Raw genomic sequence first — 56601 nt, 5'->3', positions numbered from 1 at the left:
GGGACGGCGGAGGAGGAGGCGGCGGCGTACGTGAAGGCGAACGTGAAGAAACCGGTCGTTTCGTTCATCGCCGGGCAGACCGCCCCTCCGGGCCGCCGCATGGGGCACGCCGGGGCGATCATCTCCGGCGGGAAGGGAACGGCGGCCGAGAAGATGAAGGCCCTCCGCGAGGCGGGCATCCACGTGGTCGACACCCCGGCGACGATCGGGGCGGCCATCCAGAACGCGCTGGCGCGCTAGGAGAGAAGGACACCATGGCCCTTCAGCGGACGTTTGCGATCGTGAAGCCGGACGGCGTGGCCAACGGGAGCGTGGGCCACGTGCTCGCCCGGATCGAGAAGGAGGGTTTTCGCATCGTCGCGATGCGCCTCCAGCACCTGACGAAGGCCGAGGCCGAGGGGTTCTACGCCGTGCACCGCGAGCGGCCGTTCTTCTCCGGGCTCACGGCGTTCATGTCGTCGGGGCCGTGCGTCGTGATGTGCCTCGAGCGTGAGGAGGCGATCGCGAAGTGGCGCGAGGTCATGGGCGCCACCGACCCCGCCAAGGCGGCGGACGGCACCCTGCGCAAGCTCTACGGCACGAACATCGAGCGGAACTGCACCCACGGCTCCGACGCCCCCGAGACCGCCGCGTTCGAGATCGGGTACTTCTTCCGGGGGATGGAAGTCCGGTAAAGTCGGCGGGTGCTCGCCGATCTCACCCTCTGCGTCGCCGCGGCGTGGCTTCTCGCCGCGGCGGCCAGCTCCCTCCGCCAGCCGCTCCTGCTCGCCTACCTCGCGGCGGGGTTCGCCCTGGGCGCCGAGGGGTTCGGGCTCATCCGCCACCCCGAGTCGGTCGAGGCGGTCGCCGAGCTCGGCCTGATCTTCCTTCTCTTCATGATCGGCCTCGAGATCGACCTGAAGAAGGTCCTCGAGGCCGGGCGCACGATCGCGATCGCGGCCGGCATCCAGATCGGCGCCGGCGTTCTCCTCGGAGTCGGCCTGTTCCGCCTGCTCGGGCACCCCCTCGGCGCGGGAGGGTGGGACGCGCTCTACCTCGGGGTCGCGGGGGCGCTCTCGAGCACCGTCGTCATCGTCAAGGTCCTCTACGACAAGGGGGAGCTCGACACGCTTCCCGGCCGGATCACGCTGGGGATCCTCGTCCTTCAGGATCTCGCGGCGATCCTCTTCCTGGCCGTGCAGCCGAGCCTGGGGAGCTTCTCGATCGGGGTGATCCCGGCGTCGCTCGGCCGCGCGTCCTTGCTTCTCGCCGCGACCTTCCTCGTCAGCCGCTTCGTGCTCCCGTTCGTCTTCCGCCGCGTGGCGCGGGTCCCCGAGCTCGTCGTCGTCGGGGCGATCGCCTGGTGCCTTGCGGTGGGGGAGCTGGCGGAGTTCCTGCACCTGTCGCGCGAGATGGGGGCGCTCGTCGCGGGCATCGCCCTGTCGACCTTCCCGTACGCTCTCGATGTCGGCACCAAGGTCACGACGCTGCGCGACTTCTTCGTGACCCTGTTCTTCGTGGGGCTCGGGATGCGGATCCCCTGGCCGGACGCCGGCGCCGTCGGGGCCGCCGCGGGGCTCGCGGCGTTCGTCGTCGCGTCGCGGCTCGCGACCGTCTTCCCCGTGCTGCACGCGATGCGCCAGGGGCTGCGCGCGAGCCTGCTTCCGGCCTTGAATCTCTCGCAGGTCAGCGAGTTCTCGCTCGTGATCGTGGCGCTGGGGGTCGGGGCGGGGCACGTGAGCCCCGCGCTTTCGGGGACCGTCTCGCTGGCCTTCGTCGGCCTCGCGGTCGCCTCGACGTTCGCGATGGTCCGCTCCGGCCGGATCGTGCGCCGGGTGATCCCCTGGATGAAGCGGGCCGGTTGGCGGGACCTGGGGGACGCCCCCGAGGCGGCGGCGCCGCACCCCGCCGAGGGGAGGATCGTTCTCCTCGGGTTCTTCCGGACGGCGAGCTCGATCCTCGACGACCTCGCGCGGGAGCGGCCGGAGCGGCTCCGCGACGTCCTCGTCGTCGATTTCAACCCCGAGGTGCACGCCGAGCTGAAGCGGCGGGGCGTTCGCGCGGTCTACGGCGACCTCGCGCAGCCGGACACGCTTCGACACGCCGGCGTCGCCCCCGACGCGATCGTGATCAGCTCGATTCCGGACTCCCTGCTCAAGGGAACGAGCAACGAGCGGATCGTGAGGGCGCTGCGCGCCCGGTATCCCGGGGTGACGCTCGTCGCGCGGGGGGAACGGCTCTCGGACGTGGAGGCGCTGATCGCCGCGGGGGCCGACGACGTGATCCTCCCGCGCCTGGACGAGGCCCGGGACCTCCTCGAGACGGTGGATGCGGCGCTGGGCGGAACGCTTGCGTCCAGGCGCGAGGCGCGCAGGAATCGGGCGCGCGATCGCGGGGAAGTGCTTCCCTGATGCCTATAATCCGCGCGTGAAGGAACTTCGCCGGATCTTCGGCTACATGCGCCCGTACCTCGGGCGCTTCATCCTGGCGTCGGTTTTCCTGCTGCTCGCGGGGGCGCTGATGACGGCGGTCATCGGCACCCTCAAGCCCCTGAGCAACGAGGTCCTGAAGCTCGGCGAGCCCGCGGCCGCGGTGTCGACGGCACCCCGCCCCGCGGGGTTCGACATCCTCGAGACCGTCAAGCGCGCGGTCCCCACCGACCGGATCCTCGCCTGGGCCAAGGACCGGGCGTACGTCGAGGTGCCGCTCCTCCTGTTCGTGATCTTCGTCGTCCGGGCCGTCTTCATCTACTTCGGCCAGTATCTCGTGATGCGCTCCGGGGCCTCGGTCATCCGCGACCTCCGAGCGGACCTCTACGAATCGATCGCCCACCAGTCGCTGCGCTTCTTCCAGGCGAACCCGACCGGCGCGATCCTGTCGCGGGTGCTCGCCGACGTCGCCCGGCTCCAGAAGGTGGTGACGGACGTTCTCGCCGACTTCGTGCGCGTCGCCTCGCAGATTCCGCTCCTGCTGGCCCTCGCGCTCCTCCAGGACTGGAAGCTGACCTGCGTCGCCCTCGTCGCCCTGCCGCTTCTGGCCTATCCGCTCGTGCGCCTGTCCAGGCGGCTGCGCAAGGCCGCGACCCGCTCCCAGGAGACCCTCGGCGAGACGGCGAGCCTGCTCACCGAGACGGTGACCGGCGCGAAGGTCGTCCAGGGGTTCGCGATGGAGCGGTTCGAGATCGGCCGCTTCCGCGCCACCCTCGACCGCATGTTGCGGGCCGACCTCAAGGCGGCCCGTGCGGTGGCGCTCGCGCCGGCGGTCATGGAGATCTTCGGAGGGGCCGCGGGGGCCGCGCTGTTCGCGTACGCGGGACGCCAGGTCGCCAAGGGGCGGGTCGACGGCGGCGACGTCCTCGTGATCCTCGGCTCGCTCGGCTACCTCTTCATGTCGCTTCGGCGGCTGAACACGCTCAACACCGACCTGCAGCAGGCGATCGCGGCGGCAAGGCGCGTGTTCGACATGATGGACCGGGAGAGCGAGATCCAGGACGGGCCGGGGGCGGCGCCGCTGCCGCCGTTCGCCCGCGAGATCCGTTTCGAAGCCGTCGACTTCGCCTACGACGACGAGAAGGTCCTCGACGGGATCGACCTCACCATCCGGAAGGGGGAGACGATCGCGCTCGTGGGCTCCTCGGGATCGGGAAAGTCCACCCTCGCGAACCTCGTCCCGCGTTTCTACGACCCGACCGCGGGGAGGGTCTCGATCGACGGCGTCGACCTCCGCTCGGCCACGCTCGCGTCGCTGCGGACGCAGATCGGCCTCGTGACCCAGGAGACGGTCCTGTTCAACGAGACCGTGCGCGCGAACATCGCCTACGGACGCGCGGACGTCCCGATCGGGAGGGTCGTCGAGGCGGCCAAAGCGGCGCACGCCCACGCGTTCATCGAGAACCTCCCCGAGGGGTACGACACCGTCATCGGGGAGCGCGGGGCGCGCCTGTCGATGGGGCAGCGCCAGCGCCTCACGATCGCGCGGGCGCTGCTGAAGGACCCGCCGATCCTGATCCTCGACGAGGCGACCTCCGCCCTCGACAGCGAATCCGAGACGGCCGTGCAGCAGGCCCTCGAGGAGCTGATGAAGGGGCGCACTTCGGTCGTGATCGCGCACCGGCTGGCGACGATCCGCCGCGCCGACCGCATCCTGGTGATGGAGGAGGGGAGGATCGTCGAGCAGGGGACCCATCGGGAGCTGATCTCGCGAGGCGGGGTCTACGCGCGCCTCCACGCGCTCCAGTTCGAGGAGGCGCCGGAGTGAGGCGGGACGCGGGCATCCTCGTCGCGATCTCGGCGATCCTGTTCCTCACCGCCCTCGGCGCACGCGATCTCTGGAACCCGAACGAGCCGATCTACGGCGAGGCCGTCCGCGAGATGGCGGCGCGGGGGGAGTGGCTCGTCCCCTACGTCAACGGCATGCCGTTCGGCGAGAAGCCCATCCTCTTCTACTGGCTCGCGCGCGTCGCCGGAGTGGCGACCTTCGGAGTGAACGAGTTCTCGCTGCGCCTGCCTTCGGCGCTTTTCGGGATCGCCGGGACCCTGCTCGCGTGGCAACTGGTCCTCCCGTACGCGGGCGCGCGCCGCGCGAGGATCGCGGGCCTGCTCTTCGCGTCGACGTACATGGTCTTCTGGGGATCGCGCTCGGTGCAGATGGACCTCTTCGTCGCCGTCACGACCCTCGGCGTGATCGTCCCGGTCACGCGGGTGTGGGATCACGGCCTCTCCGCGACCCGGGGCTGGGTGCTCGCCGGGGTCGCGGCGGGAGTCGGCTTCCTCGCGAAGGGGCCCGTGACGTGGATCTGTCCGGGGCTCGCGCTGGCCCTCTACGCGGCGACGACCGGTCGGCTGCGGGAGCTGTTCCGTCTCCACGTGCTGCTGGGGGGAGCGGTCGCCGTCGCGGTCGCCGCGCCGTGGTACGTCGCCCTCGCCGCGGGGGGGCACGCCGACGTCCTCCACGAGGTGCTGATCCGGCAGAACTTCACCCGGTTCCGGAACGCGTGGGACCACGCGGAGCCCTTCTGGTACTACCTCAAGTACTTCTGGATCGACATGGCGCCGTGGGCGTGGCTCGTTCCGCTCGCGATCGGCCTCCCGGGGCGCGACGCGAACGAGCGTCGGCTCGACCGGCTCGCCTGGTGCTGGATCGCGGGGATCGTCCTGTTCTTCTCCCTCTCGGAGAGCAAGCGCAGCCCGTACATCCTCCCGATCGCGGGCGGGGTCGCCGCCCTCGCCTCGGGGGTCGTCGTTTCCTGGCTCGAGCACCGGCTCCCCGCGCGGCGCGCGATCGCCCTGCGCGGGATCGCCGCGGTGCTCGGCGTGCTGCTCCTCGCGGGTGCGTTCGCGGCGATCGCGAAACTTCCGGCCCGCTACCCCGAGGTCGCGCACGCGGCGCGCGCGCTCGGGGCCGTCGCCCTGCTCGGTGGGATCGCGATCGCCGTCGCCTGGCGACGACGCGAGGCGCTCGGGGCCGCCGTGCTGGCGGCGGTCGCGGCCTTCCTCTTGGGCGCGGCGGCGCTCGCGCTCCCCGCGGTCGACGTCTTCAAGTCGGCGAGGCCGTTCTGCGAGGAAGTGTCGGCGCGCACGCCGGCGAACGCGAAGCTCGTGGGCTGGCGGTTCTGGAACTGGCGCGCCGAATACGGCTACTACCTCGGGCGGGAGACGTCGATCGTCGGCGAGGCCGAGGCGCTGCGGGCGCTCTGGAACGGCCCCGAGCCGGTGATCGTCGTGGTCGAGGATCCGCACCTCGCGTCGCTGCGCGAGGTCCTCGGAGACGTCGACCCGCTCGTCGAGCGTGCGGTGGGCGACAACGTCGCCCACGCCTTCTTCAACGGGCGCTGAGGGTCGACGAGGTCTCGACGGGCACCGGGTCGCCGGGGGCGGGTGCGGGCACGCGGTACGCCTTCACGAGAAGCACGGCGGAGATCACGAGGATCCCGATCACCATCCAGTGCTCGCGGTTGCGGAGCATCCGGTCCGACGACCATCCCCCCGCGGAGGGCTGATCGTAGGGGCGCAGGGTCGGAAACAGGGCGGGGACCGCCGCGAAGTAACGCTCGAACGCGGCGCCGTGCTCGGCCTTCAGGCGCGCCGGCTCGACCCGTTCCTTCCGGGGCATGTAGTAACCGAAGAAGACGGCGTAACCGAGGACCAGGACCGCCCAGTTCGCGCCGTACGGCATCTGGGCCATGATGCAAAGGCCCGTGAAGATCAGGAACCGGCCGAAGTAGAGCGGGTTGCGCGTGTACCGGTACGGGCCGGAGGTGATCAGCTCCTTCGTCTTCAGGAGGTGCCCCGCGGCCCAGAAACGCACCGCCTCGCCGGCGGCCGCGATCACGAAGCCGACGGTGACGCCGAGCGGCGTGGGCTTCGCCAGGACGACCAGGACCCCGATCAGGATCCAGAGGGCGATCAGGCGCGCGATGCCGAGCGGTTTGTTGTAGCTCTCTTCCGACAACGTCTTGTCCTCCGCGCGGCCGAGTCTATCAGCGTCGGCCACGGATCCGGTCGAAGGCGCGCTTGAGCGCGCGGCCGCGCGCGTGCCAGACGAGAGCCTCCTTGGGGACCGAGGCGAGGGCCTGCTCCTCGGAGATCCCGGTGAACCGGGCCCGCAGCCGCGCCGCGGCGAGCCGGTCCTGCATCGAGAGGCGGCGGAACAGGAAGCGGCGCCACCGCCCCGGGCGCGGCCCGAGCACCCACGCCGTCGCGAGGTCGACCACGAAGACGCCGGAGGCCCCCACGAGCACGTCGCGGTGGTGCAGATCCCCGAGGGCGACACCGCGGGCGTGGAGCGCCGCGACGATCGCGTCGAGCCGGTCGAACACCGCGGGGTCCAGGCGCGTCGCTCCGAGGGAGGAGAGCGGCTCCGCGTCGACCCATTCGAGGACGAGCGACGACGGCGCCGGGCGGGCGTGCAGGCGCGGCAGGCCCGCGGCGCCGCCGGCGGCGACGTACGCGCGACACTCGCGGGCGATCAGCCAGCGGCCGAGTGACGCGCGGACCCACCAGGGTCGCGCCGCGTACGACTTCACGACCACGCGGCGGCCGTCGAGGTCGTAGAACGAGACGTCGGCCTTGGTCCGATTGCGCCCGGGAACGACCCGCCGGGGGAGGGTGCGCCCGAGGAGCGCCTCCCACGCTGTGCTAGACTCGGCCGGTCCTCGACTCACTGTAACCCTTTGCGTGCGTTGAGATTGGCTGCATTGAACACCTCGAGCCCGCACACGGTACCACGCGTCCCGAGACGGGCCGAGATCGCGGCGGCGACGGTCGGCGTGCTCCACCGCGGCGCCTCCAACAAGGCCGATCTGCTCCTCGTGGACCTCGGCGACGGGGCGATGGTCGTGAAGGACTTCGCGTCGAAACCGTGGTGGACGCGCCTGCTCGGCCGCGTCCAGATCGGGCGCGAGGCCGCGGCGTACCGGCACCTCGAGGGGGTCGAGGGCGTGCCGCGCTTCTTCGGCAGGGTGGACGCGCACGCGATCGCGATCGAGAGGATCGACGGACAGCAGCTCGCGTTCGCCCCCGACCGGTTCGAGCGCGGGGCGGGCTACGTCGAGAAGCTGCGCGCGCTCGTCTCCGGCCTTCACGCGCGGGGGCTCGTCCACAACGACCTGCGGGGGCGGGAGAACGTCCTCGTGCGCGCGGACGGCAGCCTCGTCGTCGTGGACCTCGCGGCGGCGTTGCGGCTCGATCCCCGGGGCGTGCCGTTCCGGCTCCTCGCCGCGGCCGACCGCGCGGCGCTCCTCAAGTGGAAGGCGCTGCTCGCCCCGGATACCTTCACCGACGAGGAACGTGCGTTCGTCGAGCGTTTCGCGCGATGGCGTCGCCTGTGGCCGTTCAACCGCAAGGCGAGGCGGGGGGAGGCGTGAGCGCGCCCGACGTGTCGGTCGTCATCCCCGTCTACGACGAGCGCGAGAACCTCGGGCCCCTCGTGGAGGAGATCGTCGGGGTGTTGCGTCCGCTCGGGCGCCCCTTCGAGATCGTCCTCGTCAACGACGGGAGCCGGGACGGCTCGGCGGAGCGCATCGTGGAGCTCGTCCGGGAGGTCCCCGAGCTCCGCGGCCTGCACTTCCGGCGCAACGCGGGGCAGACGGCCGCCTTCGACGCCGGCTTCAAGCACGCCCGCGGCGAAGTCGTCGTCACCATGGACGCCGACCTGCAGAACGACCCCAAGGACATCCCGGTCCTCCTCGCCGCCCTGCCGGGGCACGCGGCGGCGATCGGGTACCGCGCGAGCCGCAGGGACACGTGGCTGCGCCGCGTCTCGTCGCGGATCGCCAACGCCGTGCGCAACCGGCTCTCCGGCGACGACGTCATCGACACCGGCTGCTCGCTCAAGGCGTTCCGCCGCGAGGCCCTGGCCCCGATCAAGCTCTACACCGGCATGCACCGCTTCCTCCCCACGCTCGTGAAGATGGAGGGCGGGCGCGTCGTGCAGGTCCCCGTGAATCACCGGCCGCGACTGAAGGGGGCGAGCAAGTACGGCGTCTGGAACCGCGTGTTCCGGGCGACGGCCGACCTCTTCGCGGTGCGGTGGATGCAACGCCGGCGCCTGGCGTGGGAGATCGAGCGTCATGATCCTTGACCGCATTCCGCACGACTGGCTGGCCCTGGGGTTCCTCGGCCAGGCGATGTTCTCGGGTCGTTTCCTCGTGCAGTGGATCGCGTCCGAGCGCAAGCGCCGGAGCGTGGTTCCCACCGCGTTCTGGTGGCTTTCGCTCGCGGGCGGAGGAGCCCTCCTCGCCTACGCGATCCACCGCGGCGACCCCGTCTTCATCGTCGGGCAGGCGGCGGGGCTCGTCGTCTACGTCCGCAACCTGGTCCTGATCCGTCGGGGGCGGCCCGTGGTCAGCGCGTCGCCCGATCCTTCGGAGCGTAGTACCCCGATCGGTTCGTGAACGACACGCCGGCGCGGGTGCTCTGGACGCGGATCTCGCGCCACGATCCGTCGTGGCGGCGGTCGTCGGGGGCGTAGGCGAGCACGTACTGGTGGCGGAGGTCCTCGGCCACCTCCTCGAAGGCCCGCCGGACGCGGCCGGCGCTCGCGGAGAAGATCGCGCGGCCGCCGGTCGATCGCGAGAACTCGTTGAGGATCGCGGCGAGCGGCTTGCGGCCGTAGAAGTCCATCTGGTCGGCGGAGGCCGCCGGGTCCGACTCCAGGCGCTTGGCGTCGCGGGCGAGGGTGCTGCCCAGGCCGATCGCGAAGATCATCGCCTCGCTCCGAAGCGCGCGTTCGATCGCCTCGTCGAAGTTGTGGAGGCTTCCGGGCTCCAGCCCCGACGCCGCTTCGTCCTTCCCGTCCGACAGGAGCACGATCACGCGCCGGGAGTCCAGCGGCGCCAGGCGTTCCGAAGCGGTCCAGATCGCGTCGTACAGCGCGGTCCCGCCCTTCGGGACGGCCGTGCGGATCGCCGTCTCGAGCGCCTCCCGGTCGGAGGTGAAGTCCCGGAGGATCTCGACGCGGTCCGAGAACGCGACGACCATCGCCTCGTCCCCCGCCTGCAGGACGTCCAGGAACTCGAGCGCCGCGCGTTTGGCCTCCTCCATCTTGTCGCCGCGCATGCTCAGCGACGTGTCGAGGACGAGCGCGACGCGCAACGGCTTGCGCTCGGCGTTGAACCGCTCGATCAGCTGCGGCCGCCCGTTCTCGAAAAGGCGCATCTCCTCCGCGCGCAGATCGCGGACGTAGTCGCCCTTGCCGTCCTTGGCGATCGCGTAGACGTTGACGAGCGCGACCTCCACGACCTGGTCGATGCGAAGCGGGCTCGTGCGGACGGAGGCGTGGAGCTCGCGGCCGTCGGAGAGGATCGCCCGCGCGGCCAGCCGGTGGTTCCCGCCCTCCTCGCCGGCGTCCCAGCTCGCCGTCCACGGCGGCGCCTCGAGCACGACGAGGAGCCTGGCGTCGAGGGAAACCTCGACGCGGACCACCTGCGTTCCCTCCGGCGGCTCCACGGCGAGCGCGAAGGTCGCCGGCCCGAGCACCGTCGACAGGTCCCTCGGGGCGACGAACCGCAGCGCGCCGCGTTCGGTTTCGGGACGGACGGTCGCGGCGAGGCAGGGGATCGCGGCGAGGAGCGCGGCGGCGACGGGGAGCGTTCGCATCGGCGGCAACGTTACCATCCGGAAAGGCGGCCGGCCCCTCAGGCGGTGCGGTGCGGCACGATTCTGCGGATTTGGAACACCACCAGCTCGTCGTCGGGTCCGAACCCGAACTCCACGTCCTGGGCGCGTCCGGTCGCCGCCTCCAGGGACTGGGCCAGCGCGGCCAGTCGCGACAGGTCCCCGGTCGAAAGGCACGGGAGTCCGAGGCGCTCCCGGGGCAGCGGGACCTCGACGGTGCCGAGGCCCGCGGGGTCGAGGATGATCTGCTTCGTCCCGCCCCCGGCCTCGGTCGCCACGAGATCGCCGGTGCTCCGGCGCACCCAGAACAGGTCCCCCGCGATCTCGCCCTGGGAGATCCCTTCCCCCAGCCCCCAGGTGGCGTTCACGAGCATCGTGTCCGCCCGCCCCGCCGGGTCCCGGGAGAACAGGACTCCGGCGGCGCGCGTCTCCACGGCCTGCTGCACGAGGATCGCCTGCGCCGCGCGGAGCGGCGACATCCCGGCCGCTCCGAGCGCCGCGAGGGCCCGTGCGTTCCACATCGAAGCCCACGCCCACCGGATCCGGTCGAGGACGTTCGGGAGCCCCAGCACGCCGAGGTAGGTGTCGAACAGCCCGGCGAGGCTCGCCATGGGCGCGTCCTCGATCGTGGCCGACGACCGGACCGCAACGCGCGGCTCGCCGAGCTCGAGGTAGGCCTGCTCCACCGCCTCCTGGACCTCCTCGGGGATCGCGCCCGAGAGCAGGGCCGCCCGCGCCCGTCGCGACAGCGTCGCCTCGTCGGCGCTCTCGAGGGTCGCCTGTCGGAGGCGCTCGCCGGTCTCGCCGAGCAGGTGCAGGCGGTACGAGGAGGCGGTGACGACGAAGGCGGGGGGAATGCGGCAGTCGGGTGGAAGCGCGCGGGCCGCCTCGAGGAGACCCGCGGCCTTCCCCCCGATCAGGCCGCGCTCGCGCGGGCCGTCGGCCCGGAGGGGGAGGACGAGGTGCATCCCCGCCCGTGCCCGCTCGGCGGCGAGTTGGCGGGCGAGCCGGGAATGCAGCTCCGTGAGGCGCGCGTCGGAGACCCGCGCCGCGCGCGCCCGGCGGAGCAGGCGGAACAGTCCGCCCAGTCTCGGGCGCAGCGCCTCGTCGTCGAGCGCCAGAGCCTCGGTGACTTCCGTGTCGATGCGCCCGCGCAGGAGATCGCGTCGTGCGGCCGCCGCCTTCAGGACCGGGTCGAGCCCGCCCTCGAGAAGGTCGGTCGGGGCGTCGACGTCCTCGAGCACCGCGGCGTCGCGCTCGACGGCTCGTTCGACGCTCCGAAGCACCCTCTCGAGCTCGTCGAGGTCCTCCGCCGCCGTGATCGCCTCCTCGGCGGAGCGGCACCGGGCGGCCGCGCGCGTCTCGACCTTGGCGCGGATCCACGCGAGACGCTCGCCGAGGGCGTGTGCGTGCGTCGGATCGGCGGCGAAGGCGGCGATCAGGCGTTTCGCCGGAGGGCCGGCGGGGACGCGGCGGTGCAGCAGCGCGGCCTCGAGCAGGTACGAAAACGCCGCGCCGTGAGGGTTCTCGCAGGCGACCACCAGCGCCTGGAGGAGGTTCGGGTCGTCCGGGAGCGTCGCGTACGACGCGAGCGGGGCGTGGACCGCGCGCACGCGGGCCCGCTCGTCGAGGTCGACCCCTCCCGGCACGCGCACCACTCCGTCGTCGCCGTCGAGCAGGACCACGTCCCCCTCGACGAGCACCGCGGGGCCGGATCCTCCGACGATGTCCTCGAGGAGCAGGAGGCCGTCCCCCTCGGCCAGCAGCCGCGCGCGGCTCCCGCCGGACAGGGCGACCGAAGGCTTGCCGAACTCGCGTGACAGGAGGCTCACATGCGAGAGGACCGCGCCGGAGAGGGTGAGCGTTCCCGAAGCCGAGAGGATGCGGCCGACGTCGTCCGGGACGGCGCGTTCGGCGACGAGGATCCCCCCCTCGATGTCCTTCGGCGCCGCGTCGGCGCGATTGCGACGAAGCGGTCCGCACGCGAGTCCCGGGGACGTCGCGCGGCCGCGGAGGACGAGGACGCCCGGCGCGTCCGGGGGGATGGCGGACATGACGGCGGATCTTACACCGGAGCCGGGATCGACTCCGGCGCGGCGCGCCCCGCGCGGGACGCGATCACGCACCCGACCGCGAAGATCTCGACCAGGAACCAGAGGGCCCAGCCGACCCCGAACGGGACGAGCCTGAGGATCGCGAGGGGAAGGAACCCCAGGAGGACCGCCGCCGCGAGGGGGAGGCTCTTGCCGAAGCCCCGCGCGAGCCGGCGCCCGATCGCGAGCGACAGGCCGGCGAGCCCCATCCACTTCAGGAGCGTGAAGGCGCACCAGAGCAGGATCGCGACGGGGATCCCCAGGATCGTGATCACGAGCACGCCGAGCACGATCGCGACGAGCACGTAGCCGAGAATGCCGCCCCCGACGGCCGCGAACGGCGACCGTGGCCCCGCCGCGGCGATCCGCTCGATCCGCTCCGGGGCCAGCGCGGCGAGCGCGAGCACGGCGAACGCCGTCGCGAGGAGCACCAGGGCATCCCAGGCGATCGCCGCGAAGGCCAGCCCCGCGATCCCCACCCCGGTCGGGACGAACAGGCCGCCGAAGGAGAGATTCGTCACCTCGCCGTCGACCCTCGCCTTGTCGCGATCCAGCTTGCCGAGCACGGTCACGAGCTGGCCCCGGACGCGGGCGGCGTCGTCGATCCGCACGCGGCTGCCGACCGCGACCACCTGCTGGTGGACCGTGCCGGAGACGTCGAGCCGGCCGCCTACGACCACCACGTCCCCGCGGACGACGCCGTCGATGCGTACCGCGCCGCCGACGCAGACGACGTCGCCCTCGACCAGCTGGTCGCGCTCCACGTGAACGTCGCTGCCGACCGCGACCTGCTCCCGCACCCGCCGCAACGACGTCTCGCCCTCGTCCCCGCCGAACGGGAACGACGGGTCGTCGAAGGCGGGCGGGGCCTGGACGGCGGGCGGAGCCGGCGGGTCCGGCGGCGCCGCGGGCGTCGGGGACGCGCCGAGCAGGAAGACCAGGGCGGCGAGGGTGATCATCGGGAGCTCCGGGCGAGGGCCGGCGCGCGGCGGATCTCGCGAGCCAGCAGCAGGAAGGCGAGGCTGCCCGCGGCGGCGAGCGCCGCGACACCGGTGGCCTGGCCGAGCGCGCGCACGCCGTCGAGCCCCCCGGCGATGCGGACGAGAGCCTCGGTCGCGGCCGCGGCGGCGATCGCGAATCCGCGGACGACCGCGAGGATCGCGGGGACGACGTCCGCGGCCGCGGATCGGAGCGGACCCGCGAGCTGCGCCCCCGCGGCGCTCGCGGTGAGGGCGAACGCGATCGACGCGGCGACGCCCAGGCCGTACCGTCGCTCGGGGCGCGCGGGGACGGAAAGCACGGCGACGCGCGCCATCACGCGCGAGGCGACGTCCACGCGGGGGGCCTCGGCGCGCCGGAGGCGGGCGAGGGCGTCGAGGATCGGATCGGGCCCGCTCACGACGGCGCTCCGAAGTGCTCGGGATGGCGGCGCTGGAGGACCCGCCGCAACGCCTCGCGGCCGCGCATGAGCCGCGTCTTCATCGTCCCCTCCGGGATGCCGAGGATCGCCGCCGCCTCGTCGACACGCCGGCCCTCGACGTAGACCAGGAAGAGGGCGTCGCGGTAACGGCCGTCGACCGCGCCGAGGGCGCCGCGGACGAGCGAGTCCCGCTCGTCGACCTCGACGGCGCTCTCCGCGCCGGGCCGGGGGTCCGCGACCTGCTCGGGCATGTCGGACCGCAGCCGTTCCTTCTTCCTCCGGCGCGCCTGGTCGATCACGTGGTTCGCCGCCAGACGGTAGAGCCAGGTTCCGAAGGGGTGGTCCGGGCGGTACGATCCCAGGTTCTCGTAGGCCTTGATGAACACGTCGCTCGTCACGTCTTCGATGTCCTCCCGCCTCACGCCGTAACGCCAGGCGAGTCCCGCGACCATCCCCTGATACCGCTCGACGAGGCCGCGGTAGGCTCCCGCGTTCCCGGCGAGCACCGCCTCCACGTCCCGGAGGTCGGAGGCGGCCTTGTCATCCTCGTCGCGTCCGGTCATGAAGGGAAACGAACCTCGTCGCGGGCGGGTTCCCGCGAAATCGGGCCGCCAGTATACGGACCACGGTGGTGCGAATCGTGTTGACGGGTGGCGACCACCGGCGGACGTGGCGTCCACCCGCGGACTATTGCCCGGGGCGCGGCGGTTGGGCCGTCGTCACTTCTTCAGGGCACGGGGCCTGCTCGCCTTCTCGGCATGCGCTGGCCGATTCAAACGGTCGAGAAACAACGCCGTTTCGTGCCCCGATTCTGCCCCCGGCGGGACTGCCCGCAGCACACCCTTCAGCACGGGGAGGCGTTCCGGTTCCGAGCTCACGGCTCGTACCGCCGACGGGACGGACGTCGGGTTCCGCGTTATCGCTGCCTGGCCTGCGGCAAGACCTCCAGCAAGCAGGCGTTCGCGCTGACCTATTTCCTCAAGCGTCCCGAGCTGCTGGTCCCCATCTTCGCGGGGCTCCAGGCCGGCTCCTGCCACCGCCAGCTCGCACGGTCGCTGAGGTGCGCGCCTTCGACCGTCACCCGGCAAAGCGCGCGGCTCGGTCGACACGCGCTGCTCCTGACCGCCTCGGCACTGGCCGAGCTCGCTTCTCTCGACGAAGAGCTCGTCGCCGATCACTTCGAGACCTTCGTGGGCACGCAGGACTACCCGGTCGGCGTCGCCACCGTCGTCGGGAAGACGTCGCCGTTCGTGTACGCCCTCGACCCCGCCCCCCACGCCCGTGCCGGCAAGCGGTCCACGTTCCAGGAGGCGAAGCGACGCAACCGGCCCCCGCAGCCATCCCGCGGGGGCTATGAAGGCTCGATGACTCGGGTGATCGAAGCGCTGCTGCATTTCTTCCCAGAAGAACGCGCGATCGGGCTCACCACCGACGGGCACCCGAGCTACCGGCAGGTCTTCTCACGACCCGCCTTCCGCAGCAGGATCCGGCACGCCGCTTACGCGAATCCGAAGCGCGGTCCGAAAAGGTCGCCGCGAAGCGCCGAAGCCGTCGTTCGCGACCGCGCGATGTTCCCGGTCGATGCGCTGCACGGTCTGCTGCGGCACTCGGAGAGCCACCATAGGCGGGAGACGATCGCGTTCGGGCGGCGGACCAACGCGATCCTCGAGCGTCTTTACCTCGCAATCGCGTGGCGGAACTTCGTGAAGGGGGTCTCCGAGCGCAAGCCCGACCGCACGACGCCGGCGATGCGACTGGGTCTGACGGGTGAGCCGTGGAATTGGGCGCGGGTACTGGCGCGGCGATTGTTCCCGGCCCGCGTCCGGGTCCCGGCGAGCTGGCTGGAGGTCTACCGTCGCACCTGGATCACGCCCGGAATCCCCAACTCTCCTCATGAGCTCGCTCTGGCCTATTAGCCGGGCCCAGACCGACGCCGCAAGCGTTCTGGCGCACGGCCCCATGTGGCGGCGTCACCCCTGGTTCAACACGGTCCGCACCACCATGTATAGGGACGCCTTGACGCCGGCCGGTTGCAGCCGCTCCGCCCGTGCTCCTAGACTGCTTCGACTCGAAGCGGACTCCTTCTTCCGGAGAGCGAAACCATGGCGATTCGCATCGGACTGATGGGCTTCGGCCGCATCGGCCGCAACGTCTTCCGCATCCTCTACGACCGGTCGGACGTGGAGATCGCCGCGATCGTCGACATCGCGGATCCCAAGGCGCTCGAGTACCTCCTCAAGTTCGACACGGTCCACGGACGTTTCCGCGAGCCGGTCTGGGTCACCGGCGACAGCATGTACTGCAAGGGCCGCCAGATCCGGATCCTCCAGAAGAAGGCCCCGGGCGACGTGGAATGGGGGGAGCTCGGCTGCGACATCGTGGTCGAGGCCACCGGCCAGTACCGGACGCGGGAGACCCTCCAGCGGCACCTCGACAAGGGGGCGAAGCGGGTGATCCTCACCGTCCCGCCCCGCGACGAGATCGACGCGCTGGTCGTGATGGGAGTCAACGACCACATCCTCACCCCGGACTCGCGCATCGTGAGCAACGCGTCCTGCACCGCCAACGCGCTGGCGCCGATCTGCAAGGTCCTCAACGACGCCTTCGGCATCGAGAAGGGCTTCATGACGACGGTCCACGCCTACACGAACGACCAGCGCCTCGCCGACGTCCCGCACACCGAGATGCGCCGCTCGCGGGCGGCGGCGGAGAACATCATCCCCACGACCACGTTCTCGCCGCAGGTCGTCGAGCGGATCCTCCCCGAGCTGAAGGGGCGCCTCGACGGCATGGCGCTGAACGTGCCCGTCCCCGACGGGTCGACGGTGGACCTCGTCACGCTGATGAAGCGGCCCGTCGCCGTGGAGGAGGTCAACGAGGTCGTGAAGTCGGCCGCGGCGACCCGGTACCGGAGCGTCATCGAGTACACCGACCAGCCGGTCGTCTCGTCGGACGTGATCGGGAACACGCACTCGGCCGTCTTCGACGGCCTTTCGACCGCCGTCCTCGGCGGAAACCTCCTGAAGACGATCACCTGGTACGACAACGGATGGGGGTACGCCTCGCGCGTGGTCGAGCTGGTCCTCAAGCTGTCCGCGTTCGAGACCGCGCTTCCGGCGGGGAGGTGAGGGCGATGGCCAAGGTGCCCAAGGTCGCGATCAACGGGTTCGGCCGGATCGGACGCTCGGTCTTCCGGCTGCTCTCCTCCCGCGACGACGTCCAGGTCGTCGCGATCAACGACATCACGCCGCCCGAGCAGCTCGCCTACCTCACGCGGTTCGACACCGTCTTCGGGAAGTTCCCCGGGACGGTGACGATCGCGGACGGGAAGATGCACGCGGGCCGTCAGACGGTCACGATGATTCAGCAGAAGGACCCCGCGAAGCTCCCGTGGGGGGAGATGGGGATCGACATCGTCGTCGAGGCGACGGGGAAGTTCCGGTCGAAGGAGGAGTGCGCGCTCCACCTCCAGGCGGGGGCGGGGCGGGTGATCCTGACGGTCCCCGCCAAGGACGAGGTCGACGCGACGATCGTCTTCGGGGTCAACGACGACAGCCTGCGCCCCGAGCACCGGATCATCTCGAACGCCTCGTGCACGACGAACTGCCTCGCGCCGGTCGCGAAGGTCCTGCACGAGAACTTCGGGATCGTGAAGGGATACATCACGACGGTGCACGCGTACACCAACGACCAGCGCCTCGCCGACGTCCCCCACAAGGACCTGCGGCGTTCGCGTGCGGCGAACGAGAACATCATCCCGACGACCACGGGCGCCGCCCGCGCGGTCGGGAAGGTGCTGCCCGCCCTGAAGGGGAAGCTCGACGGCATCGCGATGCGCGTCCCCGTTCCCGACGGCTCGATCGTCGACCTCGTCGCCGAGCTCGAGAAGCCCGCGACCGTCGAGCAGGTCAACGCCGCGATGAAGCGGGCGGCCTCGACGCCGCCGCTCGCCGGGGTCCTGGAGTACAGCGAGGAGCCGATCGTCTCGTCGGACATCATCCAGAACGAGCACTCGGCGATCTTCGACGCCCCGTCGACGCGGGTCCTCGGCGGCACCCTGGTCAAGACCATCACCTGGTACGACAACGAGTGGGGATACAGCTGCCGGGTCGTCGACCTGATCCGGAAACTCGCGGACATGCGCTGATCGATGGCGGCGGGCGCGGGAAAGCGGGCGCTCGCCGCCGCCGCGCTCGTCGCGGCGGGGACGATCGCCGGGGCCGTCCTCGCCGAGGGAGTCCTGCGCCTCGCGCGCCTGTCCGCTCCGATACCCTATCGCCACGACCGCGACACCGGCACCTCCCTTCGCCCCGGCGCAGACGGCCTGCAGTCCCGTGAGGGGCACGCGCGCCTTCGCGTCAACGCCGCCGGAATGCGCGACGTCGATCACGCGATCGCGAAGCCTCCGGGGGTCGTTCGCGTCGCCGTGCTCGGGGATTCGTTCGCGGAAGCCGCGCAGGTCGAGATCGAGGAGACCTTCTTCCGGAAGCTCGGCCCCGCGCTGGAAGCGTGCGGCGCCGCGGGAAGCCGGAAGGTCGAGGTCCTCAACTTCGGGGTGAGCGGCTGGGGAACCGCGCAGGAGCTCGTGGCATTGCGCACGAAGGTCCGGGCGTACGCTCCGGACGTCGTCCTTCTGCTCGTCGTCCCGACCAACGACCTCCGCAACAACGTGCGCGAGCTCGAGGGGGATCCGGGGCGTCCGTATTTCGTCCTCCGCGACGGCGCCCTCGAGGAGGACGTCGCCTTCCGGGAGACCCTCCGGATCCGCGAGATCGGTAGCGCGAGGGAGCGCCTCAAACACGCCCTCGTGGAGCACTCGCGCGTCGTGCAGCTCCTGCTCGCCCTGAAGGCCCCTCCCGCTCCCGCGGGCGGCGCCTTCGAGGCGGGGTTGTCCCCGGAGGTGTTCCTCGCGGACCCCCCTGCGGCGTGGGCGAACGCGTGGTCGGTGACCGAGGCGCTGATCGAGGCCGCGGCAAGGGAGAGCGCGGGGCAGGGTGCGCGGTTCTGGCTCGTCTCGGCGACCGCCGGGGTGCAGGTCGACCCCGATCCCGGGAAACGCGTCGTCGCCGGGGGCGAGCCGCTTGCCCCCGAGCGCCGCCTGGAGGCGCTCGCCGCGCGCCTGGATCTGCCGTACGTCGCCCTCGCCCCGATCCTCGCCGACGAGGCGGCCCGCACCGGCACGTTCTTCCACGGCTTTCCGAACACCCGCCTCGGGACGGGGCACTGGAACGCGGACGGGCATCGCGCGGTCGCCGAAGCGATCGCCTCCCGCGTGTGCGCGCAGCCGTCGCGGTTCCTCCCGTGAAGCGCGCGCTCGCGGCCGCCCTGCTCGTCGCGGGATCGCTCGTCGTCGCGCTCCTGCTGGGGGAGATCGGCCTCCGGGTCGCCGGGATCGCCTACCCGAGCTTCGAGCGGGTCGACGACGACCGGGGCGCGGCGCTGCGGCCGGGAGCGTCGGGGCGGTACACCAGGGAGGGCGACGCGTGGGTCGAGATCCACGCCGACGGCCGCCGCGACCGCCCGGTCGCGCGCGTGAAGCCCGAAGGGGTCTTCCGCCTCGCCGTGCTCGGCGACTCCTACGCGGAGGCCCGCGAGGTCGATCTCGACGCGACCTTCTGGGCGGTCGCCGGGCGCGAGCTCGAGCGATGCCTCGGGAGGAAGGTCGAGGTCCTCAACTTCGGCGCCAGCGGGTACGGGACCGCGCAGGAGCTGCAGACGCTGCGCACGCGGGTGTGGGAATGGTCGCCGGACGCGGTCCTCGTGCTGTTCCTTCCCTACAACGACCTGCGCAACAACCTGCGCGCCCTCGAGCGCGACCCGCTCAAGCCCTACTTCGTCCAGCGCGACGGGGATCTCGTCCTCGACGACGCCTTCCGCAGGGAGCCTGCGTTCCTGAAGCGCAAGTCCGCCCTGTGGCGTCTCGGCTACGCGCTCATCGACCACTCGCGCGTCCTGCAGCTGCTCAACGAGGCGAAGAACGCGCGCCGCGCCGGGGCGATCGCCTCGTCGCAGGGGGGGGAGGCGGGGCTCGACGACGCGCCGTTCCTTCCGAACCCACCGGCGCCGTGGGACGAGGCGTGGGCGGTCACCGAGGCGATGCTCGCCGCGATGCACCGTGAGTCCCGCGATCGCGGAGCTGCGTTCTGGGTCGCGACCGCGACGGTCGGGGCGCAGGTCGATCCCGATCCGGCGAAACGCGAAGCGACGGCGAGGCGGATCGGCGTTCCCGATCTCCTCGAGGCGGATCGCCGGGTCGCGAGGCTCGGGGAGCGCGAGGGGTTCCCGGTCGTTCCGCTCGGCGGTATCTTCCAGGAGAACGCGACGCGGAGGGGGACTTTCCTGCACGGCTTCCCGAACACCTCGCCCGGGGCCGGCCACTGGAACGAGGCCGGGCACCGGCTCGCGGGGGAGACGATCGGAGGACGAGGGTGCGCGGAACTACGTGGATCGTCGGACTCCTCGTGACGACCTGCGCGGCGGCGTGCGAGCCCTGCGACCGCGCCCGCGCGTTGATCGCCGCGGGACAGCCGGCGCAGGCGGATGACCTGCTTCGAGAGGCGATCCGCGAGGACAAGAAGAACCCCGCGCTGCACGGTTGGCGGATCGTCGCCCTCGCGTCGCAAGACCGGGGACGGGACGCCGTCGGCGCGTTCAAGAGCTTCCTCAAGCTCGGCCCCTCGCCCGAACTGTGGTCGACGGTCAGGGCGGCGCTCCCGGTCCCGCGACCGATGCCCGGGGTGGACGTCCTGGCGCGCTGCGAGGAAGACGTGACGCCGCCGGTCCTCCTCGAGAGCGCGGCTCCGGCTTACCCGGAGGCGGGCCGGCTCGCCGGGCTCGAGAAGGACATCCTCGTGCTCGCCACCGTCGGGCCGAAGGGCACGGTGATCTACTGGGACTGGGATCGGGTCGGGGACTGGGGGCAGGCGCACTACGCCGGCTTCGGCAGCGCCGCGATGGAGGCGGTGATCAAGTGGCGGTTCTTCCCCGCGCTGCGCGACGGCGTCCCGGTCCCCTGCGACTTCCAGGCGGACATGACCTTCCGCCTGATCAAGGGGCTCTGACCCCGGTCAATACGCCTTCGCGAAGTGGACCCGTCGCTCCGAAGGGTTCCCGCAGCGCACGCAGACCCCCTTCTCCTCCGGCACGTCGAACGCGATGCAGCGGATCGTCGCCTTCGTCTCCTCGTGGATCGCCGTCTCGCAGGCGGTCTCGCCGCAGTGGTGGGCGAGGAGGAACCCTCCGGTCGAGTCGTTGCGCTCCTTGAAGGCGTCGTAGGAGTCGATCACGAAGGTCGCCGCGTCGCGCCGCGCCTTCGCCGCCTCGAACATCTCCTTCTGGATCTCGTCGAGCAGGCGCGCGACCGCGGGCTCGAGCTCTCCCATCGGGACGAAGCTCTTGGCGCGGTTCGGGCGCTTGACGCAGACGACCGAGCCCTTCTCGACGTCCTTCGGGCCGATCTCGATGCGCACGGGAACGCCGAGCATCTCCCACTCGTTGAACTTGAACCCGGGGGAGAGGTTGTCGCGGGCGTCGACCTTGACCTTGATCCCCGCCTTCTTCAGCCGACCCTCCACCTCGCGCGCGACGCCGAGGATCCGGTCGACGGGATCGTTTCCCTTCCAGATCGGGACGATCGCGACCTGGACCGGGGCGAGCTTGGGGGGCAGCACGAGGCCGTTGTCGTCGCCGTGGGCCATGATGATCGCGCCGATCAGGCGGGTGGAAACCCCCCACGACGTGTTCCAGGCGTGTTGCCAGGTCCCCGACTCGTCCTGGTACTTGAGGTCGAACGCCTTCGCGAAGTTCTGGCCGAGATGGTGGGAGGTCCCCGCCTGCAGCGCCTTGTTGTCCTGCATCAGCGCCTCGATGCAGTAGGTCCTGTGCGCCCCGGCGAACTTCTCCTTCTCGGTCTTGGCGCCCTTGAGCACCGGGACCGCCATCCACTCCTCGGCGAAGGTCGCGTAGACGTCGAGCATGCGCAGGACCTCCTCCTGCGCCTCCTCGAAGGAGGTGTGCGCCGTGTGCCCCTCCTGCCAGAGGAACTCGGTCGTGCGCAGGAACAGCCGGGTGCGCATCTCCCAGCGGACGATGTTCGCCCACTGGTTGATCTTGATCGGGAGGTCGCGGTACGACTGCACCCACTTCGCGAACATCGAGTAGATGATCGTCTCGGAGGTGGGGCGGATGATCAGCTCCTCCTCGAGCCTGCTCGCCGGATCGGGGACGAGCGCCGGTTTGCCGTCGATCTCCGTCGCCATCAGCCGGGAGTGCGTGACGATCGCGCACTCCTTGGCGAACCCCTCGACGTGCTGCGCTTCCTTGGCGAGGAACGACTTCGGGATGAATAGCGGGAAGTAGCAGTTTTCGTGGCCGGTGTCCTTGAACATCCGGTCGAGCGCCTGCTGCATGTTCTCCCAGAGCGCGTAGCCGTGCGGCCGGATGACCATGCACCCCTTGACCGGCGAGTAGTCGGCCATCTTCGCCTGCGTGACGACGTCGGTGTACCAGCGCGAGTAGTCCTCGGCGCGGGGGGTGATCAGCTTGGCCATGGCCCTTCCTTTCGAGAGAAGCGCGCATTATAGGGACACCACGGAGGGGAACGCATGGACGACGGGCCGCGCTGGGGTCGGGGTTGGGTCTCGCTGGGGTTGTGGCTGGGACTCGAATCCCTGCTGTTCGGGGGGATCGTGCTCGCCGCCGTGGTGTTCCCCAACCGCGAGACGCTCCTCGCCGCGGCGGCCGCTCCGGAGGTCGGGGCGTGGTTCGTCCTCGGGCCGCACGTGCTCGGCCTCGGCTGGCTCGTCGCGACCGAGCGGGGCCGCCTCGCCTCACGCCTCCGGCCTTCCGGCCGGAACCTGGGGTGGGGGGTGGGCGGCGCGGTCGCGATGATCCTCGCCGGCGGCGCGTGGTCGTGGCTGCTGGAGGCGGCGGGCGTCAAGCTCCCGGACACGGCGGCGTACCTGCGGGGCGTCGTGCCGTCCCCGGCGGTCCTGCTGCTCTGGGGCGCCTGCCTCGTCCCGTTCGTCGAGGAGTCGTGGTTTCGGGGCAGATTCCTCGAGGCGGTGCGCTCGCGGCTGGACGTGCGCTGGGCCTACCTGATGACCTCGGTCCTGTTCAGCGCGGTCCACGGGATCGTCGAGCTCCTCCCGGCCTACTTCGTCCTGGCGACGATCCTGTTCGTGCTCCGCGAACGGACGGGAGGGCTCTTCGCGCCGATCGTCGCCCACGCGCTGAACAACCTCTGGGGCCTCGTCGTCTCCTAGTCGCGCTCCGCCTTCCCGGTCATCGGCACGAACCGGACGGGGATCACGGACTCCCGCCGGAACCCCTCCGCGGTGCGCGTGACCACGACGAGCTCCTGATCGGCGACGCCGACGGGGATCACCAGCCGCCCGCCCACCTTCAGCTGCTCGAGGAGCGGCTTCGGGATCGTGTCCGGCGCCGCGGTCACCACGATCGCGTGGAAGGGGGCCGCCTCGGGCCAGCCGTCGTAGCCGTCGCCGATCCGGACGCGCACGTTCGAGACGCCGAGGTCCCGGAGGAGCGCCTCGGCACGCCGGCCGAGGTCGGGCAGGATCTCGATCGTGAAGACCTCCTGGAAACACGCGGCGAGCACCGCGGCCTGGTACCCCGAACCCGTGCCGACCTCGAGGACCTTCTGGCCGGGTGCGGGCCGCGCCAGTTCGGTCATCAGGGCCACGATGTAAGGCTGGGAGATCGTCTGCCCCTCGCCGATCGCGAGCGGCCCGTCCGCGAAGGCGAACGCGCGCTGGGATTCCGGGACGAACCGCTCCCGCGGGACGGTGCGCATCGCCTGGAGCACGCAGCGGTCCTTGACCCCGCGCGCGACGATCTGGGTGTCGACCATCCGCTCGCGGTCGCCGCGCCCCCCCTCCCGGCCGTCGGCGGCGCAGCTGGCGAAACCGCAGGCGGCGGCGACCCCGATCCCCGAGAGCATGGCGGTGAGGCGTCGCATCGCTCCTCCTTCCGGTGGATTCGGCCACCCGAACGACATTATCTTCCGGCCGTGCCTTTTCCCCGTCGACTCAAGGTCGGACTCGCCCTGGGCGGCGGCGCCGCGCGGGGCCTCGCCCACATCGGCGTCGTCCGCGCACTCCTGCGGGAGCGGATCCCGATCGACGTCGTCACCGGGACCAGCATGGGAGCGATCGTCGGCGGGGCGTACGCCGCCAGCGGGAACATCGCCGGCGTCGAGGCGGCCCTCCGGCAGGTCCTCGGGAGCGATCAGTTCCGGCGGACCCGGCTGTCGTTCCTGAAGGAGTCCCGCCACCACCGCGGCGGGCTCATGTACTCGGTCTCGCGCCTGGTGCGGCAGGGGATCGTCTACGGCGTCTCCACGATGCGGCCGTCGTTCGTCTCGGCGGAGGAGTTCCAGGCGAGCGTGCAGGCGATCCTCCCCGACCGCGCGATCGAGTCGCTGCCGACCGTCTTCGGCTGCGTGGCCCTCGATCTCGAGAACGCGGAGGAGGTCGTCTTCTCGCGCGGGAGTCTGCGCGACGCGGCGGCGGCGAGCTCGGCGATCCCCGGCCTGTTCCCGGCCCGCCGCATGGGAAAGCGCCTCCTCGTCGACGGCGGCTGGATCGACAAGGTCCCCGTGCTCCCCGCCTACCGGCTCGGCGCGGACGTGACGATCGGCGTGGACATCTCGGCCGACCTCGAGGCGTCCCACGAGCTCGGGCGCGGCGTCGACGTCATGATCCGCGCCAACGCGATGAAGGACATCGCCCTGACCGGGTTCCAGCGCCGCTTCGCGGACGTGCTCCTCGAGCCGTCCGTCCAGCACGTCCATTGGGCGGATTTCGATCAGGCCGACTACTGCATCACCGCGGGAGACCTCGCCGCGACCGCCGCGGCGCCGGGGATCCGCGCCCTGCTGCGTCGCGAGCGATGGCGGGCGCTGTTCCGCCGATCCCCGGGACGTCGCCACGCCGAGTACCATCTCTCCCGTTCCGATCTCCGTTTCGTCGTGGAGTAGACGATCCCATGCGACGTTCCGCCAAGATCGCCCTCGGGGCGGCGGTTGCCGCCGCGGCGCTGTGGGTCGGCGCGGCCCTGATCGTCCCCCGCGTCGTCGACGCCGACGCGTTCCGCGGCCGCGTCGAAGAGCGGCTCGGACGCGTGCTCGGCCGGGAAGTGCGACTCGGGACGCTGCGCCTGAGCCTGTGGACGGGGATCTCCGTCCGCGCCGGGAGCCTCTCGATCGCGGGGACCCCCTCCCTCGACGCCGAGCAGGTGCGCGTGGGACTCGCGGTCTGGCCGCTGCTCCGGGGCGAGGCGCAGCCGCGCTGGCTCGCGATCCAGGGGGCGGACGTGCGACGCGGCGGCGCGACGGTCCTCCGCGAGGCGTCCCTGCGCTGCCGGATCGGACGGGAGGACGGCGGGGGGTCGCGCCTGCGCGGCCGGTTCGAGGCGGTCGTCGTGCCGATGCGCGACGCGCCCCGCGGGGAGATCGATTTCGACGCCCGGGCCGAAGGAGACCGCGTCACGGTCGAGAGCTTCACCGCGCGGGTCGGTCCGCACGTCTTCGAGGCCAAAGCGTCGGTCGAAGGGGTCCGCTCCGGAGCGTTGCGCGCCGAGATGGAAGGCTCCGCGCGCGTCGCCGGGCTCACCGTCACCGGGATCCGGGCGAAGGGGCGCGTGGAGCGCGCCGGGGTCCGCATCGAGGAAGGGGGCTTCCGGCTCCACGGCGGCACCGGGACGATGACCGGGCTCGTGCGCGTCCAGGAGCCGGGTGTGCCGTTCCGCATCGAGTCGATCGTCGGCGGCGTGGACGTGGAGTCGCTCTCGAAGGAAATCCTCATGGCGGCGGGCGGGGCCCTGGAGGGGACGGGCTCCGCGACCCTCGCGGTCGAGGGGCGCGCCGACGCCCCTTCGATCGCGAAGGCGCTCGAGGGGCAGGCGTCGGTCGAGATCCGCGACGGGGCCCTGAAAAGCGTCGGGCTCCTGCGCCAGGTGGCGTCGACGCTCGAGAAGGCCGGGGGGCGGGGGATCGGTAAGGACGAAACGCCCTTCGAGACCATGGCCGCGTCGTTCGCGCTGAAGGAAGGGCTGGCGCGGACGGACGACCTTCGCGTCCGCTCCGCCGACCTCGACCTCGACGGGCAGGGGGCGATCGACCTCGCGGGGCCGTTGCGCCTGGACGTGCGCACCGCCTTCTCGCCCGAGTCGTCGGCGATGCTCGTCGCGCGGACGCCGCAGCTGAAGATCCGAGTCGGCGAGGACGGCCGGCTGACGATCCCCATGAAGCTGCGCGGCACGATCGAGTCGCCGCGCGTCGAGATCGACGTCGACAAGCTCCTCGAGGAAGGTCTGCGCGACCAGCTCCGGGAGAAGAAACAGGGGCTGCTCAAGCGGCTTCTCGGGAGGTAGCGGCGTTGGCCCGCGAACACGTTCACCTGATCGGGATCGGCGGCACCGGCATGGCCGCGCTCGCCGGGCTCTTCCACGAGGCGGGGGCCCGCGTCACCGGCTCGGACCTCAAGTTGTATCCGCCCACCTCGACGATCCTCGCGGAGATGGGCGTCGTCGTGTACGAGGGGTACGACGCGAAGCACCTCGAGCCGGCTCCCGACCTGATCGTGGTCGGGAACGCCGTCCGCCGCGGGAATCCCGAGGCGGAGGAGGTGCTCGACCGCCGCCTCCCGCACACCTCGATGCCGCGGGCGATCGAGGAGCGGTTCCTTCCCGGACGGCACTCGATCGTCGTCGCCGGCACGCACGGGAAGACGACCACGACCTCGATGCTCGCCTGGGTCCTCGACCACGCGGGGCTCGCCCCCGGGTTCCTCATCGGAGGGCTCCCGAGGAACTTCGCGAACTCGTACCGGCTCGGAACCGGTTCCCCGTTCGTCCTCGAGGGGGACGAATACGACACCGCGTTCTTCGACAAGGGGCCGAAGTTCATGCACTACCGCCCCGACACGTGCCTGATCGGGACGGTCGAGTTCGACCACGCGGACATCTACGCCGACGAGGAGCAGGTCCGGAAGGTCTTCCGCTGGCTGACGAACATCGTCCCTCGCCGCGGCCTCGTCGTGCGCCACGAGGACGATCCCACCTCGCGCGAGGTCACCGCGCATGCCCTCGCCCGCGTCCAGGGGTACGGACTCGAGCAGGGGGAGTGGCGCGCGGTGCGGCTCGACCATCGCGCCGACGGCGTCGCCTTCACGATCGAGCGCGGGGAACGGCACTTCGCCGACGTCGCGATGCGCGTGTCGGGGGAATACAACGTGCGCAACGCGCTCGCGGTGACCGCCGCCGCGGTCGAGCAGGGGCTGTCCCCGGCGCAGGTCGCGGCCGGTCTCGCGACATTCGAGGGCGTCCGGCGTCGGATGGACGTGAAGGGGGAGGCGGCGGGGGTGCTCGTCCTCGACGACTTCGCCCACCATCCGACCGCGATCGCGGAGACGCTGCGGGCGGTGCGCCAGCGGTATCCCGGGCGGCGGGTTTGGGCCGTCCTCGAGCCGCGGTCGTGGTCGCTTCGCCGGAACGTGTTCCAGGACCGCCTGGCGACCTGCTTCGACGACGCCGACGAGGTCGTGCTCGCCGAGGTCTTCGGCGCCGAGCAGCTCCCGCAGGAGGTCCGCCTCGATCCGGAGCGGCTCGTGCGCGACCTCGCGGGGCGCGGACGGCCGTCGCGTTTCCTCCCCGGCGTCGACGCGATCGTCGCCCACCTCGTCGCCCATGCCCGCGCCGGCGACGTCGTCGCGGTCCTCTCGAACGGCGGGTTCGGCGGGATCCACGACAAGCTGCTCGAGGCGCTGAAGTCCCGATAAGAAAGAAACGAGCCGGCGGCACAATGCCGCCGGCCCGCGCCCGTAACCGGTGAGGGGGGAAGGCCGGTTCCGGACGAACGTCCTGATCAGCGACCGCCGCGCTCGTGTTTCCCCTTGCCGCCGTCGTTCTGCTTCGGCTTGGCGGGCTCCCTCCTGGGGGCCGGCGCCGGCCGCGGCGAGTCGGGGCGACGCTGCGGCTGCGCCTGCTGCGGGCGCGGCTGCGACCGCTGCGGGGCGGCGCGCTGGGGCTCGGAGCGTTGCGGCTGCGACCGCTGCGGGGCGGCGCGCTGCGGCTCGGAGCGTTGCGGCTGCGACCGCTGCGGAGCCGCGCGCTGCGGCTCGGAGCGTTGCGGCTGGGACCGCTGCGGGGCGGCGCGCTGCGGCTCGCGCGGCGTCCCGCGCGCCTGCTCACGGCGCTCCACGCGCGGCGCGGGGGTCGGCACGACGCGGCCGGCGTCCCCCTTCTGTACGTCGCGCGGGCGAGACACGTGGTCGTAGAGGGAGCGGCGCTCGTTGTCGACGCGTCCGCCGTCGCGCGGCGCCCGGGGCGCCGGCGCGGTCGCGGCGTCCTCTCGCGGCTTCGGGGTCGAACGGCGCGATTCGGCGCGCGCGCGGGGATCCTCGCCGACGCGGCGGGGGAAACGCGGCGACTCGACCGTCCGGCCGGGGACCTCGCCCCGCTCGGAGGATCGCCCGCGCTCGGCGCGCGGCGCATCGGCCGCGCGCGGGAGATCGCGCCCGCCCCTGCGGGTCATCCGATCCTCGACGTCGCTCAGGCGGCGGCCGGCGGTGCGGTCGCGGTCGGTCGGCCGGGTGCGGACCGTAGGCTCGTTGGCGGCCTGCCGCGCGGCGCGCTCTCTCCAGTCGCGACTCTCGGCCAGTTGGCGCGGTGCGACCTTCGGGGCGCGCGCGACGACGCGATTGCCGTCGAGCTCCCCGCGGGGGACCCGGTCGACCGGCACCGCGTACCGGCGCACGTCGTGATGGCCCATGTGGTGGTGGTCGACGAACGTCCAGCAACCGGGATCGTAGTGCCCGTGATGATACGGTCCGCCGATGTAGGCGGGGTAACCCCAGTAGTCCAGAGGGGCCCAGCCGAAGTAGGCCGTTCCCCACGACCACGAGACCCATGCGCCCGCGAAGACGCGTCCGGGGATCCAGCACCAGCCGTAGCCGCCGACCCAGTTCCAGCGACCGTAGCGGTACGGCGCCCAGCCCCAGGGCTCGTTCGAGACCCAGAAGTACCCGTGGGGCCCGTAGTCCCAGTAACCGTCCCAGTAGGGGCGCCAGCCGACGGGCACGTCGTGCGGGTACCAGACCCGGCCGTAGGAGGGCACCTCGACCCAATCGCCGTAGGTCGAGAGCTCGCGGTAGTACGGGCGCACCTCGTCGGGAAGCGCTTCGGCGGTCCCGTCGTCGGCGACGCGCTCGTCTCCGCGGAACGACTCCTCACGCGAGGCGACCCAGCGGTCGAAGCCGTCCGAGGCGTAGCTGCTGAAGGCACGGGCGTCTTCCGGGATGATCCCGCGGTAGGCGTTGGTGCGCTGGCCCCCGCGGACGAGGACCGACCCTCCCTCGCCGACGACCTCGGCGACGCCGCGTCGCGAATAGACCCGGGTGTGGTCCGCGTCGGCTTCGATGCGGAAATCCCCGTCGCCGAGCAGGTAGACCGACGCCGACGGCGTCTCGATGCGGAACTCGTCCTCCTGGCCGATCCTCGCGGCGATCTGGAGCACCCCCTGGTCGAGGTTGAGCACGGTGTTGTCGCGGAACTTCGCGTACGGGCTGGGGAGCGACTGGAAGGTGACGCGGGTCTCGCGGTCGATCCGGACGAGCGAGCCGGCGGCGAGCTCGATCTCGAGCCGCTCGTTCGCGGCGGTGCGCACGGCGTCGCCGGGAAAGACGGGGGCGTTGGCGCCGGCGCGCTCCTGGGGCTCGTCCTCCGAGGAGGCGCGAACGATCAGGGCGCCGCCGTCGGAGAACCGGATGCGGCCGTAGTCCCCCGACTGATACCCGTCGCCGTAGGACTCGGGATTCTCGGCCTGCGCGCGGACTGGAGGTGCCGGCGCGAGGAGCAGCGCGGAAGCGAGGGTGGCGACCGTCCAACCGAGGGTGCGCACCGTGTTCATGGCGGACCTCCACTCCCGTCCTTTGCACCCGACGTGCCATGAATCGGGAGCCGGGGGACGGGCTTTTTCCCTCGGCGCGCGATCCCCGGCGAGGACGACCGTCCCTGCCTCAGGACATGGAGCCGCTGTGCTACCGTCCCTCGCGAGACCCTGGAGAGCCCTTCGGATGGCCCTGCGCCCCATCATCCTCTACCCCGATCCCGTCCTGCTCACCCCCACCCGCGAGGTGGGGAAGATCGACGACGAGGTGCGCACGCTCGTCCGCGACATGGTCGAGACGATGTACGCCGCCCCCGGAATCGGCCTCGCCGCGAACCAGGTCGGCTCCGGGCTGCGGGTGTGCATCGTCGACCTCAGCGTGGGGGAGAAACCCGGCGAGCTGAAGGTCTTCGTCAACCCGCAGCTGGTCGAAACGGCCGGGATCGACGTCGCGGAGGAGGGGTGCCTGTCCTTCCCCGACATCGCGCTCGACGTGGAGCGCCCGTACCGCGCCGTCGTGGAGGCGCGCGACCTCGAGGGGCGGACCTTCCGGGTGGACGCCGACGGCCTGCTCGCCCGCGCGATGCAGCACGAGATCGAGCACCTCGAGGGGCGGACGTTCCTCCAGAACGTCTCCCCGCTCAAGCGGGAGCTCGTCAAGCGGCAGATCAGGAAACGGATCAAGAACGGCGAGTGGATCGCCGCGGTCAGCGCGCGTTGAGGGTCGTCTTCCTCGGGACCCCCGAGGTGGCGGTTCCGACCCTCGCGCGTCTGCTCGACCTCGGCCACGACGTGCCGCTCGTCGTGACCCAGCCCGACCGCCCCGCCGGGCGCTCGTCGTCGCCGCAACCCCCGCCCGTGAAGCGATTCGCCCTCGAGCACGGGCTTCCGGTCGCGCAACCGCCCCGCGTCCGGGACGCGGCGTTCCTCGAGTCGATCGCCGCGCCCCGCCCCGACGTCCTCGTCGTGGTCGCGTACGGCCGCATCCTTCCGGACCCGGTCCTCGCCGCCGCGCCGCTCGGCGCGGTCAACGTGCACTTCTCGCTCCTCCCGGCGTACCGGGGAGCGGCGCCGGTGCAGTGGGCGATCGCCCGCCGGGAGTCGACGACCGGCGTGACGACGATGCGGATCGCGACGGAGCTCGACGCGGGGGATCTCTACCTCCAGGCCCCCGTCGCCATCGAGCCGCGCGAGCGGGCCCCGGCGCTTCTCGCCCGACTCGCGCGGGCGGGCGCCGATCTCCTCGCGACGACGCTCGCCGGCCTCGCGTCGGCGTCCCTCCCGCCGCTGCCGCAGGACGCGTCGCGGGCGACCTACGCGCCGATCCTCACGCGCGCGGACGGCGGGTTCGACCCCGCGTGGACCGCGGCGGAGATCGACGCGCGGATCCGGGCGTTCGACCCCTGGCCCGGGGTCTGGGCATCGGTCTCCGGGCGTCGGATCCGGCTGATCGACGCCCTTCCGATTCCGGGACGGAGCGACCGGCCCCCCGGGACCCTCGTCGAGGCGAGCGACGACGGCGTGATCGTCGCCTGTGCCGGCGGCACGCGCCTGGAGCTCCGGGAGGTGCAGCCCGACGGCTCGCGGGGGATGACGGCGGCCGCGGCCCTTCGTGGCCGCCGGCTCGCGCTCGGAGCGAGGCTTGAACCCCCGGCTTGAGGCGTTCGACGTCCTGCGGCGGGTCGAGGCGGCCCGCGCATTCGCCGGAATCCTGCTCGAGGAACGCGAGGGCCGCTTCGCCGACCCGCGCGACGCGGCTCTCCTGCACGAGCTGGTCCTCGGAGTGCTGCGCCGCCGGGCCGCACTCGATCACGCGATCGCGCGGGTCTCCTCGCGCCCCCTCGGGGAGGTCGACCTCGAGGTCCTGATCGCGCTGCGCCTGGGTGCGTACGCGCTGCTCCACCTCGATCGCGTCCCGGACTTCGCCGCCGTCACGACGTCGGTCGATCTCGTCCGCGCGGCGGGGCGCAAGGCGGCGGCGGGATTCGCCAACGGCGTCCTCCGCCAGATCGCGCGGCGTGGGGCGGCCCTGCTCCCCCCCGAGCCGGCGCGCGGGGACGCCGACGCCCTCGCGCTGTACGCCTCGCATCCCGCGTGGTGGACGCGACGCCTGGTGCAGCGCGTGGGCTGGGACCGCGCGCGCGCGATCGTGGAGGCGGACAACCTCCCGGCCGCGACGGTGCTGCGCGTGCGCCACGGGATCGATCCGCGTCTGGACGGGATCGAGTCCCGTCCGGGGACGTTCGCGCCGGGGGCCCTCCACGTCGTGTCGGGGCGCCCCACGGCGACCCCCGGTTTCGCCGCCGGGACCTTCTGGATGCAGGACGAGGGCTCGCAACTCGTGCCCGCGCTCGCCGGAGTCGGGGCCGGAGCCCGAGTGCTCGACGCGTGCGCCGCCCCCGGAGGAAAAACGCTCGCCCTCGCCGACGCGGTCGGGGAAACCGGGTTCGTCGTCGCCGCCGACCGGCACGCCGGACGGCTGCGGCGCCTTGCGCGCAACGTCGCGCGCTGCCGCCTCGGAAACGTCGCGGCCGTCGCCGCGGACATGACCGCGCCCCCGCTGCGTGCGGGATTCGACGTCGTGCTCGTCGACGCGCCGTGCAGCGGAACCGGAACGATGCGCCGCCACCCGGAGATCCGTTGGCGCCTTCGCCTCGAGGACCTGCCGGCGATCGCGGAGCGCCAGCAGCGTCTGCTCGCGGCCGCGGCGGGACTGGTCCGCCCCGGCGGCGCGATCGTTTATGCCGTCTGCTCGATGGAGCCGGAGGAGGGCGCATCGGTCGTGGAGACGTTCCTCGCGTCGCACCCGGCGTTCCGGCGGGCGGACGCGCGGCCGTTCCTCCCGGAGCCCGCGCGCGCGCTCGTCGGGGAGGAAGGGTACCTGCACACCTCCCCCGACCTCGACGGCATGGACGGGTTCTTCGCCGCACGAATAGAATCGATCGCCGATCGGAGGGTCGCACCATGAAACGCGTCCTGGGTTGCGGGGTGTTCGGGCTCGTCTTCGCCGTCGTCGTCATCGCCGTCCTCGGCTGGGGGATCGCGGCGTACAACCGGATCGTCCGCCAGGACGTCGCGGTGGCGCAGTCCTGGTCGCAGGTGGAGAGCGCCTACCAGCGTCGCCTCGATCTCATCCCGAACCTCGTCGAGACGGTCAAGGGCGCCGCCAACTTCGAGCGCTCGACCCTCGACGCGGTCGTCGCCGCGCGCGCCCGCGCGACCCAGATCGTCCTGAGCCCGGAGATCGTCAACGACCCGGCGAAGTTCCGCGAGTTCCAGCAGGTCCAGGGAGCGCTCGGCAGCGCGTTGTCGCGCCTCATCGCCACCGTCGAGGCGTACCCCGAGCTCAAGGCGACGGCGAACTTCGGCACCCTCCAGGAGCAGATCGAGGGAACCGAGAACCGCATCAACGTCGAGCGGCGCCGATTCAACGAGGCCGTCGGCACCTACAACGCGGCGATCCGGGTCTTTCCCGGCTCGCTCGTCGCCGGCCTCTTCGGCTTCGGCGCGAAGGCGTTCTTCGAGTCCGACTCGGGGGCCGAGAAGGCTCCCCAGGTGAAGTTCTAGTTGCGTGCCGCGTTCGCCGCCGCGCTCGTGGCGACCGCGGCGACCGCCGCGATCGCCTTCGACATCCCGGAGCGCCCGCAGGGGCGGGTGAGCGACTACGTGGGGATGCTCGCTCCCGCCGCCCGGGCGCGCGTGGAGCGCAAGCTCACCGACTTCGAGGCCTCCTCGTCGACCCAGATCGCCTTCGCGTTCTTCCAGACCCTCGACGGCGAGGACGTCGACGACCTCACCAACCGGATCTTCGAACGCTGGAAGCTCGGTCAGGCCGGGAAGGACAACGGAGTCCTGGTCGCGCTGTACCTGCGCGACCGGAAGTGGCGGATCGAGGTCGGTTACGGCCTCGAGGACCGGCTCACCGACGCGACGTGCGCCAGGATCGCGCAGCGCGAGCTGCTCCCCCGCCTGAGGGCCAACGACCCCGAGGGCGCGATCGCGGCGACGGCGGAGGCGCTCGTCGCGGCCACCCGCGGGGCGTACACGGGGGGCGCGTCCCGCAATCGACCGGCACGCGCGCCGCTGCTCACCCTGCTCGGAGTGTTCTTCCTGGTCGCCCTGGTGATCACGATCCTCGTGCGGGCGAGCGCCGGCTACTCCGGTCGGGGCCGGCGCCGGATCTACTGGGGCGGACCGTTCCAGGGCGGGGGCTTCGGCGGGTTTTCCGGCGGCGGGGGCGGGGGTTTCGGCGGGTTCTCGGGCGGCGGCGGGATGTCGGGGGGAGGAGGGGCGTCGGGGTCATGGTGATGTTCGACCGGCCCGAGCGGAGACTGCTTTCCCCGGACGACGAGCGGCGCGTGGTGGCGGCGATCCGCGCCGCCGAGCGCAGGACCTCGGGGGAGATCCGCGTGCACGTCCAGGGGCGCTGCAAGGGGGACCCGCTCGCGGCCGCCGCGACGATCTTCGAGCGGCTCGGCATGACCCACACGGCCGCGCGCAACGGCGTGCTGGTCTTTCTCGCGGTCGACGATCGCCGATTCGCGATCGTCGGGGACAAGGGGATCCACGAGAAGGTGGGAGCCGCGTTCTGGGACGCGCTTCGCGACGCGCTCGCCGATCGACTGCGCGCCGGTCGCGCGGCCGACGGCCTGATCGAGACCGTCGAGGCGATCGGAGCCGAGCTTTCGCGGAGCTTCCCCCGCGCGGGGGACGACCGGAACGAGCTCGCCGACCGCGTCTCGTACGGAGGGCCCCTATAATGCGGCGGCCATGAGCGAGCCGAAACCGGCGGCCCGGAGAGGCGCCCTGCGCCTCGCGGCGCGCGCGGTGGCGCTCGCCGCGCTGGCGGCGGCGTGCGGCGTCGCGGGATTCTGGGTCGCCCTCCAATTCGGTCCCGACGTCGAGGTCGTCGCCGTCCCCGATCTCGCGGGAGTCTCCGTCGAGGATGCGCAGCGCCTCGCACGCGAGGCCGGCCTCGAGCTCGAGGTCGTCGAGGAGCGCAACGACCCCGACGCCGATCCCGGAACGGTCGCCGAGCAGGACCCCGCGGCGGGAGCCGAGGTCGCGCGCGGGCGTCGGGTGCGGGTCGTGCGCAGCCTCGGATCCGAGCGGCTCGTGGTTCCCGACCTCGTCGGCCAGCCGGCACGGGAGGTGGAGATCCGCCTGCGACAGCTCGGCCTCGAGCCCGGGGTGGAGTCGCACGCGTTTCGGCGGGCCGCCCCCGTCGGCGCGGTGCTGGCGCAGGTTCCCCCCGCGGGCGGTCCCGCATCGTCGGGAACGCGGGTGCATCGCCTGGTCTCCGACGGCCCGGTGCCGGTGCGGTGGGTGATGCCCGACCTCTCCGGTCGCCGTCTCGACGACGTGGAGACGTGGCTCCGGTGGAGCGGACTGCGGCGCGGCGCGTTGCGGCGGGTCGACGGCTCGGGGCGGGATTCGGGGACCATCGTCGGACAACTCCCCGCCGCCGGCGCTCCGGTGTCGGCGAGGGGTGTCGTCGAACTCACGCTGGCACGGTAGGGGGGAGAACATGGGCGCGGTCGTCGCACCTTCGATCCTGAGCGCGGACTTCGCGCGGCTGGGGGCCGAGATCAAGGAGATCGAGGCCGGCGGGGCGGGGCTCGTCCACGTCGACGTCATGGACGGGCACTTCGTCCCCAACATCACGATCGGCCCGCTCGTGGCCGCGGCGGTTCGCAAGGTCACGCAGCTGCCCGTCGACTGCCACCTGATGATCGCCGACCCCGACCGGTATCTCGAGGCCTTCGCCGCCGCGGGGGCGGACATGATCTCGGTGCACGTCGAGGCCGCGCGCCACCTGCACCGGACCGTGCGCGCGATCCAGGCCCTCAAGGTCAAGGCGGGGGTCGTGCTCAACCCGGCGACGCCGCTCGCCGCGATCGAGGAGATCCTGCCGGCGGTCGATTTCGTGCTGCTGATGTCGGTGAACCCCGGGTTCGGCGGCCAGAAGCTGATTCCCGCCGTCCTCGAGAAGGCGCGACGCCTTCGCGCCTGGATCGACCGCGAAGGGCTGTCGACCCGGATCGAGATCGACGGCGGCGTCGATCTCACGAATCTCGACGCGGTCGCCGCGACGGGCGTCGACATGATCGTCGCCGGGAACGCCGTCTTCGGGACGGGGGATCCCCGCGCGGCGACGCAGGCGTTCGTGCGCCGCCTCGCCGTCCTCGCGGAGCAGGGGCGGCATGCCTGAGCCGTCCGTGCGGACCTCGGTCACGACGACGCGCGTGCGGTACCCCGAGACCGACCGCATGGGGGTCGCGCACCACACCCATCACTTCGTCTGGTTCGAGCTCGGTCGGACCGAGTTGATGCGCGAGGCCGGGAGCGCCTACGGGGAGCTCGAGGACGGCGAAGGCGTGTTCTTCCCGGTCGTCGAGGCGGGGGCCGCCTACGTTTCGCCGGCGCGCTACGATGAGACGCTCCGGATCACGACCCGGCTGGTTTCCGTGAAAGGGGTTCGCGTGCGATTCGAGTATCACGTGGCCCGGGAGACGGGCGAAACCGTCTCGACCGGTTTCACCGTTCACGCGTCGGTGGGGCGGGACGGCCGTCCGATCCGCCTCCCCGAGACGCTGCGCCGGCGCCTGGCCGGCGAGGGGGCCTGAGATGCGGCGCGCCGTCGTCGCCGCGCTCGTCGCGGGGCTCCTGTTCCTCCCCGGCTGCGCCGCGAAACGCCGCGAGCGCAAGGAGCGGGAGGCGCAGTTCCTCACCTCGTCGTCGCTGTACCAGGCGGCGCGCGCCGAGTTCGAAAGACGCAACCTCCGGAAGGCCCGCACGATCCTCGAGAAGATCCAGTTCACGGGGGACGACCGCCAGACCCTCGAGCCGCTCGTCCGCCTGCTCCTGGCCGACGCCACGTTCTACCTCGGCGACGACCTTTCGCTGATCGAGGCGCGATCGAAGTATCTCGACTTCGTGACCCTCTACGGCGATCACCCGCTCGCGCCGTACGCCCAGTTCCAGGCCGGGGTCTGCTCGCTGCGCCAGGCGGCGAATCCGTCGCGGGACCAGAGCGACACGACGATCGCCATCGCGGACCTGCGCGACGTCGTGCGCCGGTTCCCGGAATCGTCCTTCGCCCCCGCCGCGAAGGAAGCGCTGGTCCGCGCGGAGACCAACCTCGCCGAGCACGAGTTCCTCGTGGGGCGGTTCTACCTGCAGAAGCGGAAGTACCGCGCCGCCGGGGAACGCTTCCGCGGCCTGATGGAGACCTACCCCCACTACGAGCACCGCGAGAAGCTCTACTTCCACATGGGGAAGGCGCTGCTCCTCGGGGAGAGCGTCTCGGAAGGGAAGTCCTGGCTCGACCGCCTGCTCGCCGACTACCCGCAGAGCGAATTCGCCAAGGAGGCGAAGTCGCTGCTCGCGGAGAACGGCGCGCCGGTGAAATCGGAGGAGAGGGCGAAGCGATGAGCCGCGCGGCGGTGCTCGGGGCGGGCCTCGTCGGAGGTTTGATCGCGCGCGACCTCGCCGCGGAGGGGCTCGAGGTCCTCGCCTGCGACGCGCGCGACGCGGCCCTCGGGACGCTCGACGGCGTCGAAGGCATCGCGACGCGCCGGTGCGACCTCTCGACCGCCGCGGGGGTGCGTGCCGCGGTGGAGGGCGCCGACGTCGCGGCGGTCGCCGTTCCGGGGTTCATGGGGACCTCGGTGCTGCGGGAGGTCATCCGTGCGGGCGTCCCCCTCGCGGACATCTCGTTCTCGCCGGAGGACCCGTTCGAGCTGAACGACGAAGCCCGCAAGGCGGGGGTGCCGGTGATCGTCGACTGCGGCGTCGCGCCGGGGCTCTCGAACCTGTTCGTCGGGAAGTCGGTCGCCGAGATGGACGCGGTCGATGCGGTCCTCATCCTCGTCGGCGGCCTTCCGGTCCGCCGCGTGTGGCCCTACGAGTACCGCCTCGTTTTCTCGCTGACGGACGTCCTCGAGGAGTACACGCGCCCGTCGCGGTTCCGCGAACACGGCGTCGAGGTCGTCCGCCCGGCGCTCTCGGAGATCGAGCTCGTCGATCTCCCGCGGGCGGGGACGCTCGAGGCGTTCAACACGGACGGCCTGCGCACGCTGCTGCGCACCGTCTCCGCCCCGAACCTGAAGGAGAAGACGCTGCGCTGGCCCGGCCACGCCGAGCGCATGCGGATGATCCGCGACACCGGGTTCCTCTCCGACGAGCCGGTCGAGTTCGGCGGCGTGTCGGTCCGCCCGCGCGCGTTGACCGAGCGCCTCCTGCTCGACGCGTGGACGTTGCCTCCGGGGGACGACGAGTTCACCGTCCTCCGCGTGGTCGTCGAGGGGCGCCGCCGGGGAACGGGGGTGCGCGACACCTGGGACCTGTACGACCGCACCGATCCCGTGTCCCGGGCGACCTCGATGGCCCGCACGACGGGGTTCCCGTGCGCGATCGTCGCGCGCCTGCTGGCGGAGAAGGTCTGGACCGCCCCCGGAGTCCACCCTCCCGAGCTCCTCGCCCACGAGGGTGCGGTCGCCGAGCGCATGCTCTCGGAGCTGAAGCGGCGCGGGGTCGCGGTCGAGCGTCGGAACGAGGTCCTTTAGATCAACCTTCCGGGCTCCGGCGCCGCGATCGCGGCGAGCTCCGGGTAGGCCGCCGCGAGCGAGCCCGGCGCGACGGGACGGACGCCCTGCAACCGCTGCTTCATCTGCAGCGCGTTGACGACCGCCTGCCCCCGGAAGTGGTTGTTCTGGATCACGTAGACCTCGGCGGCGCGCACCGCCATCGCGGCCGCCGCGTCGGCCAAAGGACCCAGCTCCTCCTCCGAGTACAGGTAGTCGTACCGGGCGTCCCGACCCGCGTCCTCGCGGAACCAGTTCCCGGCGTTGCGGCCGTGCAGACGAAAATAGGCCAGGCGGGAGGTCACGCGCGCGGTCGGGGCCGCCGTCGATCGACCGATCTGCGGCTGGTCGACGACGCACCACGCCGCGCCGCGGTCGCGGACCCAGGCGGCGGCGAAGTCGTCGTCCCACGAGGCGTGGCGGAACTCGAGGACCACCGGCCACCCCTCGACGCGGTCGAGGATCCGGCCGATCCGCTCCTGCGCCCCTTCGCTCCGGTGGAACGACTGCGGGAACTGCACGAGGAGCGCGCCGAGGAGCCCCGCCTCCCGAAGCGGGGTCAGCCCCTCGAGGGTGGGCGCGACGTCGAAGGTGTCGGCGGCGTCGTGGGTCCACGAGCGATGGGCCTTGGCGGCGAACCGGAAACCGCGCGCGTGGGCGACGCGGCGCACCCACGTCGCCGCGACCTTGGCGGTGCAGGGGCGGTAGAAGGTCGCGTTGATCTCGACGGTGTCGACGAAGCGGGCGAGCCAGCCGAGCCGGTCGAACCCGCGCCCCGCGCCGTGGGGGTACACGAGCCCGCTCCAGTCGGGGTAATCCCAGCCGGCCACGCCGATCCGGACGAGTCCCGAGGCGCCCATGCCGGTGCTACCTTAACCCGCCGATGAAGCGAGCCCAACACCCCCTCGATTCCATCTTCCGTCCCCGCTCCGTCGCCGTCGTCGGCGCGTCGCGCCGCCGGCACACGATCGGGCGGGAGATCCTGCGCAACCTCGTCGAGTTCGAATACACGGGGCCGGTGTTTCCCGTGAACGCCACCTCCCCGGTCGTGAACTCGATGAAGTGTTACCCGTCGATCGACGCGATCCCCGGGGACGTCGACCTCGCGATCGTCGTGGTGCCGCGAGACCAGGTCCTCTCGGTCGTGGACGCGTGCGGGAAGAAGGGGGTGCGGGGCCTGGTCACGATCACCGCGGGATTCCGCGAGGTGGGAGGGGTCGGCGCCGAGATCGAGGCCAAGCTCAAGGCGAAGCTGAAGAAATACGGGATGCGGATGGTCGGCCCCAACTGCATGGGGGTGATCAACACCGAGCCCGACGTACGCCTCAACGCGACCTTCGCCGCCTCGGTCCCCCGCCGCGGGAACGTCGGGTTCATCTCGCAGTCGGGAGCGCTCGGGGAGGCGATCCTCGCGGACGCGGCCGAACGCGGGATCGGCGTCGCGCAGTTCGTCTCGATGGGGAACAAGACCGACATCTCCGGCAACGACCTCCTCGAGTACTGGGAGCACAACGCCGGGGTCGACGTGATCCTCATGTACCTGGAGTCCTTCGGGAACCCGCGGAAGTTCACCCAGCTCGCGCGGCGCATCACCCGCCGGAAACCGATCATCACGGTGAAGGCGGGGCGCACGGCGGCGGGGGCCCGCGCGGCGTCCTCGCACACCGGCTCGATCGTGGGGCTCGACATCGCGACGGAGTCGCTCCTCGAGCAGTGCGGGGTCCTGCGCGTCGATTCGATGGTGGACCTGTTCGTCCTCGCCGAGGCGTTCGCGAACCAGCCGATCCCGCGCGGGGACCGCATCGCGATCGTCACCAACGCCGGCGGCCCGGGGATCCTCTGCACCGACGCCTTGATCGGGGCCGGGCTGCAGCTCGCCGAGCTCGCGCCCTCGACCCGGAAGAAGGTGCTGAAGGTCCTCCCGCCGGAGGCGTCGGCGTCCAACCCGGTCGACATGATCGCCTCGGCGACCGGGGACAAGTACCGCGCGGTCCTCGACGCGGTGACCAAGGACCCGAACGTCGACGGGGTCATCGCGATCTTCGTCTCCCCGATCACGATCGACGCCTTCGAGGTCGCCCGCGCGATCGCCGAGGCCTCGGACGGAAAGAAGCCGATCCTCTCCGTGTTCATGGGGAAGATGCGCTCGGAGGAAGGGACGGCGGAGCTGCGCCGTCGCCGCGTCCCCGTGTACCGCTTCCCGGAGGAGGCCGCGGCGGCGATGGCGGCGATGTGCCGCTACCGCGTGCTGCGCGACCGGCCGCACGGCAAGGAGGTGCGCTTCAAGGTCGAAGCCGAGCGTGCGCGGAAGGTCGTCGCCTCCGCGCGCCGCGCCAAGCGGACGATGCTCAAGCCCGCCGAGGTCCGCGCGATCCTCGAGGCCTACGGCTTCCCGGTCGTGCCGCAGCGCTCGTGCAACACCGGCGCCGAGGCGATCGAGGCGGCGACGGGGTTCGGCTACCCGGTCGTCCTGAAGGCCGAGTCCGAGGCGATCTCGCACAAGACCGACGTGGGAGGCGTGAAGGTGGACCTGCGCAACGCCGACGAGGTGGCGCAGGCGTTCCGCGACCTGACGACGCGCCTCAGGAAGCTCGACCCGAAGGTGAAGGCCACGGTGCAGCCGATGGTCAAGGGCGGGCGCGAGGTGATCCTCGGGATGAGCCGCGATCCGCAGTTCGGCCCGCTGCTGATGTTCGGCCTGGGCGGGATCTTCGTCGAGGTCATGAAGGACGTCACGGTGCGCATCCACCCGATCAACGACGTCCAGGCGCGCTCGATGATCGAAGGGGTGAAGGGGTATCCGCTCCTCGCGGGGGCGCGCGGCGAGAAGCCGGTCGCGATCGGCCTCCTCGAGGACGCCCTGCTGCGCCTGTCCCAGCTCGTCGCCGACCTGGGGGACGAGATCGCCGAGATGGACCTGAACCCGCTGATCGTCACCGACCGCGCGGACCGCTCGTTCGTGGTGGACGCGAGGATCGCGCTTCAGGGTTGAGGGGGGACGGGCTCGTCCAGGACCTGCCGGGCGAGTTTCCCTTGCCCGAGTGAGTCGAGGAACACCGAAGCCTCGAGCTCCTGGGGACGGTCCCCGCGGGACGCGCGCAGCGCGCGCACGCCGAGCTCGACGGCCTCATCGGCGGCGCCCCGCCGGGACCGGATCTCCGCCAGCGCCTGGAGCGCCCTGGACTGTGCGGGGTCGGCCGCGAGCGCGACGACGGCGCGCGCCTCGGCGCCGTCGAGATCTTCGAGACGCAAACGGACCTTGGCGAGCATGCCGAGCAGCTCGCCGGGGACGAGCGGCTGCGGCGCTCCCAGCGGCGCCCATCGCAGGACGGACAGGTCGTATCGCCGCACGGCGAACGATCCCCGGCGAACGTAGCGATAGGCCTCGTCACGAACCGTGTCGGGCGGGACGCCGAAGGCCTCCATCCACGCCTCGGCCTGGGCGCGCCCCTGTCGCAGAAGGTAGAGGAACCTCCCGAACTGCTCGCCGCGCTGCGGGTTGCCGCGAAGCACGTAATGGACGATGGCCCAGGACTGCGCGTAAAGCGCCTCGCTCCGGATGCCGGCCGACCCGAGTTCGCGCAGCCCGAAGAAGTCGGCCATCGGAACGGGCTCGATCGCGCGCACCGCCGCGAGCACGTCCGCATCCGGCCTTCCGATCTCGGCGATGCCGCGCTCGGCCCAGTACGTCGAGTAGAACGTCGCCAGCCCTTCGTTGAGCCATAACGGAAGTGACGGGAAGGACGCCGCGAGGACGTGGTGGACGTATTCGTGAATCACGGCGACGGAAGGCGGCTGAAAGGACTTGAACCGACGGGTGGATTCCACCGGCTGCGCGGCGCTGGTCGTGGTGAGGATGAACGTCTCGAACCCCGGGTAGTTGGAACCAATGTGGAAGCCGCGCCAGTCGCGATCGCGAGCGGCCCTCGTCGTCGGCGTAGGGAGGTCGTTCGCATCCCGGAAGGCCACGATGTGCGTCGTGGCCACCTTGTCGAAGCGGAGGTACGTCGAGGTGTCCTCGAGGACCGCCCTGAAGGTCGCCAGCTGTCGCCCGAGCTCCCGTGTGGTGGACTCGGAAGCGTCCGTCACGACCCACAGCGAGCCGAAGGAGTACTTCCGCCATCGCGTCGGATCCTCGAGATCGGAAGCGTCTGCGGCCGTTGCGAGAACGGGGAGCAGCGCCAGGAGGCCGGATCGGATCATGCCCGGATTGTACGATGCTCCTTCGGAGGGACGCGCTTGACCTGGGTGGCCGGCATCCGCGGCGTCCTCGTCGATCTCGACGGGACGCTGCTCGACGGCGAGCTCGCCGCCCCCGGCGCCGGCGCCTTCCTCGATCGCCTGCGGTCTGCCGCACTTCCCTTCCGCGTCGCGACCAACAACACGCGGCGGTCGCGCGCCGAGATCGCCGACGCCCTACGCCGAGTGGGTCTCGAGGTCGCCGCCGCCGACGTCGTCCTCCCCGCGGCGCTCGCGCGCAGGCGCATCGTCGAGTCGGGGGATCCTCGCGCGATGCTGCTCGTCCCCGACGGGGCGCGACGCGACTTCGAAGGCGTCGCCGAGGCGGGGGAGGATGCGGCGTGGGTCGTGATCGGCGACCTCGGCGCCGGCTTCACCTTCGAAAGGCTCGACGCGGCGTTCCGGGCGCTGCACGCGGGAGGGCGGCTTCTCGCGCTTCACCGGAACCGTTACTGGTTCCCGTCCTCGGCGAAGGGCCCGGTCCTCGACGCGGGAGGGTTCGTCGCCGCGCTGGAGTTCGCCGCGGGCGTCGAGGCGGAGGTGGTCGGGAAACCGTCCCCCGCGTTCTTCCGCCTCGCCGTCGGCGAGCTCGGTCTCGCCCCGGCCGAGGTTCTCGTCGTCGGGGACAGCGTCGACAACGACGGGGTCGGAGCGCGGGACGCGGGGTGCCGGGTGGCGGTCGTCCGCGGGGCGGCGTTCCGCGAGGAACGGATCGAGGCCTCGGGCCTCCGGCCCGATCTCCTGGTGGATTCCGTCGGAGTCCTGGAGCCGTGAGTCGCGACGGCGCGCCGCTGCGCGTCCTGGACGCGTCGTGGGCGCGAGCGGTCGGGCTCGCCGGCGACCCGGGAATCCCGCTCTCGATCTCCGGAGCGGACTCCGTCTCGTCTACGCGCTTCTCGAGGACGGGCGGGAGACGCGGGTCGCCTTCGCGCTGTCGAGAATCTGAGGGAAAAAGGAGACGCCGGGCGCCGCGGAGGAGGGGGCGGCGCCCGGCGTCGAGGAGCCCGGGGTCAGAAGCCGATGCCGACGCTTACGTTCGGCGCGCGGAACGAGACGTAGCCGTTCACGCGGTCGTCGTAGCGGTAGTACACGTCGTCGTCATAACCGTACGGGGCCGGAGCGAAGCCGGGGTAGGCGTCGACGAGCACGCCGTCGCAATACGAGAAGGGACGGTAGACGACGGCGCCGCGCACGACGACGGGGAAGTGGTACGTGACGACGTACGCGCGGCGGTACGGATCCCAGTGGCGCCGGTGCGTGTAGTGGTCGTAGTGCCGCGCCTCGCGATACGCCATGCGATGCGGGACCGTGAAGGCGTGCCCCGGCGAGTAGACGACGCGTTCCTTGACGACGCGGTCGTGTCCGCGGCCGTGGCCGTGACCGTGACCCTTGTGACGGCCGTGCTTCGAACCGGCCGACGCGTCGGTCGCGGCGAGGGCGAGGGTGGCGAGACCGGCGAAAGCGACGGCGAGGATGCGGTTCGTGTTCATCGTGGGCCTCCTTCTTGGACGGCCCCGACCTACAGCGAGATCCTTGCCAGCCGCGGGTTGCGCGGAACGGCGCGTTATTTCGGCGCACCGGCCTTCGGGGCGTCCTTTGCGGGGGACGGAAGTCCGGCGATCCAGGACGCGATCGCATCGGCGACCTCGGGGGCGACGGTCCCCTTCGCGCCGTACTCGGCTCCGGTGGAGGTCCCGTCGTATTTCATGAACAGGTGATTGAGCCCCGCGAACGCCCGATAGGTCACCCTTCCGCCGTCCTCGCCGACCGTCTTGCGGATCAGGCCGAAGTCGCGCTCCACGTGGATCTGCACGTCGTTGTCCCCCTGCAGGACGAGCGCGGGTCTGCCGAGCGTCTTGAGGTCCGCGGCGACGTCGAGGGCCATCACCTCGCGCCAATACGACGGAGGCGCGCCCAGGAACGGTTCGGTCCCTCCGCCCTCGCGGATCTCCTTGAGCTTCGCGGCGATCGGCGCGACGACGGCGTCGGCGTCCTGCCCGGCGAGCCCGGCCTGGTGGCGCACCTGCTCGACGACCAGCGCGTCGATCGGCCGTCCCGAGGCGGCGAGCAGGACCGCCCCCGCGACCTCGGACCCGGCCTCGCGCGCGATGCGCGGCGCTACGACGGCGCCGAGGGAGTGGCCGAGCACGAACACGCGGGCGGGGTCGATTCCCGGCACGGCGCGCAGCGCGTCGATCGCGCGGGCGGCGTCGTCGTCGTACTCCGCGCGGACGGTGACCGAGCGTTTCGCCATCACCGACGCGGACGTCGTCGCCTTGTCGAAGCGGTAGGAGGCGACCCCGCGATCGGCGAGCGCGCGGGCGAGGTCGCGAAGCGGGGTGTTGGGGCCGATCCGCTCGTCGCGGTCCTGGGCGCCGGAGCCCGCGAGGAACACCGCGGCGGGGAAGGGACCCGCTCCCTTCGGGATCGTGAGCGTCGCCGCCAGGTCTCCCTCCGGCGTGGAGAGCACGACGTCGCGCTCGCGTGCGTCGGCGACCGGAACGTCCTCCGCCGGACGCGGCGGGGCGTCCTTGCGACGGTAGATGGCGTGCTGCAGAGGCACACGGGCCTCGACCAGCGCGCCGTCCGACGCTCGGGCGTCGATCTCGATCCGGACGCTCGCCATCTCGACGACGAGGCGGCGCAGGTCCGCGACGTCCTCGAGGCGCGAGAGCGTTCCGGGGATCACCGCGGCGGCCTGCGGGACGACGAACGATGCCGGGATCGAGGCCCCCGGCTCGAGGGTCGCGGCGCGCGCGATGAGGTCGAGGTGCGACGCCAGGTTGTTGTCGAGCAGGAACGCCGCGCCCTGCACCGGGTGCGCGCGCGTCATCGTCGGGGCGCCGACGGGACCGGCCTCGATCGTCCACCCGGTCTCCGTCCGCTTGGCGCGGAGCTCTTGCGTCGCGCCGGGAATGGCGACCTCGAGGGCGTAGTCGACGGGTTCGCGGCCGTTCGCGGACAGCCGGAGTCGCTGATGGAACTCCAGGCGTCCCCTCGGCGAGCTCAGGGCGACCGTGCTCTTCAGGACGGCGCCGTCCGCGGCGCTCTCCCGGGTGACCGTCTCCTCGCCGAGCGAGCGGCCCGCGACGAGGATCTCGAAGACTTCCGGGGCCGGGGCGCCCGAGGCGGCGAGGATGAGGGACAGACCCAGGGCGGAGAGCATGGGGAACCTCCTCGGGTGGATTGTATACAGAAATGTATACAGTTCAAGGGGCCGGGTCGGCGCTCCGCAGGTGGGGCTCGACGACGCGAACGAACAGCGCCATGCAGCGCACGTCGTCGTCGTCGAAGGCCCGGCGTTCGGGGCCGTGCACGACCAGCAGCAGGCCGTCGGCGCGGGGCCCCACGCGAACCGGTGCCGCGAGCGCGCCCCCGGCGAAGTCGGCTCCGAGGAACGACAACTCGGGGTACAGGGCCCCCTCGTGCCGGAAGTCGTCGATCCGACGCACCGTCCGCGTCTCGAAGAACCCGTCGGCGAGGCGCGAGATCCGAAGCGAGGGCGGCGCCGAGGCGCAGAGGCCGGAGGCCGCGAGGACGCGAAGTCCGTTCCCGTCGTCCTCGAGCGCGGCGAGGAGGGCCCCCGAGGCCTCGAAGGCCCGCGCCGCATCGCGGGCGACGACGGCGGGGATCCCGGCTCCGGGGCTTTGATCGAGGGATGCGGCGAGATCCTCGAGCGCGCGGATTTCCCGCACCCGTCGGTCGAGGGTCTCCTTGCGCCTCGCGAGCTCGCGAAGAGCGCCGGCGTAGGCGACGAGCGGGACTGCGCCGACGACGGCGTGCCACGGGTTCGTCCGCCAGAGCAGGCCCATCACGATCCCGCACGCCACGCACAGGATCTCCGCCCGCAATCCGTCGCCGAGCACGGCCGGCTTCGACGACACCGGGCGGCCCGCCGACAGGCTGACGACGAGGTGGGTCAGCGCGTGGTTCACCGCGGAGAACGCGAGGATCCCGGCCGCGCCGGACCCGACGGTGTGGCCGCCCGTCGCGAGTTGCACGACCGCTCCCGCTCCCGCGCTCAGGAAAAGCTGGCCGAGGTTGAACAGGCCGACGACGGGCGACCGGCGCCAGCGCGCCCAGTCGATCGCGCTCATCACTCCGGCGACGAGCGCCGCGGGGGCGGGGCCCGAGATCAGGAAGAGGGCGAAGACGAACGCGGTGCCGAGCTGGAAGGCGGTCGCGCTCGGCGTCGAGCCGCGGTACCACGAGGTCGCCGTCACCGAGGCGCAGGCGAGCGGTCCGAAGACCAGGACCGGCCAGCCCGGAGCGGCCGTCGGATCCCACGCGACGAGCAGGGCGACGAACGAGACGGCCCCGCCGGCCAGCACGCACGCGACGAAGGCACGGGACCGGAGATTGAGCTGACGCGGCGGCACGGGCCCTCCCGGGCACGGAATCTACACCGGGGGTCCGACTGGTACACTGCGAGTTCGGAGGAACGGTGAGCCGCCTGCCGGAGATCCGCAGTACCACCATTCTCTGCGTCCGCCGCGACGGCCGCGTCGCGATGGCCGGGGACGGCCAGGTCACGCTCGACCGCACCATCGTCAAGCACGGGGCGCGGAAGGTCCGTCGCGTCGGGGACGGCGCGGTGCTGGCGGGGTTCGCCGGGGGCGCGGCCGACGCGTTCGCGCTGCTCAGCCGCTTCGAGGAGAAGCTCGCCGCGCACCCGGGCCAGATCGAGCGCGCCGCCGTGGAGCTCGTGCGCGACTGGCGCACCGACCGCGTCCTCCGTCGCCTGGAGGCGATGCTCGTGGTCGCCGACGCGCGGCGCAGCTTCCTTCTCTCCGGGACCGGCGACCTGATCGAGCCCGACGACGGGATCCTCGGAATCGGCTCCGGCTCGACCGCCGCCGTGGCCGCGGCGCGGGCGCTCGTGGCGCACACGGCGCTCGACGCGAAGTCGATCGCGGTCGAGGCGATGCGGGTCGCGGCCTCCACCGACGTCTACACGAACGACACGCTGACCGTCGAGGAGCTGTGACCGTGGTCTTCTACATGCCCGGCAAGGTCGAGGCCCGCTCCGACGCGGGAGACTGGACGCCGCGCCGGATCGTCGCGGAGCTCGATCGCCACATCGTGGGTCAGGCGAAGGCCAAACGCGCCGTGGCGATCGCGCTGCGCAACCGCGCGCGCCGCCGCAAGCTCCCGAAGTCGCTCGCCGACGACGTCACGCCGAAGAACATCCTCATGATCGGGCCGACCGGCGTCGGCAAGACCGAGATCGCGCGGCGCCTCGCGCGACTGGCGGGGGCCCCGTTCCTCAAGGTGGAGGCCTCGAAGTTCACCGAGGTCGGTTACGTGGGACGGGACGTCGAGTCGATGGTGCGCGACCTCGTCGAGATCGGCGTCGAGCTCGTGCGCCACGAGCGGCGCGAGCAGGTGCGCGAGCCCGCCCGGGTCGCGGCCGAGCGGCGCATCCTCGACCTCCTGCTCCCGCCGCGCCCCGCGGCGCCGCGCGCGGCCGACTCCCTCGCGGCGGCCCGCGAGGCCGACGAGCAGGCGCGCTGGGAGCAGAGCCGCGAGACGCTGCGGCGCCAGCTCGAGGCCGGGGAGCTCGAGGAGCGGGTCGTGGAGCTCGAGACGGTCGCCGGCGGCGGCGCGGCCTTCCGCATGTTCACCCCGGCGGGGATGGAGGAAGTCGACCTCAATCTGCGCGAGATGATGCCGGGGCTCTTCCAGGGGCAAAAACGCCTGCGCAAGCTCACGGTCCGCGAGGCGCGCGAGACCCTCGCCCGGGAGGAGGAGGACAAGCTCCTCGACCCCGATCGGATCGCCCGCGAGGCCCTCGCGCGCGTCGAGGAGTCGGGCATTCTCTTCATCGACGAGATCGACAAGGTCGCCGGCCGCGAGGGAGCGCAGGGCCCCGACGTCTCGCGCGAGGGAGTCCAGCGCGACCTGCTCCCGATCGTCGAGGGGACGATCGTCAACACGAAGCACGGCACCGTGCGCACGGACCACATCCTCTTCATCGCCGCCGGCGCCTTCCACGTGAGCCGACCCTCCGACCTGATCCCCGAGATGCAGGGGCGGTTCCCGATCCGCGTGGAGCTCGACGTCCTCGGGAGGGAGGATCTCGTGCGCATCCTTCGCGAGCCCGAGAACGCCCTCACCCGCCAGTACGTCGAGCTGCTCGCGACGGAGGGGGTGTCCCTCGTCTTCACCGACGAGGGGATCGAGGCGATCGCCGCGTTCGCCGAGGAGGTGAACCGGCGGACGGAGAACATCGGGGCGCGCCGACTCCACACGCTTCTCGAGCGGGTCCTCGACGAGGTCTCCTTCGAGGCCGACGCCCTCGCGGGGACGACGGTCGTCGTGGACCGGGCGTACGTCGAGGCGCGGGTCCGGGACCTCGCCGCCGACGCCGACCTCTCCCGCTTCATCCTCTGAAGATGCGACCGCCTGTCGCCGCGTTCGCCCTCGCCCTGGCCGTCGCCGCGGCGTCGTGCGGCAAGGCCGGCGCGCCGAAGCCGCCGGCGCCGAGAGGTCCGCTCCCCGCCGGCGGCGTCGTGGCGCGCCAGATCGGGGCGGACGTGGAGATCGCCTTCACCGTCCCCGCGCCGCGCGGCGAGGCGCCGTCGCAGGCCCCCGTGCTCGCGGAGATCCTCCGCGTGCCGTTCGCGCCGGGGCTCCAGCCTTCGCCCGACCCGGTGCTCTTCCGCGTGCGCGGCGAGGTCATCGCCCGGGTCGAAGGGGATCCGCTCGATTCCGGCGCGCGGCGTTTCGTGCGCGACCCGGTCCTTTCCGAGCTCGAAGGGGGCGCGTCGGGCTGGACGCTGCGCTACGCGGTCCGCGTCCGCGACCGCCGGGGGCGCCCCTCCGCGCTCGTCGCGGCCGCGGATCTGCGCTTCGAGGCGGTCGACTCCGCCCCGACCGACCTCGCGGCGGAGCCGACGGCGGAAGGGATCCGGCTGGAGTGGGCCGACGCGACCCAGGAGGGGCGCTACAACGTCTACCGCGCCGTCGGCGACGGCGCGTACGACGAGGCCCCGGTGCACCTGCAGCCCGTCACCGGGACGCGATATCTCGATGCGGCCGTCGTGCCGGGGACCGCGTACCGCTACCGCGTCCGCCGGGTGCTCGCGGACGGCGTTCCGCGGCGTGAATCGGCCGCGACCGCGGAGGTCCGCGTGGCCGCCGAGGATCGTTTCCCGCCGGCCGCTCCGACGGGGCTCGTGGCGGTGCAAGAGGGGGCCGCGGTCCGCCTGTTCTGGAATCCCGGCGCCGAGCGCGACCTCCGCGGCTACCGCGTCTTCGCGCGTACGAACGGGGGGGAGTGGCGGCGCGTCGGGCCCGATCCGGTCCTCGAGCCTTCCCTGCTCGACCGCGAGGTGCGCGTGGGGGAACGCATCGCGTACCGCGTGACCGCCGTCGACCGCACGACCCCGCCCAACGAGAGCGCTCCGAGCGAGATCGTGGAGGTCGGGATCGTCGACGACCCGCTCCACCCCGGGAGGATGCCGTGATCGCCCCCGATCGCTTCGTGCGTTTCACCAAGATGTCCGGGGCCGGAAACGACTTCGTCGTGCTCGAGGCCGAGGAGGCCGCCCGGATCGGGGAGTTCGAGGCCTGGGTGCGCGCCGTGTGCCGGCGCGGGGTCTCCGTCGGCGCCGACGGCGTGCTCGTCGTCGGTCCCGCGGAGAACCGTCGCGTGCTCGTGCGCTTCCACAACCCGGACGGCGGCGAGGCGTTCTGCGGCAACGGCACGCGCTGCGCCGCGCGCTTCGCGTGGATGCGCGACTGGTGCGGGGCGGACGCGAAGCTCCTCACGCGCGTGGGGGAGGTCGACGCGGAGATCCTCGACGATCGCGTGCGTGTGCACCTTCCGCCCCCCGTCGACCGCGGCCGGATGACCCTCCACGCCGAAGGGGTGGATCTCGTCGGACGACACGTCGTCGCGGGGGTTCCCCACTTCGTCGTCCCGACTCCCGATCTCGTCCACGTGCCGATCGCGCAACTCGGGCCGCGGTTCCGGCGCCATCCGCACTTCGGCGACGAAGGGACCAACGTCGACTTCGTCGCGTGGCGGCGCGACGGCAGCCTCGGCATCCGGACGTGGGAACGCGGCGTGGAAGGGGAGACCCTGTCGTGCGGCTCGGGTGCGGTCGCCGCGGCCTACGCGGCGACGCTCGACGGGGCCGGGCCCGAGGTGCGGGTCACTCCGTGGAGCGGGATCCCGCTTCGCGTGCAGTTCCGCGGGCCGACCGAGGCGCCGTTCGGCGCGACGCTCGAGGGGGACGCGCGCGTGTTGTTCCAGGCCACCCTCTCCCCCGAGGCGACGCGGGGAATTCCGGCCTGATGGCGTCCCCCCTGCGCAAGGCGTTCGACTGGACGCTCGGGTTGTCCCTGATCGGTTTCGGCGCCGCGATGGGGTTCGTGCCGATCGTCCAGGGATGGGTCTTCGTGTTGATGGGGCTCGCGGTGCTCTCCAGTCACAGCGAGTTCGCACGCCGCCACTACGAACGGTTGAAGGGGATCGGCCGGAAAGTCCGGCAGAAGGTGCACGACGCCCGCGAGCGGCGCCGCCACCCCGGCGACTCCCCCTAGCTACTCGATCGGCAGGCCGCGCTTCCGACGCTCCTCCACCGCCTCGTCGACGGCGCGTTCGACGAGGGTGCCGGCGAAGGCGGGCGTCGCGGCGGTGTCGAAGAAGGTCGCGAACGCCGGGAGGGACGCGAGCCGGGCGGGGATGTCGGCGACCTTCACGAGGTCCACGAAGGCCTGCACGACATTCGACCGGACCCACGCGATCGCCTCGCGCTGGCGACGGAGGTCGGCGTCGCGGACGGCCGGACCGCGCGTGGCGACGACGATCGCAGGGGCGCCGGTCGCGATCTCGCTGAGCTGCGTGATCCATCCCGCGATCCGGGCGTCCGGCCCCGCGCGGGGATTGCGATCGGGCGCGACGAGGTCGCCGACGTGGACGAGACGCTCGTTGGGGAGCCGCACCACGAGGTCGCCCGCGGAATGGGCCCGGGGAAGGGGCAGGAGCTCCACCGGCCGCTCGGGATCGTCGAGGAGGGAAAACGACTGCAGCAGCAGGGTCGGCCGCGGCGGGACCTCCGGCGTCGTCGCGCCCGGGAATCGCAGGCGGTACTCCGCACCCGGGTCGAACGTCGGGTCGTCGAACGCGTCGTGCGCCCCGCGCGAGGCGACGAGGACCGCCCCGGGGAAGGCGGAGACTCCGCCCCACGACTCGACGTGCGGTTGGGTGAGGACGATCCACCGCACCGGCTTCCCGGAGATCGCGGCCACGGCGACGGCGAGGGCCTTTCCCTTCTCGACCGTCCCCTGTGCGTCCACGAGCAGGAGGCCGTCGGAACGCTCGACGACGAGCGTGTTCGTTCCCGCGGGGTCGCGCACGAGGGTGACCCCCGGCGCGAGCGACTCCACGACCAGGGGGAGGGCGAGGGCCAGGCACAGGTTGGCGATCAACGGGTTCGGGCCTCCGGAGGGGACCCCCAAACGATACGGTAAAGCCGCTCGTTCGCCAGGATCCGCTTGACGTACAACCGCGTTGCGGGGATCGGGATGCGCTCCGTGAACCGGTCCCCGAGCGACTCGTCGGAGGGAAGCCTCCACCGGTCCGAGCGCGCCGGACCGGCGTTGTAGGCGGCGAGCGCGGGGGCGGCGGCGCCGTAGCGGTCGAGCAGGCGCCGGAGGTAGGCCGACCCCAGGCGGAGATTCGTCCCCGGGTCGAACAACCGCTCGGGGGTGAAGTTCCTGATGCCGAGCGCGCGCGCGAGCTCGGCGCCGGTCGCCGGCATGAGCTGCAGCAGTCCGCGCGCGCCGGCGGAGGAAACCGCGCGCGGATCGAAGGCGCTCTCCTCCAGCGCCACCGCCGCCACGAACGCCGGATCGAGCCGTGCGACCCGGGCGGCGCCGGAGAGATCGAAATTCTCGGGGAACGGGAGGAGCAGCTTCCAGTGCCGCCGCGGGATCGACCCGACCGGCGCGCGATCGCGCTCGCCCATTGCCGAGCCGATCCAGCGCAGGGCCTCCGCCCCCTGGCCGCGGTCGAGCGCGGCGTCGGCCGCCTCCAGGCGGATCGCGCGGGCGATCGGCTCCGGCGCGGCGTCCGCCGCGGCACCGAACGCCGCCGACGACCACGGACCGATCGACAGCCGCCGCAGGAGGCGCGCCGCGGTCAGCCACCGCTCTCCTTCCTCCGCCCGTTCGGCCGCGGCGGGCTCGGCTTCGGCGTCGGACGCCGTGGGAGGCGGCCGGCGCAGGCGCCGCTCGGCGAAGACCCCGTAGACGTGGTTCGGAAACTCCTTGACGACCGCTTCGTAGAGGCGTCGCGCCTCCGGGGCGCGGGCCGACTGCTCGGCACGTCGGGCCGACCAATACGTCGCCGCCGCGCGAGCGCCGTCGGGCGCGTCGCGAAGGGCGAGCACGCGCGCGAACGCGGCGTCGGCCTCCGCGCGGCGACCGAGCTCGAAGGCGGCGAATCCCTCGCGCAACAGCGCGACCGGGTCGGCCTCCGGTCCCGCGGCTTCCCGGTAACGGCGCCAGGCGGAGAGCGCGCCGGCGTTCGGCGCGCCCTCCGCGAGCTGCGCGAGATCCTCGAGCGCCGCGAGCTTGGCCTTCGAGCGTCCCGGTCGTCGACCCAGCGCCGCGAGCTCGCCGACGGAGACCCGCGCGAGCCCGCGCGCCTGGTCGATCCGCGCGGCCAGATACATCGCGGCGTCGACGGTCGCCGCGTCGCCGGCGCGCGCCCGGGCGAGGAGGGGGCGCGTGTCCGCGAGCCGGCCCAGCGCGAAACAGGCCTCCGCTTCGGCGAGCGCGAGCTCGGGGGGGCGCGCCGATGCCGGCGCTCCCGCCGGAAAGCCGGCTCGCAGCAGATCGAGGGCCGGCCCGGGGCGCCGCGCCGCGGTCCACCGCCTCGCCGTCTCCGCGATCGCCGCGGGGGTCGCCCCGGCGAGACGGGCCGCGGGGAGCGGCTCCAGCGCGACGAGCGCCTCGAGCGCCCGCGCCCCCTCGTCGACCGATTTCGGGTCGAGCACGATCGCGACGAATCGCGCGCGCGCGTCGCCGGCGTTCCCCGACCGCGCGGCGAGCGCCGCCGCATCCAGACGCAGCGACGGCACCGCGTCGAGGCGGCGGAGCGCCTCCGCGGTCCGTCCGAGCCGCTCGAGGGCGCGGGCCTCCACGGACGCGGCCCGCGAAAGCTCCGGAAACCCCGGGATGCCGGCCCTCCCTGCCTCCGTCGCCGCCTGGGCGTCGCGCCCCGCGGCGAAAAGGGCCTCGGCGCGCGCGAGGGAGATCCAGGGCGCCAGCGCGTCGCCGCCGTCACGACGGCCGTCGAGCAACGCCAGCGCCCGCTCGGCGCGTCCGGCCTCGAGCGCGCGGAAGGCTCCCGCGAGGCGGATCTTCGGCTCCCAGAAGGGGGCGTCGTACCGGGACTCCGCCTGGGTCAGCCGTTCGAGCCCCCGGTCGAGATCTCCCCGGGAGAACGCGTCGAGCGCCTCCGCCGCGGGGGCAGGGGGGCGCGTGGCGTCGCGCCAGCGGATCGGCCGGTGGGTCCACCACCACCCGAGCGAAACGACGACGGCCGCCCCGATCACCGCAACGGCGGCGTAGCGGCCGAAGGCTCGCGCGGACACGCGCGGCTACTCGGGGAGGAGGGTGGCGTCGCCGCCGGCGAGAACCTGGACGAACGCGTCGCGAAGCACGCGCCCGCCCTCGGTTCCCGCGTCGGGGAACCGACGCGAGAACGACTCCCGCCCCCGCTGGATCGGCTCGGCGAGGCGTGCGGCGAGATCCCCTCGAGCGCGCCCCTGCTGGACCAGATCCTCGTTGTAGAGGCGGATGTCGGTCGCCACGAGCTTCGCGAAGCGGCGCCACTCTTCGTGCGTGGGGTCCGGGCCGGGGCGTTCCGGCGTCTCGGCCCAGGGCGAGATCTCGAGGCCCGTTTCGACCTCGGGACGGACCACGGCGGGTTCGGGCTCGGGAGCCCGCTCGACGGGGCGGTCGGGGGGCTCGGCCCGGTCGTGGCCGGCGCGCAGCCGGCGCCAGGCCAGGTCGGCCTCGAGCCGGAGCCGCGCGGCATGCGCCGCGATCGCGAGGGCCTCCGGGTGCCACGGCCCCTCTTCCGAGCCGCGCTCGGCGACGAGGATCGCGACGGTCCGGCCCCCGACGCGGACCGGCACCCCGATCGTCTGCGCGGCGGGGGGTTGCCCGAACCCGGGTGCCCCTTCCCCCGCGGCGGCCTCGCGCCAGGCTTCTTCGTCGGAAGTCTCGGCGGCGGTCGCCGCGAGGAACCCCTCCTGCGCCGGCACCGACACGGAGCGCAGCAACTGCCCGGCGGAGCCGGGGTACCCCGCTCCGCCCCACCCCTTCCACGCGCCGGCGCGGGCCAGGAAGATCGCGGCGCGCGGCGCGCCGCACGGCGTGGCGGCGAGCAGATGACGGAAGACCTCCGTCGGGGTCTGCGCTCGCGCGATCGCCTCGACGTGACGCTCGAGAGCGGGGAGGGCATGGAACGACGCGCTCATACTTCGCCTCCGGGCCCGAGGCTCGCCGCGAGGCGTCCGTCCGCGAGGAGCGGCGCGAACTCGACGAACCCCGGAATCCACTCGCGCAGCGCCGGGTCCAGACCGACGGCGTGGATCAGGTGATCCACGGCCCGGTCCCGATCGCCGCGACGCGCCAGAAGGGACGCGAGGTTCACATGATAGGTCGGCTGGTCGAAGGAAAGCTCGAGCGCGCGTGTGTAGGCCTCCTCGGCGCCGGGCAGATCGCCGGACTCCTCCAGCACGTTCCCGAGGTTGTTCCAGGCCGGGTGGTAGTGCGCCCGCAGTTCCAAGGCTCGACGGTAGGCCTTCCCGGCATCCTCGAGGCGGGCCGACTGCGCGAGCGCGTTCCCGTAGTTGTTCCAGACCTCGGGGTCGTCGGCACGGCGCGACAGCGCGGTCGCGAACGCCGTGGCGGCCTCGGCGACCTGCCCCAGGTCGAGGCAGACGTTGCCGAGGTTGTACCAGACCTCGTAATCGTCGGGGTCGAGCGCGGAGGCGCGCCGGTAGGCGTCGGCCGCGGTCGCGAGGTCGCCGGCGGACGCGCTGGCGAACGCCAGGTTGAACCAGACCGGGTACGCGTCCGGGCGCGCGTCGAGGGCGCGGCGGTAGGCTTCGATCGCCCGTTCCCACGCGCTCCGGTCGGATTCGGCGTGGCCCAGGTTGTACCAGCACTCCCAGCGATCGGGACGGATCTCGATCGCGCGCCGGTAGGCCTCGACCGCGTCGGCGGCCCGGCCGGCGTGGACGAGGGCGTTCCCGAGGTTGTTCCAGGCCTCGACGGCGCCGGGATCCCGCTCGACGCACCGGCGGTACGCCTCCGCCGCGGCGAGGGGCCGACCGAGGGCCTCTTCGGCGTTCCCGAGGTCGAACCAGGCATCCGCGCGTTCCGGATCGACCGTGAGGGCGCGCCGCCACATCGCGACGGCGCCGTCCAGGTCGCCCTTGTGGGCGCGCGCCGAGGCTTCCTCCTGGAAAAGTCGGAAGTCGGCGGGCTCCCCGCCGGGCCCCGACGCCGCGGGGAGCTCGCGCCCGAGGCGCACCGGACGATGCCGGCCGGCGCGGCGCCGCTCGCGGGGAAACTCGTCGGATCGGCTCAAGGTCGTCCTCGAGGCTCTCGGAATCCTGCGTTCGCGATGCGCGCACCCCTCATGACCGGCGGAGGTGCGTCCAAGCCGGTAGGCCGTCTCCGCGGAGGTTGTCCGCGGCGGCCGTTATGTACCATGTGCGCGTCGGCCGGGTCAACGCGAACCGGCGCGGAGCGACGATTGCGCTGGCGTCAAACCATCTCGCGCGCAGTGAGCCTGTCGGGGATCGCGCTGCACACCGGACGCGAGGTCCGCGTGCGCGTGCTCCCCGCCGAGCCGTCGAGCGGAATCGTGTTCGTGCGCGTCGACGCGGGAGGCGTCGAGATCCCGGCGACGCTCGAATACGCCGGGCCGAGCTTCTACGCGACGGTGCTCGAGCGCGACGGCGTCCGGGTCAGCACGATCGAGCACCTCATGGCCGCCCTGTACGCGCTGCAGGTCGACGATGCGCGCATCGAGCTCGACGGTCCGGAGATGCCGATCCTCGACGGGTCGTCGCTGCCCTTCGTGGAAGCGCTCCTTCGGGCGGGCCCGGTCGCGTGCGACGTCGAGCGGCTGTTCATCCACATCGTCCGACCGATCGAGGTCGCGCAGGAGGAGAAGACCATCTCGGTGCACCCGGCGGCGGAGTACCGGGTCACCTACGCGATCGACTTCGAC

At 72.4% G+C, this 56601-nt stretch carries 56 protein-coding genes (1 of these 56 only partly in view); 37 read left to right on the top strand and 19 right to left on the bottom strand.

The window, feature by feature from the left end:
* The 5 genes in view from sucD to VF139_04145 are tightly spaced (at most 16 nt apart) and all read left to right on the top strand, a layout consistent with a single transcriptional unit that may run on beyond the window.
* Window positions 1-240, top strand: partial view of a succinate--CoA ligase subunit alpha gene (gene sucD, locus VF139_04165; protein ID HEX6850578.1) — the 3' end only. It extends 633 nt beyond the left edge of the window; only the last 240 of its 873 coding nucleotides appear in the window; the start codon falls outside the window, past its left edge; the stop codon is at window positions 238-240.
* Window positions 241-254: 14 nt separating this feature from the next.
* Entirely contained in the window at window positions 255-674 is a 420-nt protein-coding gene (ndk, locus tag VF139_04160; protein HEX6850577.1) for a nucleoside-diphosphate kinase, read from the top strand.
* A gap of 9 nt (window positions 675-683) precedes the next feature.
* On the top strand, window positions 684-2390 hold the full coding sequence (locus VF139_04155; protein HEX6850576.1) for a cation:proton antiporter: 1707 nt from the start codon (window positions 684-686) through the stop codon (window positions 2388-2390).
* Between the two features lie 16 nt (window positions 2391-2406).
* Complete coding sequence (locus tag VF139_04150) at window positions 2407-4236, top strand: ABC transporter transmembrane domain-containing protein (protein ID HEX6850575.1); 1830 nt, start codon at window positions 2407-2409, stop codon at window positions 4234-4236.
* Window positions 4233-5813 (top strand): glycosyltransferase family 39 protein, encoded by a 1581-nt coding sequence (locus VF139_04145; protein HEX6850574.1) that lies wholly within the window; start codon window positions 4233-4235, stop codon window positions 5811-5813. Before VF139_04150 ends, VF139_04145 begins: the two co-directional genes overlap by 4 nt.
* Here VF139_04145 and VF139_04140 read toward each other — a convergent pair.
* The gene (locus VF139_04140; protein HEX6850573.1) at window positions 5800-6471 is read right to left on the bottom strand and encodes an isoprenylcysteine carboxylmethyltransferase family protein; all 672 of its coding nucleotides are present in this window, start codon (window positions 6469-6471) and stop codon (window positions 5800-5802) included. The genes VF139_04145 and VF139_04140 overlap by 14 nt on opposite strands.
* A complete protein-coding gene (locus VF139_04135) occupies window positions 6458-7141 on the bottom strand; it encodes a hypothetical protein (GenBank protein HEX6850572.1) in 684 nt (227 codons plus the stop codon). Before VF139_04135 ends, VF139_04140 begins: the two co-directional genes overlap by 14 nt.
* Before the next feature lie 33 nt (window positions 7142-7174).
* Between VF139_04135 and VF139_04130 the strand changes: the two genes are divergently transcribed.
* From VF139_04130 to VF139_04120, 3 genes are read left to right on the top strand one after another with little or no spacing between them, the layout of a single operon-like run.
* The gene (locus VF139_04130; GenBank protein ID HEX6850571.1) at window positions 7175-7843 is read left to right on the top strand and encodes a hypothetical protein; all 669 of its coding nucleotides are present in this window, start codon (window positions 7175-7177) and stop codon (window positions 7841-7843) included.
* The gene (locus VF139_04125; protein HEX6850570.1) at window positions 7840-8559 is read left to right on the top strand and encodes a glycosyltransferase family 2 protein; all 720 of its coding nucleotides are present in this window, start codon (window positions 7840-7842) and stop codon (window positions 8557-8559) included. The genes VF139_04130 and VF139_04125 overlap by 4 nt, the downstream gene beginning before the upstream one ends.
* Window positions 8549-8872 carry a lipid-A-disaccharide synthase N-terminal domain-containing protein gene (locus VF139_04120; protein ID HEX6850569.1) on the top strand — a complete coding sequence of 108 codons (324 nt, stop codon included), beginning with the start codon at window positions 8549-8551 and terminating at the stop codon, window positions 8870-8872. Before VF139_04125 ends, VF139_04120 begins: the two co-directional genes overlap by 11 nt.
* Here the strand turns inward: VF139_04120 and VF139_04115 are convergent.
* Genes VF139_04115 through VF139_04095 form a run of 5 tightly spaced genes read right to left on the bottom strand, consistent with a single transcriptional unit; the run spans window position 8823 to window position 14170 of the window.
* Window positions 8823-10076 (bottom strand): VWA domain-containing protein, encoded by a 1254-nt coding sequence (locus VF139_04115; protein ID HEX6850568.1) that lies wholly within the window; start codon window positions 10074-10076, stop codon window positions 8823-8825. The two genes, VF139_04120 and VF139_04115, sit on opposite strands and share 50 nt — an antisense overlap.
* A 38-nt stretch (window positions 10077-10114) precedes the next feature.
* Window positions 10115-12148 carry a PEP/pyruvate-binding domain-containing protein gene (locus VF139_04110; GenBank protein ID HEX6850567.1) on the bottom strand — a complete coding sequence of 678 codons (2034 nt, stop codon included), beginning with the start codon at window positions 12146-12148 and terminating at the stop codon, window positions 10115-10117.
* An 11-nt stretch (window positions 12149-12159) separates the two neighbouring features.
* Window positions 12160-13146 carry a hypothetical protein gene (locus VF139_04105; GenBank protein ID HEX6850566.1) on the bottom strand — a complete coding sequence of 329 codons (987 nt, stop codon included), beginning with the start codon at window positions 13144-13146 and terminating at the stop codon, window positions 12160-12162.
* Window positions 13143-13586, bottom strand: a complete 444-nt coding sequence (locus VF139_04100; GenBank protein ID HEX6850565.1) for a hypothetical protein — start codon at window positions 13584-13586, stop codon at window positions 13143-13145. Before VF139_04100 ends, VF139_04105 begins: the two co-directional genes overlap by 4 nt.
* On the bottom strand, window positions 13583-14170 hold the full coding sequence (locus VF139_04095; GenBank protein ID HEX6850564.1) for a sigma-70 family RNA polymerase sigma factor: 588 nt from the start codon (window positions 14168-14170) through the stop codon (window positions 13583-13585). Before VF139_04095 ends, VF139_04100 begins: the two co-directional genes overlap by 4 nt.
* 195 nt (window positions 14171-14365) lie before the next feature.
* Here VF139_04095 and VF139_04090 point away from each other — a divergent pair, with 195 nt between their 5' ends.
* The 6 genes from VF139_04090 to VF139_04065 all read left to right on the top strand — a co-directional run bounded on the left by VF139_04090 (window position 14366) and on the right by VF139_04065 (window position 20668).
* Window positions 14366-15523: a hypothetical protein gene (locus VF139_04090; GenBank protein HEX6850563.1), complete on the top strand. Its 1158-nt coding sequence runs from the start codon at window positions 14366-14368 to the stop codon at window positions 15521-15523.
* Window positions 15524-15709: 186 nt separating this feature from the next.
* Window positions 15710-16735 carry a type I glyceraldehyde-3-phosphate dehydrogenase gene (gene gap / locus VF139_04085; protein HEX6850562.1) on the top strand — a complete coding sequence of 342 codons (1026 nt, stop codon included), beginning with the start codon at window positions 15710-15712 and terminating at the stop codon, window positions 16733-16735.
* A gap of 5 nt (window positions 16736-16740) precedes the next feature.
* Window positions 16741-17754 carry a type I glyceraldehyde-3-phosphate dehydrogenase gene (gene gap / locus VF139_04080; GenBank protein HEX6850561.1) on the top strand — a complete coding sequence of 338 codons (1014 nt, stop codon included), beginning with the start codon at window positions 16741-16743 and terminating at the stop codon, window positions 17752-17754.
* Between the two features lie 3 nt (window positions 17755-17757).
* Window positions 17758-18912, top strand: coding sequence for a hypothetical protein (locus VF139_04075; GenBank protein ID HEX6850560.1), 1155 nt, complete (start codon window positions 17758-17760; stop codon window positions 18910-18912).
* Window positions 18882-20072 (top strand): SGNH/GDSL hydrolase family protein, encoded by a 1191-nt coding sequence (locus tag VF139_04070; protein ID HEX6850559.1) that lies wholly within the window; start codon window positions 18882-18884, stop codon window positions 20070-20072. Before VF139_04075 ends, VF139_04070 begins: the two co-directional genes overlap by 31 nt.
* Window positions 20036-20668 (top strand): energy transducer TonB, encoded by a 633-nt coding sequence (locus VF139_04065; protein ID HEX6850558.1) that lies wholly within the window; start codon window positions 20036-20038, stop codon window positions 20666-20668. Before VF139_04070 ends, VF139_04065 begins: the two co-directional genes overlap by 37 nt.
* Window positions 20669-20674: 6 nt before the next feature.
* On the opposite strand, the gene proS is transcribed toward VF139_04065, so the two are convergent.
* The gene (gene proS, locus VF139_04060) at window positions 20675-22156 is read right to left on the bottom strand and encodes a proline--tRNA ligase (GenBank protein ID HEX6850557.1); all 1482 of its coding nucleotides are present in this window, start codon (window positions 22154-22156) and stop codon (window positions 20675-20677) included.
* A 54-nt stretch (window positions 22157-22210) separates the two neighbouring features.
* Between proS and VF139_04055 the strand changes: the two genes are divergently transcribed.
* Window positions 22211-22870, top strand: a complete 660-nt coding sequence (locus VF139_04055; protein HEX6850556.1) for a type II CAAX endopeptidase family protein — start codon at window positions 22211-22213, stop codon at window positions 22868-22870.
* Here VF139_04055 and VF139_04050 read toward each other — a convergent pair.
* The gene (locus tag VF139_04050) at window positions 22867-23583 is read right to left on the bottom strand and encodes a protein-L-isoaspartate(D-aspartate) O-methyltransferase (GenBank protein ID HEX6850555.1); all 717 of its coding nucleotides are present in this window, start codon (window positions 23581-23583) and stop codon (window positions 22867-22869) included. The two genes, VF139_04055 and VF139_04050, sit on opposite strands and share 4 nt — an antisense overlap.
* 51 nt (window positions 23584-23634) lie before the next feature.
* Here VF139_04050 and VF139_04045 point away from each other — a divergent pair, with 51 nt between their 5' ends.
* Genes VF139_04045 through mpl form a run of 3 tightly spaced genes read left to right on the top strand, consistent with a single transcriptional unit; the run spans window position 23635 to window position 27403 of the window.
* Window positions 23635-24603: a patatin-like phospholipase family protein gene (locus VF139_04045; GenBank protein ID HEX6850554.1), complete on the top strand. Its 969-nt coding sequence runs from the start codon at window positions 23635-23637 to the stop codon at window positions 24601-24603.
* Between the two features lie 8 nt (window positions 24604-24611).
* The gene (locus VF139_04040; protein HEX6850553.1) at window positions 24612-25997 is read left to right on the top strand and encodes an AsmA-like C-terminal region-containing protein; all 1386 of its coding nucleotides are present in this window, start codon (window positions 24612-24614) and stop codon (window positions 25995-25997) included.
* A gap of 5 nt (window positions 25998-26002) precedes the next feature.
* Entirely contained in the window at window positions 26003-27403 is a 1401-nt protein-coding gene (mpl, locus tag VF139_04035) for a UDP-N-acetylmuramate:L-alanyl-gamma-D-glutamyl-meso-diaminopimelate ligase (protein ID HEX6850552.1), read from the top strand.
* Window positions 27404-27489: 86 nt separating this feature from the next.
* Here mpl and VF139_04030 read toward each other — a convergent pair whose 3' ends face one another.
* On the bottom strand, window positions 27490-29532 hold the full coding sequence (locus VF139_04030; protein HEX6850551.1) for a DUF6600 domain-containing protein: 2043 nt from the start codon (window positions 29530-29532) through the stop codon (window positions 27490-27492).
* A gap of 166 nt (window positions 29533-29698) precedes the next feature.
* Between VF139_04030 and def the strand changes: the two genes are divergently transcribed.
* The 11 genes from def to VF139_03975 are packed head-to-tail and all read left to right on the top strand — an operon-like array spanning window position 29699 to window position 38078.
* Window positions 29699-30232 carry a peptide deformylase gene (def, locus tag VF139_04025; protein HEX6850550.1) on the top strand — a complete coding sequence of 178 codons (534 nt, stop codon included), beginning with the start codon at window positions 29699-29701 and terminating at the stop codon, window positions 30230-30232.
* A complete protein-coding gene (gene fmt / locus VF139_04020; GenBank protein HEX6850549.1) occupies window positions 30205-31170 on the top strand; it encodes a methionyl-tRNA formyltransferase in 966 nt (321 codons plus the stop codon). The genes def and fmt overlap by 28 nt, the downstream gene beginning before the upstream one ends.
* Entirely contained in the window at window positions 31154-32479 is a 1326-nt protein-coding gene (locus VF139_04015; protein ID HEX6850548.1) for a transcription antitermination factor NusB, read from the top strand. Before fmt ends, VF139_04015 begins: the two co-directional genes overlap by 17 nt.
* Complete coding sequence (locus VF139_04010) at window positions 32476-33078, top strand: LemA family protein (protein HEX6850547.1); 603 nt, start codon at window positions 32476-32478, stop codon at window positions 33076-33078. The genes VF139_04015 and VF139_04010 overlap by 4 nt, the downstream gene beginning before the upstream one ends.
* A complete protein-coding gene (locus VF139_04005; protein HEX6850546.1) occupies window positions 33079-33819 on the top strand; it encodes a TPM domain-containing protein in 741 nt (246 codons plus the stop codon). It abuts the gene before it with no gap.
* The gene (locus tag VF139_04000; GenBank protein ID HEX6850545.1) at window positions 33813-34271 is read left to right on the top strand and encodes a TPM domain-containing protein; all 459 of its coding nucleotides are present in this window, start codon (window positions 33813-33815) and stop codon (window positions 34269-34271) included. Before VF139_04005 ends, VF139_04000 begins: the two co-directional genes overlap by 7 nt.
* Before the next feature lie 10 nt (window positions 34272-34281).
* On the top strand, window positions 34282-35028 hold the full coding sequence (locus VF139_03995; protein HEX6850544.1) for a PASTA domain-containing protein: 747 nt from the start codon (window positions 34282-34284) through the stop codon (window positions 35026-35028).
* 10 nt (window positions 35029-35038) lie between these two features.
* Window positions 35039-35722, top strand: coding sequence for a ribulose-phosphate 3-epimerase (gene rpe, locus VF139_03990; protein ID HEX6850543.1), 684 nt, complete (start codon window positions 35039-35041; stop codon window positions 35720-35722).
* Entirely contained in the window at window positions 35715-36137 is a 423-nt protein-coding gene (locus VF139_03985) for a thioesterase family protein (protein HEX6850542.1), read from the top strand. Before rpe ends, VF139_03985 begins: the two co-directional genes overlap by 8 nt.
* A 1-nt stretch (window position 36138) precedes the next feature.
* Window positions 36139-36945 (top strand): outer membrane protein assembly factor BamD, encoded by an 807-nt coding sequence (gene bamD, locus VF139_03980; GenBank protein ID HEX6850541.1) that lies wholly within the window; start codon window positions 36139-36141, stop codon window positions 36943-36945.
* Window positions 36942-38078, top strand: coding sequence for a saccharopine dehydrogenase C-terminal domain-containing protein (locus VF139_03975; GenBank protein ID HEX6850540.1), 1137 nt, complete (start codon window positions 36942-36944; stop codon window positions 38076-38078). Before bamD ends, VF139_03975 begins: the two co-directional genes overlap by 4 nt.
* On the opposite strand, the gene VF139_03970 is transcribed toward VF139_03975, so the two are convergent.
* Window positions 38075-38956, bottom strand: coding sequence for a DUF72 domain-containing protein (locus VF139_03970; protein ID HEX6850539.1), 882 nt, complete (start codon window positions 38954-38956; stop codon window positions 38075-38077). The two genes, VF139_03975 and VF139_03970, sit on opposite strands and share 4 nt — an antisense overlap.
* Window positions 38957-38979: 23 nt before the next feature.
* Between VF139_03970 and VF139_03965 the strand changes: the two genes are divergently transcribed.
* The gene (locus VF139_03965) at window positions 38980-41088 is read left to right on the top strand and encodes an acetate--CoA ligase family protein (protein ID HEX6850538.1); all 2109 of its coding nucleotides are present in this window, start codon (window positions 38980-38982) and stop codon (window positions 41086-41088) included.
* Here VF139_03965 and VF139_03960 read toward each other — a convergent pair.
* On the bottom strand, window positions 41079-42299 hold the full coding sequence (locus tag VF139_03960; GenBank protein HEX6850537.1) for a hypothetical protein: 1221 nt from the start codon (window positions 42297-42299) through the stop codon (window positions 41079-41081). The two genes, VF139_03965 and VF139_03960, sit on opposite strands and share 10 nt — an antisense overlap.
* A 45-nt stretch (window positions 42300-42344) precedes the next feature.
* Between VF139_03960 and VF139_03955 the strand changes: the two genes are divergently transcribed.
* On the top strand, window positions 42345-43109 hold the full coding sequence (locus tag VF139_03955; protein ID HEX6850536.1) for an HAD hydrolase-like protein: 765 nt from the start codon (window positions 42345-42347) through the stop codon (window positions 43107-43109).
* A 236-nt stretch (window positions 43110-43345) separates the two neighbouring features.
* On the opposite strand, the gene VF139_03950 is transcribed toward VF139_03955, so the two are convergent.
* The 3 genes from VF139_03950 to VF139_03940 form a co-directional block, all read right to left on the bottom strand.
* Complete coding sequence (locus tag VF139_03950) at window positions 43346-43825, bottom strand: hypothetical protein (GenBank protein HEX6850535.1); 480 nt, start codon at window positions 43823-43825, stop codon at window positions 43346-43348.
* A gap of 74 nt (window positions 43826-43899) precedes the next feature.
* Window positions 43900-45501: an alpha/beta fold hydrolase gene (locus VF139_03945; GenBank protein ID HEX6850534.1), complete on the bottom strand. Its 1602-nt coding sequence runs from the start codon at window positions 45499-45501 to the stop codon at window positions 43900-43902.
* A 43-nt stretch (window positions 45502-45544) separates the two neighbouring features.
* Complete coding sequence (locus VF139_03940; protein ID HEX6850533.1) at window positions 45545-46714, bottom strand: hypothetical protein; 1170 nt, start codon at window positions 46712-46714, stop codon at window positions 45545-45547.
* 74 nt (window positions 46715-46788) lie between these two features.
* On the opposite strand from VF139_03940, the gene hslV reads away from it, so the two are divergent.
* Genes hslV through VF139_03915 form a run of 5 tightly spaced genes read left to right on the top strand, consistent with a single transcriptional unit; the run spans window position 46789 to window position 50885 of the window.
* Window positions 46789-47322: an ATP-dependent protease subunit HslV gene (gene hslV / locus VF139_03935; GenBank protein HEX6850532.1), complete on the top strand. Its 534-nt coding sequence runs from the start codon at window positions 46789-46791 to the stop codon at window positions 47320-47322.
* 2 nt (window positions 47323-47324) lie between these two features.
* Window positions 47325-48728: an ATP-dependent protease ATPase subunit HslU gene (gene hslU / locus VF139_03930; protein ID HEX6850531.1), complete on the top strand. Its 1404-nt coding sequence runs from the start codon at window positions 47325-47327 to the stop codon at window positions 48726-48728.
* Between the two features lie 2 nt (window positions 48729-48730).
* Window positions 48731-49804 carry a hypothetical protein gene (locus VF139_03925; protein ID HEX6850530.1) on the top strand — a complete coding sequence of 358 codons (1074 nt, stop codon included), beginning with the start codon at window positions 48731-48733 and terminating at the stop codon, window positions 49802-49804.
* Window positions 49801-50637, top strand: a complete 837-nt coding sequence (gene dapF, locus VF139_03920; protein HEX6850529.1) for a diaminopimelate epimerase — start codon at window positions 49801-49803, stop codon at window positions 50635-50637. Before VF139_03925 ends, dapF begins: the two co-directional genes overlap by 4 nt.
* Window positions 50637-50885 (top strand): PGPGW domain-containing protein, encoded by a 249-nt coding sequence (locus tag VF139_03915; GenBank protein HEX6850528.1) that lies wholly within the window; start codon window positions 50637-50639, stop codon window positions 50883-50885. The genes dapF and VF139_03915 overlap by 1 nt, the downstream gene beginning before the upstream one ends.
* Here VF139_03915 and VF139_03910 read toward each other — a convergent pair whose 3' ends face one another.
* From VF139_03910 to VF139_03895, 4 genes are read right to left on the bottom strand one after another with little or no spacing between them, the layout of a single operon-like run.
* Window positions 50886-51773 (bottom strand): MBL fold metallo-hydrolase, encoded by an 888-nt coding sequence (locus VF139_03910; protein ID HEX6850527.1) that lies wholly within the window; start codon window positions 51771-51773, stop codon window positions 50886-50888.
* Complete coding sequence (locus VF139_03905; protein HEX6850526.1) at window positions 51770-53944, bottom strand: lytic transglycosylase domain-containing protein; 2175 nt, start codon at window positions 53942-53944, stop codon at window positions 51770-51772. Before VF139_03905 ends, VF139_03910 begins: the two co-directional genes overlap by 4 nt.
* A gap of 6 nt (window positions 53945-53950) precedes the next feature.
* Window positions 53951-54835, bottom strand: a complete 885-nt coding sequence (locus VF139_03900) for a GAF domain-containing protein (protein ID HEX6850525.1) — start codon at window positions 54833-54835, stop codon at window positions 53951-53953.
* Window positions 54832-55953 (bottom strand): tetratricopeptide repeat protein, encoded by a 1122-nt coding sequence (locus VF139_03895; protein HEX6850524.1) that lies wholly within the window; start codon window positions 55951-55953, stop codon window positions 54832-54834. The genes VF139_03900 and VF139_03895 overlap by 4 nt, the downstream gene beginning before the upstream one ends.
* Between VF139_03895 and VF139_03890 the strand changes: the two genes are divergently transcribed.
* Window positions 55903-56601, top strand: a 699-nt coding sequence (locus VF139_03890; GenBank protein ID HEX6850523.1) for a UDP-3-O-acyl-N-acetylglucosamine deacetylase, incomplete at its 3' end; no start/stop codon positions are given. The genes VF139_03895 and VF139_03890 overlap by 51 nt on opposite strands.

The sequence above is a fragment of the Candidatus Polarisedimenticolaceae bacterium genome (assembly GCA_036376135.1).
In the GTDB taxonomy this organism is placed as follows: Bacteria; Acidobacteriota; Polarisedimenticolia; order Polarisedimenticolales; family DASRJG01; genus DASVAW01.
Note: the sequence above shows the minus strand (reverse complement) of the source record. Positions and strands in the feature narration are given on the sequence as shown.

Coding starts and splice junctions, on each gene's coding strand:
- ndk (HEX6850577.1), top strand. CDS start 255: ATGGCCCTTCAGCGGACGTTTGCGATCGTGAAGCCGGACGGCGTGGCC.
- VF139_04120 (HEX6850569.1), top strand. CDS start 8,549: ATGATCCTTGACCGCATTCCGCACGACTGGCTGGCCCTGGGGTTCCTC.
- VF139_04115 (HEX6850568.1), bottom strand. CDS start 10,076: ATGCGAACGCTCCCCGTCGCCGCCGCGCTCCTCGCCGCGATCCCCTGC.
- VF139_04110 (HEX6850567.1), bottom strand. CDS start 12,148: ATGTCCGCCATCCCCCCGGACGCGCCGGGCGTCCTCGTCCTCCGCGGC.
- VF139_04105 (HEX6850566.1), bottom strand. CDS start 13,146: ATGATCACCCTCGCCGCCCTGGTCTTCCTGCTCGGCGCGTCCCCGACG.
- VF139_04095 (HEX6850564.1), bottom strand. CDS start 14,170: ATGACCGGACGCGACGAGGATGACAAGGCCGCCTCCGACCTCCGGGAC.
- VF139_04090 (HEX6850563.1), top strand. CDS start 14,366: ATGCGCTGGCCGATTCAAACGGTCGAGAAACAACGCCGTTTCGTGCCC.
- gap (HEX6850562.1), top strand. CDS start 15,710: ATGGCGATTCGCATCGGACTGATGGGCTTCGGCCGCATCGGCCGCAAC.
- gap (HEX6850561.1), top strand. CDS start 16,741: ATGGCCAAGGTGCCCAAGGTCGCGATCAACGGGTTCGGCCGGATCGGA.
- VF139_04075 (HEX6850560.1), top strand. CDS start 17,758: ATGGCGGCGGGCGCGGGAAAGCGGGCGCTCGCCGCCGCCGCGCTCGTC.
- proS (HEX6850557.1), bottom strand. CDS start 22,156: ATGGCCAAGCTGATCACCCCCCGCGCCGAGGACTACTCGCGCTGGTAC.
- VF139_04055 (HEX6850556.1), top strand. CDS start 22,211: ATGGACGACGGGCCGCGCTGGGGTCGGGGTTGGGTCTCGCTGGGGTTG.
- VF139_04050 (HEX6850555.1), bottom strand. CDS start 23,583: ATGCGACGCCTCACCGCCATGCTCTCGGGGATCGGGGTCGCCGCCGCC.
- VF139_04040 (HEX6850553.1), top strand. CDS start 24,612: ATGCGACGTTCCGCCAAGATCGCCCTCGGGGCGGCGGTTGCCGCCGCG.
- VF139_04030 (HEX6850551.1), bottom strand. CDS start 29,532: ATGAACACGGTGCGCACCCTCGGTTGGACGGTCGCCACCCTCGCTTCC.
- def (HEX6850550.1), top strand. CDS start 29,699: ATGGCCCTGCGCCCCATCATCCTCTACCCCGATCCCGTCCTGCTCACC.
- VF139_04010 (HEX6850547.1), top strand. CDS start 32,476: ATGAAACGCGTCCTGGGTTGCGGGGTGTTCGGGCTCGTCTTCGCCGTC.
- VF139_04000 (HEX6850545.1), top strand. CDS start 33,813: ATGGTGATGTTCGACCGGCCCGAGCGGAGACTGCTTTCCCCGGACGAC.
- VF139_03995 (HEX6850544.1), top strand. CDS start 34,282: ATGAGCGAGCCGAAACCGGCGGCCCGGAGAGGCGCCCTGCGCCTCGCG.
- rpe (HEX6850543.1), top strand. CDS start 35,039: ATGGGCGCGGTCGTCGCACCTTCGATCCTGAGCGCGGACTTCGCGCGG.
- VF139_03985 (HEX6850542.1), top strand. CDS start 35,715: ATGCCTGAGCCGTCCGTGCGGACCTCGGTCACGACGACGCGCGTGCGG.
- bamD (HEX6850541.1), top strand. CDS start 36,139: ATGCGGCGCGCCGTCGTCGCCGCGCTCGTCGCGGGGCTCCTGTTCCTC.
- VF139_03975 (HEX6850540.1), top strand. CDS start 36,942: ATGAGCCGCGCGGCGGTGCTCGGGGCGGGCCTCGTCGGAGGTTTGATC.
- VF139_03970 (HEX6850539.1), bottom strand. CDS start 38,956: ATGGGCGCCTCGGGACTCGTCCGGATCGGCGTGGCCGGCTGGGATTAC.
- VF139_03965 (HEX6850538.1), top strand. CDS start 38,980: ATGAAGCGAGCCCAACACCCCCTCGATTCCATCTTCCGTCCCCGCTCC.
- VF139_03960 (HEX6850537.1), bottom strand. CDS start 42,299: ATGATCCGATCCGGCCTCCTGGCGCTGCTCCCCGTTCTCGCAACGGCC.
- VF139_03950 (HEX6850535.1), bottom strand. CDS start 43,825: ATGAACACGAACCGCATCCTCGCCGTCGCTTTCGCCGGTCTCGCCACC.
- VF139_03945 (HEX6850534.1), bottom strand. CDS start 45,501: ATGCTCTCCGCCCTGGGTCTGTCCCTCATCCTCGCCGCCTCGGGCGCC.
- VF139_03925 (HEX6850530.1), top strand. CDS start 48,731: ATGCGACCGCCTGTCGCCGCGTTCGCCCTCGCCCTGGCCGTCGCCGCG.
- VF139_03915 (HEX6850528.1), top strand. CDS start 50,637: ATGGCGTCCCCCCTGCGCAAGGCGTTCGACTGGACGCTCGGGTTGTCC.
- VF139_03900 (HEX6850525.1), bottom strand. CDS start 54,835: ATGAGCGCGTCGTTCCATGCCCTCCCCGCTCTCGAGCGTCACGTCGAG.